Origin of the sequence: Myroides sp. N17-2 (assembly GCF_002286775.1) — a bacterium.
Classification (GTDB): domain Bacteria; phylum Bacteroidota; class Bacteroidia; order Flavobacteriales; family Flavobacteriaceae; genus Flavobacterium.
Genome location: NZ_NSGJ01000042.1, coordinates 1 through 45,446, shown reverse-complemented (window position 1 = coordinate 45,446; position 45,446 = coordinate 1). Strand labels below are relative to the sequence as shown.

Annotated in this window: 35 protein-coding genes and 3 pseudogenes; 22 read left to right on the top strand and 16 right to left on the bottom strand. The window is 31.7% G+C overall.

Annotation, left to right across the window (positions count from 1 at the left end; genetic code table 11):
* Positions 1-168 precede the first annotated feature (168 nt).
* The 4 genes from CF599_RS15535 (at position 169) to CF599_RS15515 (ending at position 4,302) form a co-directional block, all read left to right on the top strand.
* Complete coding sequence (locus tag CF599_RS15535) at positions 169-1,200, top strand: S9 family peptidase (RefSeq protein WP_121966900.1); 1,032 nt, start codon at positions 169-171, stop codon at positions 1,198-1,200.
* A 92-nt stretch (positions 1,201-1,292) separates the two neighbouring features.
* Complete coding sequence (locus CF599_RS15530) at positions 1,293-1,709, top strand: hypothetical protein (protein WP_121966899.1); 417 nt, start codon at positions 1,293-1,295, stop codon at positions 1,707-1,709.
* Between the two features lie 198 nt (positions 1,710-1,907).
* Entirely contained in the window at positions 1,908-2,087 is a 180-nt protein-coding gene (locus tag CF599_RS19950; protein WP_254050333.1) for a hypothetical protein, read from the top strand.
* Between the two features lie 439 nt (positions 2,088-2,526).
* Positions 2,527-4,302, top strand: a complete 1,776-nt coding sequence (locus tag CF599_RS15515) for a DNA mismatch repair protein MutS (protein ID WP_121966898.1) — start codon at positions 2,527-2,529, stop codon at positions 4,300-4,302.
* Positions 4,303-5,024: 722 nt separating this feature from the next.
* Here the strand turns inward: CF599_RS15515 and CF599_RS15505 are convergent.
* Together CF599_RS15505 and lpxK are read right to left on the bottom strand one after the other, a co-directional pair.
* Positions 5,025-5,837 carry a purine-nucleoside phosphorylase gene (locus CF599_RS15505; protein WP_121966897.1) on the bottom strand — a complete coding sequence of 271 codons (813 nt, stop codon included), beginning with the start codon at positions 5,835-5,837 and terminating at the stop codon, positions 5,025-5,027.
* Positions 5,809-6,834 carry a tetraacyldisaccharide 4'-kinase gene (gene lpxK, locus CF599_RS15500; protein ID WP_121966896.1) on the bottom strand — a complete coding sequence of 342 codons (1,026 nt, stop codon included), beginning with the start codon at positions 6,832-6,834 and terminating at the stop codon, positions 5,809-5,811. The genes CF599_RS15505 and lpxK overlap by 29 nt, the downstream gene beginning before the upstream one ends.
* Before the next feature lie 95 nt (positions 6,835-6,929).
* On the opposite strand from lpxK, the gene CF599_RS15495 reads away from it, so the two are divergent.
* From CF599_RS15495 to rluF, 4 genes are read left to right on the top strand one after another with little or no spacing between them, the layout of a single operon-like run.
* Positions 6,930-8,024 (top strand): Nif3-like dinuclear metal center hexameric protein, encoded by a 1,095-nt coding sequence (locus CF599_RS15495; protein WP_121966895.1) that lies wholly within the window; start codon positions 6,930-6,932, stop codon positions 8,022-8,024.
* Between the two features lie 2 nt (positions 8,025-8,026).
* Positions 8,027-8,806, top strand: a complete 780-nt coding sequence (locus CF599_RS15490; RefSeq protein WP_121966902.1) for a zinc ribbon domain-containing protein — start codon at positions 8,027-8,029, stop codon at positions 8,804-8,806.
* 40 nt (positions 8,807-8,846) lie between these two features.
* Positions 8,847-9,680, top strand: coding sequence for a S9 family peptidase (locus tag CF599_RS15485; RefSeq protein WP_121966894.1), 834 nt, complete (start codon positions 8,847-8,849; stop codon positions 9,678-9,680).
* Between the two features lie 46 nt (positions 9,681-9,726).
* The gene (gene rluF / locus CF599_RS15480) at positions 9,727-10,680 is read left to right on the top strand and encodes a 23S rRNA pseudouridine(2604) synthase RluF (protein WP_121966893.1); all 954 of its coding nucleotides are present in this window, start codon (positions 9,727-9,729) and stop codon (positions 10,678-10,680) included.
* 73 nt (positions 10,681-10,753) lie between these two features.
* Here rluF and CF599_RS15475 read toward each other — a convergent pair whose 3' ends face one another.
* Positions 10,754-12,556, bottom strand: coding sequence for a WG repeat-containing protein (locus CF599_RS15475; protein WP_121966892.1), 1,803 nt, complete (start codon positions 12,554-12,556; stop codon positions 10,754-10,756).
* Complete coding sequence (locus CF599_RS15470; protein ID WP_121966891.1) at positions 12,553-13,908, bottom strand: hypothetical protein; 1,356 nt, start codon at positions 13,906-13,908, stop codon at positions 12,553-12,555. The genes CF599_RS15475 and CF599_RS15470 overlap by 4 nt, the downstream gene beginning before the upstream one ends.
* A gap of 157 nt (positions 13,909-14,065) precedes the next feature.
* Here CF599_RS15470 and CF599_RS15465 point away from each other — a divergent pair, with 157 nt between their 5' ends.
* Complete coding sequence (locus CF599_RS15465) at positions 14,066-15,082, top strand: PTS transporter subunit IIC (protein ID WP_121966890.1); 1,017 nt, start codon at positions 14,066-14,068, stop codon at positions 15,080-15,082.
* 1,017 nt (positions 15,083-16,099) lie between these two features.
* Here CF599_RS15465 and CF599_RS19460 read toward each other — a convergent pair.
* The 5 genes from CF599_RS19460 to CF599_RS15445 all read right to left on the bottom strand — a co-directional run bounded on the left by CF599_RS19460 (position 16,100) and on the right by CF599_RS15445 (position 23,954).
* Positions 16,100-16,288 carry a hypothetical protein gene (locus tag CF599_RS19460; protein ID WP_143061427.1) on the bottom strand — a complete coding sequence of 63 codons (189 nt, stop codon included), beginning with the start codon at positions 16,286-16,288 and terminating at the stop codon, positions 16,100-16,102.
* A gap of 117 nt (positions 16,289-16,405) precedes the next feature.
* Positions 16,406-17,806 (bottom strand): phosphatase PAP2 family protein, encoded by a 1,401-nt coding sequence (locus CF599_RS15460; RefSeq protein WP_074746847.1) that lies wholly within the window; start codon positions 17,804-17,806, stop codon positions 16,406-16,408.
* Positions 17,807-17,912: 106 nt separating this feature from the next.
* Entirely contained in the window at positions 17,913-19,127 is a 1,215-nt protein-coding gene (locus CF599_RS15455) for an efflux RND transporter periplasmic adaptor subunit (protein ID WP_074746845.1), read from the bottom strand.
* 10 nt (positions 19,128-19,137) lie between these two features.
* Positions 19,138-23,487 (bottom strand): CusA/CzcA family heavy metal efflux RND transporter, encoded by a 4,350-nt coding sequence (locus CF599_RS15450; protein WP_074746843.1) that lies wholly within the window; start codon positions 23,485-23,487, stop codon positions 19,138-19,140.
* A gap of 128 nt (positions 23,488-23,615) precedes the next feature.
* The gene (locus tag CF599_RS15445; protein WP_121966889.1) at positions 23,616-23,954 is read right to left on the bottom strand and encodes a DUF6660 family protein; all 339 of its coding nucleotides are present in this window, start codon (positions 23,952-23,954) and stop codon (positions 23,616-23,618) included.
* Positions 23,955-24,254: 300 nt separating this feature from the next.
* Here CF599_RS15445 and CF599_RS15440 point away from each other — a divergent pair, with 300 nt between their 5' ends.
* Positions 24,255-26,201 carry a heavy metal translocating P-type ATPase gene (locus CF599_RS15440; RefSeq protein WP_121966888.1) on the top strand — a complete coding sequence of 649 codons (1,947 nt, stop codon included), beginning with the start codon at positions 24,255-24,257 and terminating at the stop codon, positions 26,199-26,201.
* A 20-nt stretch (positions 26,202-26,221) separates the two neighbouring features.
* Here the strand turns inward: CF599_RS15440 and CF599_RS15435 are convergent.
* Positions 26,222-26,458 (bottom strand): annotated as a pseudogene (locus tag CF599_RS15435) (RteC domain-containing protein); the annotation flags it as partial.
* A gap of 43 nt (positions 26,459-26,501) precedes the next feature.
* Positions 26,502-26,966, bottom strand: a complete 465-nt coding sequence (locus CF599_RS15430) for a helix-turn-helix domain-containing protein (protein WP_121966887.1) — start codon at positions 26,964-26,966, stop codon at positions 26,502-26,504.
* Positions 26,967-28,395: 1,429 nt separating this feature from the next.
* Here CF599_RS15430 and CF599_RS15420 point away from each other — a divergent pair.
* From CF599_RS15420 to CF599_RS15405, 4 genes are read left to right on the top strand one after another with little or no spacing between them, the layout of a single operon-like run.
* The gene (locus CF599_RS15420; RefSeq protein ID WP_121966886.1) at positions 28,396-31,458 is read left to right on the top strand and encodes a SusC/RagA family TonB-linked outer membrane protein; all 3,063 of its coding nucleotides are present in this window, start codon (positions 28,396-28,398) and stop codon (positions 31,456-31,458) included.
* Between the two features lie 11 nt (positions 31,459-31,469).
* Positions 31,470-32,849 (top strand): RagB/SusD family nutrient uptake outer membrane protein, encoded by a 1,380-nt coding sequence (locus CF599_RS15415; RefSeq protein ID WP_121966901.1) that lies wholly within the window; start codon positions 31,470-31,472, stop codon positions 32,847-32,849.
* A gap of 11 nt (positions 32,850-32,860) precedes the next feature.
* Positions 32,861-33,598 carry a hypothetical protein gene (locus tag CF599_RS15410; protein ID WP_121966885.1) on the top strand — a complete coding sequence of 246 codons (738 nt, stop codon included), beginning with the start codon at positions 32,861-32,863 and terminating at the stop codon, positions 33,596-33,598.
* A 26-nt stretch (positions 33,599-33,624) separates the two neighbouring features.
* A complete protein-coding gene (locus CF599_RS15405) occupies positions 33,625-36,165 on the top strand; it encodes a S9 family peptidase (protein WP_158221788.1) in 2,541 nt (846 codons plus the stop codon).
* A 52-nt stretch (positions 36,166-36,217) separates the two neighbouring features.
* On the opposite strand, the gene CF599_RS15400 is transcribed toward CF599_RS15405, so the two are convergent.
* Positions 36,218-36,535: a hypothetical protein gene (locus CF599_RS15400; protein WP_121966883.1), complete on the bottom strand. Its 318-nt coding sequence runs from the start codon at positions 36,533-36,535 to the stop codon at positions 36,218-36,220.
* A gap of 480 nt (positions 36,536-37,015) precedes the next feature.
* Here CF599_RS15400 and CF599_RS15395 point away from each other — a divergent pair, with 480 nt between their 5' ends.
* Both CF599_RS15395 and CF599_RS15390 read left to right on the top strand, forming a co-directional pair.
* On the top strand, positions 37,016-37,486 hold the full coding sequence (locus CF599_RS15395) for a JAB domain-containing protein (protein ID WP_121966882.1): 471 nt from the start codon (positions 37,016-37,018) through the stop codon (positions 37,484-37,486).
* A 273-nt stretch (positions 37,487-37,759) separates the two neighbouring features.
* Positions 37,760-38,521: a competence protein CoiA gene (locus tag CF599_RS15390; RefSeq protein WP_121966881.1), complete on the top strand. Its 762-nt coding sequence runs from the start codon at positions 37,760-37,762 to the stop codon at positions 38,519-38,521.
* Between the two features lie 54 nt (positions 38,522-38,575).
* Here CF599_RS15390 and CF599_RS15385 read toward each other — a convergent pair whose 3' ends face one another.
* The 3 genes and pseudogenes from CF599_RS15385 to CF599_RS15375 form a co-directional block, all read right to left on the bottom strand.
* A complete protein-coding gene (locus CF599_RS15385; RefSeq protein ID WP_254050331.1) occupies positions 38,576-39,247 on the bottom strand; it encodes an endonuclease/exonuclease/phosphatase family protein in 672 nt (223 codons plus the stop codon).
* 76 nt (positions 39,248-39,323) lie between these two features.
* Positions 39,324-39,530, bottom strand: a pseudogene (locus CF599_RS19945) (DUF3408 domain-containing protein); the annotation flags it as partial.
* Positions 39,531-39,613: 83 nt separating this feature from the next.
* Positions 39,614-40,048: a DUF3408 domain-containing protein gene (locus CF599_RS15375; RefSeq protein WP_121966880.1), complete on the bottom strand. Its 435-nt coding sequence runs from the start codon at positions 40,046-40,048 to the stop codon at positions 39,614-39,616.
* 514 nt (positions 40,049-40,562) lie between these two features.
* Here CF599_RS15375 and CF599_RS15370 point away from each other — a divergent pair.
* The 3 genes from CF599_RS15370 to CF599_RS15360 all read left to right on the top strand — a co-directional run bounded on the left by CF599_RS15370 (position 40,563) and on the right by CF599_RS15360 (position 43,190).
* Entirely contained in the window at positions 40,563-40,922 is a 360-nt protein-coding gene (locus CF599_RS15370; protein WP_121966879.1) for a 4-fold beta flower protein, read from the top strand.
* 220 nt (positions 40,923-41,142) lie between these two features.
* The gene (locus CF599_RS15365) at positions 41,143-42,258 is read left to right on the top strand and encodes a DUF4236 domain-containing protein (RefSeq protein ID WP_121966878.1); all 1,116 of its coding nucleotides are present in this window, start codon (positions 41,143-41,145) and stop codon (positions 42,256-42,258) included.
* Between the two features lie 116 nt (positions 42,259-42,374).
* A complete protein-coding gene (locus tag CF599_RS15360) occupies positions 42,375-43,190 on the top strand; it encodes an ATP-binding protein (RefSeq protein ID WP_121966877.1) in 816 nt (271 codons plus the stop codon).
* 3 nt (positions 43,191-43,193) lie between these two features.
* On the opposite strand, the pseudogene CF599_RS15355 reads toward CF599_RS15360, so the two are convergent.
* A pseudogene (locus CF599_RS15355) lies at positions 43,194-43,745 on the bottom strand (transposase); the annotation flags it as partial.
* A 64-nt stretch (positions 43,746-43,809) separates the two neighbouring features.
* Here CF599_RS15355 and CF599_RS15350 point away from each other — a divergent pair.
* The 3 genes from CF599_RS15350 to CF599_RS15340 are packed head-to-tail and all read left to right on the top strand — an operon-like array spanning position 43,810 to position 45,426.
* Positions 43,810-44,097 carry a hypothetical protein gene (locus CF599_RS15350; protein WP_006258245.1) on the top strand — a complete coding sequence of 96 codons (288 nt, stop codon included), beginning with the start codon at positions 43,810-43,812 and terminating at the stop codon, positions 44,095-44,097.
* The gene (tnpB, locus tag CF599_RS15345) at positions 44,097-44,435 is read left to right on the top strand and encodes an IS66 family insertion sequence element accessory protein TnpB (RefSeq protein WP_071307249.1); all 339 of its coding nucleotides are present in this window, start codon (positions 44,097-44,099) and stop codon (positions 44,433-44,435) included. Before CF599_RS15350 ends, tnpB begins: the two co-directional genes overlap by 1 nt.
* Before the next feature lie 49 nt (positions 44,436-44,484).
* Positions 44,485-45,426 (top strand): transposase, encoded by a 942-nt coding sequence (locus CF599_RS15340; protein WP_254050330.1) that lies wholly within the window; start codon positions 44,485-44,487, stop codon positions 45,424-45,426.
* Positions 45,427-45,446 lie beyond the last annotated feature (20 nt).

The window sequence follows — 45,446 nt, the reverse complement described above, 5'->3', positions numbered from 1 at the left end:
TCTTCGGATAACCTATTTACAGGTGTAAAGATCGGTTATCCGAGTTAAGAGGATGATTTAAAGCATATTATAGATATGAAAAGCTCCGATAAAAGTTTTTATCGGACACTGATGATACTAAATAATTAAGTTAAGTAGTTATATATAGAACACTTAACTTCCATAATTATGAAACACTTATTTTTATACAGCTTATTATTGATTAGTTCTTTGTGTATAGGGCAGAATGCTAAGACTGACTTAGAGACCTATGTTCCTAAAAAAGATAATTACTCTTTTACAACGATTAATTTTAATGTACCTGCGTTTGATAGAAAACAAAAAGTTGACAGTGTCTCTTTTGAAGGAAGTTTAATCATACCTAAAGCAGGTTTTGATAAAGTTGTAATTATTAAACCGGGAACAGGTTATAATACACGTAATACACATAGTTATTTAGCAGAGGCTTTGTTAGATCACAATGTAGCTGTGTTTAGATATGATGAAAGAGGTAAGGGAAATTCAGAAGGGGAAGGAGGTGGGGATATGTTATATACTTCTACGATGATGGGAGCCGAATTAGCTTCTGCCTTTAACATGTTAAAAAGACAAAGAATCTTACAAGATAAGAAGTTTGGAGTGATAGGACATAGTATGGGAGGGATTGCTATTATGGATGCTTATGCTCATTCTTTTAGTCCTGATTTTTTAGTGATATTATCATCTCCTGTTGTATCTGGGAGAGAGTTTTTTCTTTATCAATTAAGACAAGAGGGAAATGGTTTTCAAGATTACTTTGTCTATGATACTCAGATCGAAAAAGAAAAGGTGTATAATGAATTAGTAGATTTTTATATAGCCAATAAGGATAAGCAGAACTATTGGAAGTTGTATAAGAAAAAGGTGAGGGAGATAGGGTATACAGATAAGAAATCTAAAATAAGATTTAAGTTTCTAATAGGACGTGCAGAAAAAGACTTAGTATTAAAGGACAATCGGGATAAGTATCGAAAGTTAACTATACCGACGTTTTATATGATAGGAGATCAAGATGTTTTGGTAGATCCTGTAAGGAATGTTGAATTACTTACGAGTTTTCATAATAAGAATATAACAATAGAAGTGTTAGAGGAAGAGAATCATTTCTTTGCTGATGGAGAAAGCTACGATATACATCATGTACCTAAACAAAAAGTAGTGGATTGGGTGCTAAAGCAATAGTGATGTTAATTATCACTTAATGCCATTACATTTATATTTATTTTAAGATTAGAAAGAGTAAATTGTAGTCACAAAAAATCACTCTCTAAACTATGAATAAATTAAAATATATAGCTGTAGCACTGTGTGTTACGGTATTGTCTTTCGCACAAGTACCTCAAGATAAAACAACTGTAATTAAGGATACCTTGCCTACTTCTGTTCAGAAGATTTCTGAAAGTAATTTAGGTAATAAGTTGACATTACAGCAGTATGTTGAGGATATGTATATCAATACATGTAAACTATATAACAAAGGAGCTGTGCCTTTAGTAGAGGCTGGTGAATATGATGTGTTATTAATAGATAAAAAAGGAACAGCAGACGGAAGCACATTTGTAAAGTCAAAAGACTTAGCTTTACTGAAAATAGAAGATGTAAAGGAGATTAAGTATGAGAAATCTAAACAGACAGATGTGATGTATGGTAGTAGAGGTGGAGCATTCGGAATTATGGTGATAACAAAATAGAGATTATACGATTTATAAATCAAAGTAGAGCTGTAGCTAATAGTTAGTTACAGCTCTTTTTTTAATGAATATTTTGTGTATAACTGTGTTTATTGTTAAAAAGTAATTGTTTACTTTTGATTCTTGAAATAAAATTGAAGAGTTGTGATTAAAGAGGCATTTTCGTATAAAGGAAGTATTGGTAGAAAAGAATATATAATGAGTTTAGTTATTTATTTTGTTCTGTTAGTTTTGATTTTTAATGTGTTTGCGAGACTTAGTGGAACATTCTTTGGAATCGTCTTTCTTCTTGTGTTTGGAGTCTTACTTGCTTATGTTTTTGGAAAAGGTACTAGACGTTGTCATGACTTAGGTAAGAAGGGGGGGGGAACAGTTTAGTATTAGGACATGGTTATCAATGTTGTCAAGAGAAATAAAAGTAAATAAGACAGAAAAAGTTAAGGAGCCTGTCATAGAATAAATTAAGGTGTTGTATTAAAATATAGTCTTATCTAGTGTAACCAACTCCTCCTTAGTAGGTTGGTTTTTTGGATCTATAAATGCATGAAATGCAGGTGTGTCGTCACAATAGATGATGTCAAATGAGAAACGTTCTCTACCATACAGTCCTCTATGGATAGTATTGGTAGAGAAGATAAATAGATCTCCTCTATTAAGTGAGAATAACTGTCCTTGGCCTATAGTATCACTTGATCTAATTAACTTTTACTAAATTATCTACTGCATATTTTGGGTTAATTAAGGCGGTCGAATATTTTTTAATAGCGTATATTTGTTGGAATCACCTATTGAGAACATTCAAGCCAATTAACATCCAATGGAAATTTATAAGAAAAGACAATTATTATTTAATACTAAATACAATGCTATTAGAGGCAAGTATAAACTAGTAGGAGCTATTCGTTTATTAGTGTTCTTTGCGGTCATATACTTCTTTTATTTAGCGCTATCTCATGCAGATACTTTCTATTTATATATTACAGGAGGCGCTATCGTTTTATTTTTAGCTTTATTAAAGATACATGCTAGCTACTCATGGAAGATGCGCTATGTACAGGCGCTTAAAAATATTAATACAGATGAGCTAAACTTCATAGAGAAAGATGAGAGATCATTTGAAGACGGTAGTGAGTTTAAGACTACAGAACATCCGTATGCTTTTGATCTTGATATATTTGGGTACAAATCTCTTTATCAGTATCTAAATAGAACAGCGACCTTTATCGGTAAGCAGAAGTTAGCCGATATGCTAAAAGGGAAGTTAAGTGCTAAGGAAATATTAGAGAACCAAGAGGCAGTCAAAGAGCTTTCTCAAAAAATAGAATGGAGACAGGAAATATACGCGTATAGCAAATTATCTAATCTAGATGAGAAGTCTTATCTAAGGTTAAAAAAATGGAGTGAGACAGAGGTGTTATCTATAAGCAAACTTGCTAAAGCACTGAGTTATATATTGCCAGTGACTTTAGGAGTGTCTATAGTGTTATATTATCTGCTAAATATACCTGCTCTAGGGTATGCGATATCGAGTTTATTCTCTATGAACTTGATTATTGCTTTATCTAATATTAGACATATACAGAAGGAGCTAGGTGGTGCTGATAAAGTACATGAAACGATAGAAAGCTGTAGTGCAATAATTAAACGTATCGAAAGAGAGAACTTCGCTACTGAGAAAATGAAGACGTATATCAGTGAACTGAATAAAGATTCGTTTCAGGCTAGTAAAGAGTTAAGGGTGCTATCTCGATTATTTGAGCAGATGGAGACTATAGCTAATATCTTTGTGATGGTGGTGTTTAATGGTTTTATGCAGTATCACGTACATGTGCTGTATCGTTTCTTAGATTGGAAAAGAGAGAAAGGACACTTAGTACCTAAGGCTATTGAGATCATAGGGGAAGTAGAGGCATTAAACTCACTATCGAACTTATCTTATAACAATAGACATTATACCTTCCCTGTTATTAATGAAGAGGGTAAGATGAGTTTTAAAGACTTAGGCCATCCACTTCTTAATGAGAAGAAGAGAGTGTGTAATGATATCGAATTTAGCAATCAGCGTTTTGTGATTCTTACAGGATCTAATATGTCAGGTAAGAGTACGTTCTTGCGTACTATAGGAGTAAATCTAGTATTAGCAGGTATCGGAGCGCCTATCTGTGCTAGTAAAGCAAGTTTCTTTCCACTACCACTTTTTGTATCTATGCGATTAACAGATTCACTAGATGACAGTGAGTCATACTTCTATGCAGAGGTGAAAAGGCTAAAGATGATTATAGTACAGGTGAGAGAGGAATCATGTTTTGTATTATTAGACGAGATTCTGAGAGGAACTAATTCTGACGATAAACAGAGTGGAACGATAGGAGTAATCCATAAATTAATAAGAGAGAAAACCTATGGTGTTATCGCTACACATGATTTAGAAGTGTGTGAGACGACAAATAAGTTTCCTGATATATTGGTTAATAAATGCTTCGAAGTAGAGATCAAAGAAGATGATTTGTATTTTGATTACAAGATTAGAGATGGGGTATGTCAGAATAAGAATGCCACTTTCATTATGAAAAAAATGGAGATTATAGATTAATTAAACCCATAATACGCAATAGACATATAAACGAAAAGTAATTATACAAAATGGGTCTGAATTAGCGATTAAAGTATACTATAGTATGGTTTTAGAGCTAATGAAAGAGCTATAAAGTAGAATTGCTTTGTAGTATTTGGCTAATGCGGAATGTGGGTTAAAATATTTAAAAGATAAGAGGGAGTCATGTATATGGCTCTTTTTTTTGGCTTAAAATGTAAGCTCTTGTACAGTAATAATTAGGATTATAATACCTAACTGTACAGAAGATTTAGACTGTAACATCAGGAAAGATAGTGTTGTACTTCATTTATAAAAGGACGTTTTTGTTGTAAGTTATTAAATATTAGTTCTTTGTGTTTGTTTTGACTCTCTGTTTTTGGTAGCCCTGATAGGGGTTTTTGAAAGTGGTCGCATAATGGTCGCATAGTGATCGCGTAATGGTCACATAGTTAAGGCCATTTTTGATGCGACCACTATGCTATCATTGTTCCATCATTATCCTATCATAGCTATCTGCTTTTCTGCAGAGTAGATTATAGTCAGCTAGTATTTTATAACGCTATGATATGTGCTAGCGTGATATTATAAAAAACAAAGCCTATCTAAGTGGGAATAGTAATCTATAATGGATGTTACTATACTAGCTTAGACAGGCTCAAAAAAAAAGAGATACTTCAATGAAGAAGTATCTCTAAAAATTACATTATAAGAAAAACTAATTACATAGTCTTAATTAACTCATTGATTAGCTCACGAGCAACAGGTTCTGCGGCTCCTACAGCTTTAAGAACATCCTCATGGTGAGCTTCTACGATACCTTCTTCGTTCCCCATATCAGAGATAACAGAGATACCGAATACTTTCATCTCCATGTGGCGTGCCACGATTACCTCAGGTACAGTAGACATACCTACACAGTCAGCACCTACGATACGCACCATCTTATATTCAGCTAGTGTTTCGAAAGTAGGACCTTGTAGACCGTAATATACTCCGTGTTTAATATCGAAGTTTTTAGCCTTAGCTATTTCTTGTGCTTTCTTAACTAATGTTCCTGTATATGCATCATTCATATTAACGAAACGAGGACCGAAGCGCTCGTCATTATGACCTCTTAGTGGGTGGTCAGGGAATGCGTTGATATGATCTGTGATAATCATGATATCACCAACTTTAAAAGAAGGGTTAACTCCTCCTGAAGCATTAGATACGATAAGTGTTTCTACTCCCATGTATTTCATCACGCGGATAGGAAATACAGTTTTAGCCATCTCATATCCTTCATAGTAATGGAAACGTCCTTGCATAGCAACAACTTTCTTATTACCAATAGTACCGAAGATTAAAGCACCTTTGTGCCCCTTAACAGTAGATACTGGGAAGTTAGGAATGTCTGAATAAGGAATTTCATGCTCTATTTTAATATCAGCAGTTAGGTTTCCTAAACCTGAACCTAAAACAATACCTATTTCAGGTTTGAATTGTGTCTTGTCAATTAAATACTTAACCGTTTCTTGAACTTGATCCCACATAGTTTAAAATTGTTTTGTCAAACTCCTCATGATTGTTTAAAAAGGAGGTTTGAATTGGTAAATAATATAATTTGTCTGATGGGATTAATCCGTTTAATCGAACATAATCTTTCTCAGTGGTAATAATCTTATTCTCTTTTGCTTTGCTCAAAATTAGTTCAATATCAGCAGGCGAAAAATGATGATGGTCAGGAAATGTTAAACAAATCGTTTTTTCGCATTTTAAATGGTCAAAAAAACTCTGTGGTTTAGCTATACCCGCAACCATTAAAAACTCTTCATTTCTCAACTGTTCCACTGTTATTGAATCAGACTTTGAATATGCAAGTTTACTGAATTCAATATACGTAAAAAAAGACAATTGTCCCGGTTTTAGTTTTAATTTTTTAACAATTAAATTCTGATTATCAATAGATAAGCTAGAAGGACATTTAGTGACTACGATTATGTCAGCTCTGCTCGCCCCTTTGCGAGACTCTCTAAGGTTACCTGTTGGCAGCATATAGTCATTATAATAAGGCTCATCATATGTTGTTAATAATATATTGAATCCGCCTTTTACGGCTAAGTGTTGATAAGCATCGTCAAGAACGATAGCTTGGGTATCGCTTTTTAGTTTAAGTATATTCTCTATACCATTTACTCTCTTAGCATCAACAGCTACACTAATATTATCAAATTTGTGATGATATTGGAATGGTTCGTCGCCGATCTGTTCCATTGTCGTATTTTCATCAGCCAAGAAGAAGCCTTCACTTTTGCGTTTATATCCTCTGCTTAATGTTGCGATTTGATATTGATCTTTTAGTAATCGGATGATGTATTCTACCATTGGTGTTTTGCCTGTACCACCGACACTTAAATTTCCAACGACAATAGTTGGTGTAGAGAAAGATGTGCGCTTAAATACATTTATAAAATAAAGGTAGTTGCGCAGTGTAGTAATGCCCCCATATAGGATGGCAAAAGGGAAAAGTAATTTTCGCAGTAATTCCATAAGACGAAATTACTATATTTTTTATCTTTGAGAAAATTATATCTCATATCTGTAAAAAGCATTTAAGAGATAGACTCGTTATAAAAATAGAAGAAATGAGATTAAGAGAGGTTATTCCAATATTAGAAGAGATGACACCGCTGTCTTACGCAGAGGGGTTTGATAATGTAGGCTTATTAGTCGGTGACTATGAGCTAGAGGTGACAGGTATATTAGTGTGTCACGATGCTTTAGAAACTGTTATTGAGGAGGCTATTGAGAAGAAGTGTAATATGGTAGTATGTTTTCATCCTATTATATTCTCTGGAATGAAGAAAATAACGGGTAAGAATTATGTAGAACGTACTGTAATTAAGGCAATAAAGAATGATATCGCTATTTATGCGATTCATACAGCTTTAGATAATCATCAGGATGGGGTGAATAAAATATTCTGTGACACATTAGGGATAGGTAATACAAGTATATTAATTCCAAAGGAGAGTTATATTCAGAAGTTGGTTACTTATGCACCTCGAGAGAATGCAGAAGAGGTTAGACAAGGACTGTTTAATGCAGGAGCAGGGGCAATCGGTAACTATGATTTGTGTAGTTTCACTTCTGAAGGGAGCGGGAGTTTTAGAGGAAATGAGAAGAGTACACCTGTTATAGGGCAAGCATTGAATTATGAAGAGGTAGAAGAAGTGAAAGTAGAAGTGGTCTTTGAGAAACACTTGCAAGGTAAGATCTTAAAGGCATTATTTGCTTTAAATTATTATGAAGAGAAAGCTTACGAAATATATAATCTAGAGAATAAACTTCAGAATGTAGGAATGGGAATGATCGGTGACTTAGCAGAAGAGATGGATGAGGTAGCATTTTTACAAATGGTCAAAGAGAAGACAGGTACAGGTGGTATTAGACATAGTGCCTTGTTAGGTAAGAAGATAAAAAGAGTAGCTGTATTAGGAGGATCTGGTAGTTTTGCTATAAACAACGCATTGTCACAAAAGGCAGATGCTTATATTACATCAGATTTGAAATATCATGACTTTTATCAAGCTGAAAGCCAAATAGTTTTAGCTGATATTGGTCATTTTGAAAGTGAAAGGTATACAAAAAATTATATAACTGAGTTTCTTTCAAAAAAAATAACTACTTTTGCGGTTATTTTATCAACAGTAAATACGAATCCAGTTAACTACTTATAATGATGACAAAGAAAAAAGAATTAACAGTAGAAGAGAAGTTAAGAGCACTTTATGATCTGCAATTGATTGACTCAAGAATTGACGAAATCAGAAATATGAGAGGGGAACTTCCTCTTGAGGTTGAAGATCTACAAGATGAGGTTGCTGGACTAAACAAGCGTTTAGAGAAATCAAACATAGACTTAGGTAATATTGAAACGAGCATCAAGGATAAAAAAGCTGCTATCGAGGAGTTTAAAGCTGCTATCGTAAAATATACTGAGCAACAAAATGAGGTAAAGAACAATAGAGAGTTCAATTCATTAGAAAAAGAAATCGAATTCCAAAAGTTAGAAATTGAACTTGCTGAGAAACACATCAAAGAGATGAAAGTTAGCATTGAGTTCAAAAAGACTTCTATTGTTGAGACAGAAACAAAGTTAAATGCTAGAAGAGAGCACTTAGGACATAAAGAAGCTGAATTAAACAGTATTATGTCTGAAACTGAACGTGAAGAGAAAGTATTGTTAGAGAAGTCAGAAGAATATAAACAAGATATCGAAGATCGTTTATTAGTAGCTTATACTAGAATCAGAAATGGTGTACGTAATGGATTAGCAGTTGTATCTATCGAGCGTGGAGCTTCTGGAGGTTCATACTTCACTATTCCACCACAAACTCAAGTAGAGATTGCAGCTCGTAAGAAAATTATTACGGATGAGCACAGTGGACGTATCTTAGTTGATAGCGCATTAGCTGAAGAAGAAAGAGAAAAAATTGATGCTATTATAGCAAAATTATAATATCGAAAGGCCTCTTATTTAAGAGGCTTTTTTTATTTGTATGATAAAGAGTATAGGATTATTAGTCAATGTGATTTCCTTGTTTTCGATGCAGAAGGCAAGAGCCATTGCTTATAAATTATTCTCGACACCTCGTACTGGTAAACTTAAAACAAGTAAGACACCTGCTTTTTTAGCACAATCTAATCGGTCTAGTTTTGTTTTTAATGGTTTGACTATACAATGTTATCAGTGGAACACAGATCGCAGAGAATTGCCTCTAGTGATGTTGTTTCATGGATGGGAGAGTAATGCTAGCCGTTGGGAACAGATGATTACTTATTTTGGTACTGAGTTTCGATATGTTTGTATTGATTCAATGGGACTGGGGTTAAGTGATGGAAGTAATCTTAGTGTGATTGATTATTCACGACTTATGGATGTCTGTTTAACCAAGTATCAACCTGATTACGTTGTCTCGCATTCTTTAGGGTCATTTGCACTGTTGCATCAATTGAGTGTAGGTCAATATCCTTTTGTAAGAAAGGCAGCATTAACGGGATGTTTAGATAAGTTTCAGAGTGTTATAGATAATTATAATAATCTACTAGGATATAGAGCATCATTAAGAGATAGTTTATTAGCTTACCTAGAATCTTTGATAGCTATGAAGATGGATCAGTATGCTAGCCAACATTTTATAAAAGAGGTTTCGACTGATTTATTGCTGATACATGATAGAGATGATGTAGTAGTAGCTTTAAAGGAGTGTACAGAGTTCCATAAAGAAGCTATTAATAGAGGAATAGAGGTGTTTTATACACAAGAGTTAGGGCATTCGGTACAAGATCCTATTGTATTCGAGAAAGTCTTAACATATTTTAAAAAGAAGTAATCGTAAACCATTGTTTTATAGCTGAGAAAATAGCTAATTTTGTAGCATGGAAAAAACACAAACACGTTTAAATAAATATTTGTCCGAAGTAGGATACTGTTCTCGTAGAGAAGCAGATAAATTGATTGATAAGGGAAGAGTGACTGTTAATGGTGTTGTGCCAGAGATGGGAACTAAAGTGACGGAGGATGATGAAATATGTGTTAACGGTCAGTTGATTGTTAATAAACAAGAGGAGAATATTTATTTAGCTTTCTATAAACCTGTAGGGATAGAGTGTACAACGAATACTACTGTACGTGATAATATCGTTGATTACATTAATTATCCTACGCGTATTTTTCCAATAGGAAGGTTAGATAAAGATAGTGAAGGATTAATTCTGATGACTAATGATGGTGATATTGTAAATAAAATATTACGTCAAAAGAATAATCACGAGAAAGAATATATAGTAACAGTTAATAAACCTCTTACAGATCGTTTTATTCAACGAATGGGAGCAGGAGTTCCTATCCTAGATACAGTAACTAAGAAGTGTCGTGTAGAAGCTATTAGTAAGACGGTATTCAGAATATTCTTAACCCAAGGGTTAAATAGACAGATTCGTCGTATGTGTGAGTATTTTGATTATGATGTAGTCGCTCTAAAGCGTATCCGTATTATCAATATTTCTTTAGATGTACCTGTAGGAACATATAGAAATTTAAAGCAGGAAGAGCTAGATGAGCTTAATCGTTTAATCGAACCTTCTGTAATGACTGAAGAGGCTAGCTTAAATAGAAATGAAGAAAGTCAGCAGAGTATTCGCCGCCGTATGACTACAGGGAAGGATTCAGGTAGGAGAGATAATAATGGTAAATACTTAGGTAGGCGAGATGCGAATAACGGTAATGATAGACGTCCTAAACGCAACTTCGATAGGGAGAAAAATGAGAGTACCAATAAACCTAAAGAGGTAAAGAACGAAAGATTAAGAAATAGAAGAAGAGAGGAGTAACCTTTTCTCTTTAAGAGATAAAAGCCATACAGAGATGTATGGCTTTTTTTGTAGGTTTAGAACTTATTCTTTGTTAATTATCAATTTCTTTATCTCCCTTATAGTTATAGGTACTATCACTTAAGTTTATCATTCTCTTTCCAAAATTACTTGATGATGAATAGTTTCCATCTATAAACTTAGACTTCTTTTCATTCTTCAAGTTAATTAACCCTAGAGCATCATCTAAATATACCAAAGCTATTCCATAAGAGAAAGTTCCCTTAACACCACTATAAATAAAAGGAATGACCGTTTTATTATTTACATCTACAAACCCCCATTTGTCTTTCTGTTTTACAGCAAATAGTAAATCCGTAGGTAATAAGTCTGTCATAGAAGAAAAACTTTTCACTTCATCATACTGAATAGGAACAACAATCTGGCCTTCTGTATTCATAAAGCCATACTTTTCATCTTTCATTACGACAAAATACCCTTTATCAGCAGTTCTTACCTTATCTACATTGTTGATTTTTACAGGTGTAAGACTCTTGTTGTTTAAAAGATAATAAGAATTATTAGACGCTATCAGTGCATACTTAAAATCTTTATCTTCCTCATAACTATCTACATTCATTATCTTCTTATTTGTGGGATCAACTAATTCTTGAGGCGATTCATCATCTTCTTGTATTACCACAAAGTTATTTAAGATATTATTTACTTTGTAGTAACTAAGAGGCTGCATTTCAAGTTTATCATTTAAATAAAAATATTGTAGATCAGTTTCAAAGTAATAATCATTTATAAAAAAATACTTGCTCGAAAACTCTTTTACTAGTTTTAAATCTTGGTTGTAAATTAATGTTTTACCGCCCTTAGAACCAATGTAACGAGATTTTGGTTCTCGATTAGTTAGAGTCTTAGTTATACTTCTTTCATAAGTTTCGTTATTATTATAAATAACAAGTTTATCTACAGGTTTACCAAATTCATGATAGTGATAACTAACTCCTTCTGATTTATTAAATTCAGTTGATAATTGCGCTTCTAAATCGCTTAACTTAGCTCCTACGACACTTTTGAATTGAGAATGTTCCATCTCTATATTAGCATTAGCATATGCGATGATATCATCGATTTTCTTGACTGAATTTTTTATAAAAAGGTTAAACTCTTTTGGGTGCATGCCAGATCGTTGAGAGCTATAACTACTAACACGTCTTTTATCTTTTAAGATAGCTTGAATCTCATCTAGCTTCAGTTCGTCTGATGATGTTTTAAATAGTATTCCTTTATCCGATACTTCTATTACTTCAATATCTACCCCATGATATGTCACTTTTTGATTAACCTTAGCAGGAAGAACTAAACTATCGATTTTTTTAACTGTCGAAAAAGCAATTTCAATATCTATTTTATCCACTGCTTTAGTAAGTTCTAGGTCAGGTGTAAAGTGAGTATTAATATTTGTTTTTGTTTCTATATTTTGTGTTGTTCCGTCATGATAGTACACCTTTTTTAGATAGACAGGAGCTTTAATATCGTCTAGTGATCGATAGATAGAAGGATCTTGAACAAGTTTTATACTAATAAAATCATCTTTCATCAAATCTGTAAATTGAATATTAGCCTGGGTTACTTGATCAATGTTTACATCATAATCGTGTTGATTAAAAGCTACTTTTAAAGGAGCTACTTCAGAAGGCGTTCTAGGTTCATCACTATTTTTACTAAAGAAACTAACAAATCTCTCAAGTTTTTTTAAATCATCTGCAAGTAAATCAATATACTCTTGATTTGTAGTGGTGTTATTATATTTTTCTAAGTCAACTTGTGCTAGAGTTACTTGACTGATTAAAAGAAATATAAGTGTACTCAGATATGTTCTCATCGGATGATTTTTAATTCGTTTGTATTATTATCTATGTAAAATAGGAAAGATATATTCTTTATATAATCTAATCCTACTGCTTTTAGATAAGAAGTTTTATCTATTGCTTCTAGATATGCTAATTGTCCATTATTACTAATATGAAGTTTGGTTTGCTGTGCTGTTACTATTTTGAAAGAATTTTCGAGCATAAATTCTAAATAAGCATATTCTTTATAAGATTTCAGTTCAGTACTATTATAGTTATAAGTGTACTTCTCTAGATAAGAATTATATAATAGTTGTGTAATCTGATTGATATTTTTACTCAAGATTAAAGCTGCGTAATCTGCATAGAATTGTTTTATTCGTTCTTCTAACTTCTTTTCTTTGCGCAAATCTTTACCATTAGACCATCCTGTTAGTTTATAATCTACTGTAGCTTTTAGTTGATGATTAAATCGAATGTCTTTCTTCGTATAATCATTTGTCCCTGTGTAGCTGGAGTATTGTGTTTCACCATTATTTACAATTGTATCTGTTACGTAAGCTTTATTATCAAATAAGTCAACTTTTTTTATAATATCTCCCTTAGCATTTATGTATTCAATAAACATTTTAGCATAAGAGTCTTTGGGGATCTTAGTCATAACATTACCATTATCATCTATACCGGGTGTAAGGATAAAAGACAAATCAATAGGCATCTCTGAATTTAGGATATATTTATTAAGAGTAACCGTTTCATAATGTGAATACTTATCTTCGTCTTTTTTAGATAATATAGGAATGCCATCAGCAAAAATAGTTGGGACAACATTATAACATTCGACTTGTAATTGACAGCTAATACCATTTGCATTCGACTTTAATTCATCTGACAAATTAGCAAGAGGATTATCAACAACCTTGGTAAATCTAACTTTTAGTTCACCTTTAGTATTTTCCTCTATTTCTTTGCCTTCTTTAACTTTGGCTGTAAAAACAATACTAAAACCTCGTGTAACAACCTTATAAATACGTTCGTAATAGTCTTCTTTAACTATTAGGTTATTAGGATATGTTTTTTCTAAATAAGCAGCTAATTGCGTTGCAGTATTTTTAACAGAACTATCAATAGAACACATAAAGTAATCTTCATAAAAATATACTTCCTTTACAGGGACATTATTCCACAGCCCTTTGTCATTAGATTTGAAGTATTCATTATTATAGTCAAATGAATTAGCTTTATACAGTTTTTCATAACTTTCTAATGTAATAAGCTTATCTAACACAGTAGGCGACTGAGCCATTATATAAGAAGGAAGTAATAGGATAAGTATTAAAGCTATTGACTTAATGGATTTAATACAAGTGTGATAGGTGTTCATTTATTGAAATTGTTAATGAAGATACTAATTTACCGAATTATATTAACATTTAAAAGTAGTTCATTACTTCTATAATTATTGATAATTTTACCTCAGTTTAATCAGCGTGTGATTTTACAATATAATAAGTCTATTTTCTTTTATAATCCCCAAAACAATGAAACAGTTTCTACAAAAAAAAGACATACAAATTTCGAGTAAGCGCTACTTTATTGATGCTATGGGAGCAATGGCCTACGGATTATTTGCAACTTTACTAGTAGGAACTATTCTAAAGACAATAGGAGAGGAGTTTAATATTTCATTCTTAAAAGAAGTAGTTTGGCCTTTTGCTAATCAAGCTACAGGTCCAGTAATAGCACTTGCTATTGCATATAGTTTAAGAGCTCCACAATTAGTGTTGTTTTCTTCTGCTGTTGTAGGAGTAGCAGCTTATCAATTAGGTGGCCCATTAGGTGTATTTATTGCAACTATTATAGCAGTAGAAATAGGAAAGGCAGTAGCAGGTGAAACAAGAATAGACATAGTGATTACACCCGTAGTTACTGTGTTAGTAGGAGTAGCTTTAGCACAATTGATAGGGCCTAGTGTAAATCAGCTTATGCAGTGGATCGGGCAAGTTATAATCCTTTCTACTGAATCTAATCCCTTAGTTATGGGAATTGTTATTGCTGTAGTAGTAGGGATGGTTTTGACATTACCTATTTCATCAGCAGCTTTGTGTCTGATGTTGCAATTGGATGGATTAGCGGCAGGAGCTGCGACAATAGGTTGTTGTGCCCAAATGATTGGTTTTGCGACAATCAGTTATAAAGACAATGGTATAAAAGGAGTACTAGCTCAAGGTATCGGTACAAGTATGTTACAAGTACCCAACATTTATAAGAATTGGAAGATATGGATCCCACCTACATTAACGGCTGCTATACTTGGGCCAATAGCAATTTTGTTCTTTGATATGCAAAATACTGCCTTAGAGTCAGGAATGGGAAGCTGTGGATTAGTTGGTCAAATAGGAACTTTTAATGCGATGAAGGCATCGTATTCAACGGCCTATATTCTATTAGCTATTATAGGCTTACAAATTATATTACCTATGGTTTTATCTTATATAATTTATTTTGTAATGAAAAAGAAAGATTGGATAAAAGACGGTGATATGAAGTTATTCTAAGCCAATCTGTTTAAGAGGTAGGATTAGGACCTATGACCTACTGTTTCTAAAAATAACTTTATACAACCTCTTCAACACTTGTTCAACATTACGACAATATTGTTCTGCTATAAAACCTTTCTACTGAAGAATTTTTGACCCAATCTTGATGAGCTCTTGTCTCAAATACTTCCGTAGATGTATAGAGGGGTTAGGGATAAGAAGTTTTTTCTCTTTAGATTAACTAGCCTTTTTTGCTTAGTCCCCAACTTTTGACTATGATCCCTTGTTTTAGATATAGTGACTGGGACGTTGGTATAAATAAAAAAAGGAATTACTTAAAAAGTGATTCCTTTCGTCGGGGTGGCAGGATTCGAACCGCTCCTCGTAAATATCTTTAAATCAATCAATTGTCTTGTTTGTAAAAAACCAACTCACCTAATAGCTCACCTTAGCAAATTAGGTTAAAATCAAATATAATGATTTTAAATGTATTAAAAAAGTACTAAAAAGTTAAATAATAACCTGTTTTTTTGATTGATGGAAGCGAATATTTTAGTAAAAATATTAGTTTTAGCTTTTGTTTATTTTTATTTTGTTTTTCAGTGTTTTGTTGTGTTTATTTTATATTATTAGTTAACTAATGTAATTTGATGTATTTTGTTATGAAATGACATACTTGTTATGGTATTATTGTGTTGTCGGGGTGTATATTTAGTTTCATTTTGAGTAAAAGTAGGGAGCGTTTTAAAGAGAAACAGTGGTAATTCTATTAGTTCATATTTACAGATAAGTCCATTTTTATGACAGATGTTAACCTGCTTATATTATTTCAAAACTATTGTATACATGATTTTTAATACAAGTGTGTCAAATTACTGTTTATTAATTGTTTAAGAAAAAAATTAAGTAATAACTAAAATAGTTTTGCTATGATTTTACAAAGTTTGCAGTGATATCTATTGTATAATAAAAAAGCTACCTAGACAAGGTAGCTCTTTTATATTATCATTTTTATGAGGATTTTTAATTACAATTTTATAAAAAATAAAGTAAAGCTCCTGTAATTCCTATTCCTATTCCAAAGAATAAGACAAAATTTCTAAAGCAACCTCTTCTATGATGATTGCTTGATCCTGAATTGTTTCCCCATGCTTGTCCATGATGATTACCTGATCCAGGATTGTTTCCCCAAACCGGTCTGTGATTACTACCATGATGTCCCATATTTATAAAAATTAATGTTGTGTTTAAAATTAAATAAAGCTCCGTGAATAATCTATCATAATTGATGTAACTACTTTATATTGGATTTAGTAGTCTTTAAAAAAAGTCCTTTTATTATTAGAAATAAGCTGTAAGTCTTAATCCTGATGCTACATAGTGCAAATCTGCCTTATTAGAATTAGGTTTGTTAGAATCTAAATTTAATAGAGGGTTTTCAGGAGTATAAATTATTGTTGGTTTTGTACTAGAATAGTCAACATATAATGTTAGACCTAATTGATCTGTTAAGTTGTAAGTTAATGAGCTACCTGCTGACCATCTAAAAGAGCTATGAGGTTTGTATGAAGCAACAGTCATATTATCTTTTATAGTATCAGGTAAAAATATAGTACTGTCGTTTTGTTTTGCTTCAATTTTTCCCGTTGCACCAAAAGCATACCCTGCTGTAGTTTTTAACATTAAATTGAAGCTGTCACTAAAATGAAAAGCATAATAGGGACCTATTCCAAAATTCATAAAACCTAAAGCAGAACTTGTATAAGATAAATTATAATCTTTAAATACTTCTGGGTTTTCTAAACCATTTACATTATTCTGAGAGAGGGGGTAACCTGATATTGTAAAATCTCCTCCTATTCCTATTGATTTATTAAAGAAGTAAGCTCCTTCAAAACCAGCTTCCCAGCCAACTTTCGCATCTGGCCCATCTTTGTGTAATTCTAATAAGTTATTACTGTTAAAGCTTGCTCCTAATTTTACTGCTAAAAAAGATGGGTTTTCATTACCTTCAAACTTGGACAATAGGCTCAAGTTATCACCTTGGTTTCCATAGATTTTATCAATAAAAAAATAAGCTAGATTGGTTGATAGGATACCGAATCCGGCACCTGCTAAAATATCTGAAGACCAGTGTCTATTATTTATACTACGCCCCACACCCGTCATAATAGCCATTCCATACCCAGTTATAGAATAAGCAGGGTTAACTAAACCATATTCTTTATCTAAAAAAGCGGCATTAGAAAAAGCTGTTGCGGCATGACCAGAAGGCCATGAATTGGCTGTACTACCATCAGGTCTCATTACCTTAGTTGTATATTTTAAGCTATTAACAAAAAGCCCTGTAATCAACATACTACCTGCGTAGTTATAAATACTACGTCTCATATTATTTCTTCCTTTTACTCCTGCAGCTTTTAGACCAAAAGCTAATGCCCCTGGCCCATATTGCAAATAATCATCAAAAGTATTTTTGAACTCAGGAATATATTTATTCCTTGTTTCAAGAATATGTTCTCTTCCGTTCCAAGTTACAGCTGTAGCTCCAAAGAAAACAGTAGGTACAAAAGTTATTTTGACTGCATCTTTTTGCCAAAAGTTTTTTGGTATTAATGTATCGGAAGAAATGATCTGAAATGAATAATCTTCTGTATTTTTAAAGTTAAGTGTGTTTGAATTTGCGCTTAAGTTTAGTGCATTAAATAGAACAAATAATACAAATAAGAATTTTAGTTTCATGTTGATGGAATCATTAGTTAAACGTATTCTACTTTTGAGGGTAATATTGATAAGGAATTTTAAAAACAACCAGGTTTAAACACCTGGTTGTTTTTTAAGATTAGTTTTAGTGTCCATGTTCAGGTGCACCGCCATCTGTTTTGGCTAAATGGCTTTGTATATAGTATGCTCCAGAAAAAACGATTTGGCTATCTTCAGGTAGGTCTTGTAAAAGTGTAATTTGGGTATACCCTAATTCAGACACTCCTGATTTGACTTCGATTCTTTCGAAATGATAACTTTTTACTCCTTTTTCTTCTTCAATATCTTCTAAAATAAAGATAAATTCACGTCCATCGGCTTTAATAATGGCTTCGTTAGGAAGGGCTTCTACTGTTTTTTCACCAATGTGCACTAAAGCATTAACGTATAATCCTGGAATTAATGTTTCTTCTGTTTTATCTATGTTTGCGTGAACAAGTACTGTTTTGGTTCCTGGTTCAAATGACTTACTGATACTAAAAATAGTAGCTGTAACTTCTGATTTGTTGATATTAGTAAATGAGAATGATACTTTTTGCCCTACTTTAATAGAAGGAAGATCTTTTTCATATACCATCAAATCTAAGTGTAGTTTAGAATTATCCACGATAGAAAATAAAGACTGTCCAGCGATAACACTTGATCCGATTTTAATTGGAATCGCTGAAATATTACCACTTATAGGTGATACTATTCTAATTGATTTAGAACCAGCGCCAGCATTTATTAGACTTAGCCTATTGCTTAACGATTGGAATCGAGCACGTTCTATACTTAAGTCTGATTTCGTTTTTTGATAAGTCTTTGCAGAATTGACATTCTGTTCTCTTAATGTTTCTTGACGTTTATATTCCAGTTCTAAGTAATCTAAGGTGTTTTTAGATATGGTGTACTCTTCTCTCAGTTGTATGTATTCAGGACTGTCAATAGTAGCAATTGTTTGTCCTTTTTTTACATAATCTCCCAGATTAACAGAAATATTAGTCACTGTTCCACTTAGAAAAGAGGATACATCCGCTTGACTCTGTGCAGGTAATTCTGTATTACCATTTACGCGTACTACATTACTTAAGTTTTTTTGAAGTAATTGGCCTAATTGAATTTTTGAAGCAGTGTATTGAGCTTGTGTTAACTCTACTTCTTTATTTGCAGATTCGCCTTCTTTCTTAGCTTGATCGCTAGATTCTTTAGAAGGAGTAGATTGTTCTGTTTTCTCTTCGGAATTACCTCCTTCAGCATTTTTACAACTAAATAGTAAAATGCTCGTAGCTAGGGATAAAAATATGATTGACTTTTTCATTTCTTTTATATTATTGGTTTACTAAATAATGAAGTGTGTTATGACTTAAGTTATACTGTAGAATAGCATCCAAATAGTTCATTTGTATCGTCAATGCAGTTTCTACTGATTGAATGTATTCTACATAAGATATATCTCCATTATTGTATGATTTCTGTGCATGATCTTTGATCAATGCAGCATTTTTTAAAGCATTTTCTTGGTAATAATCGATTACTTTTTCCTGAGCTTTAATAATGTCAAACTGCTGTTGAACATTTTCTTCTAATTGCTTAAAAAAGTATTCTTTCTGCACAGTTGCTTGCTGCGTTTCATATTTCATTGCTTTAATTTTAGCAGATTGACTTCCAAAGAAGATAGGAATAGAAATGCCTATGGTATAACTTGGTATGCGTAAATCTTTACCATAAGTAGTTGGTATACCATCTTTTCCCGTTATTGTACCAGAGCTAGATTTAATATTATACCCAATAGAAAAATCAGGTAATAACATAGCTTTCTGTAAATTTCTATTAGCCTCAATTGTTTCTATCTCTTTTTCTGCTAATTGTATGGTATTGTTTAAGGTTAAATCAAAATTGCTGTCCACATCATGTTTATCATAGACTATTTTAGGATTAATGGGAACAAAGTCTTCTTCCAGATTCAGAAGTGCTTTTAGTTTAGAGGTTTCATTGTTAATTACAGTTTTATTCTGTGTAATTAATACTCTTAACTCTTGCTCTTTAGCAGAAGCGACATTACTTTCCATTAAGGTACTTTCTCCAGTGTCATAACGCAATTTTGCAGACTTAGAGAAGTCTTTTAATAAATTAGCTTGCTCTGTTAATAAGACTTCTTTAGATAATGCATATACTAAGTTCTCCCAAGCCTGTTTAACGGCATAATCAGTAATAATAACTGTTCTATCTTGTTGTAAAACCGCAGTTTCATATCCTTTATTTAATACCTTTTTTTTCTTGCCATAGGTAAAGGGAGAAAAAGATTGGGATACAGCTATACTAATATCCGTATTGTCTTTAGAATCTAAATATCCAAAACCAGTTGTTACATCTGTTTTGGCAAGATCAAAATAGGTGGAAGTCATCTGTTTCTGAGCTTTAGTATTTAACTCCGCTGCTTTAATTCCTTTATTGTTTTCTACGCTAAGTCTTAGCGCATCTTCTAATGTTAGTTTTCTAACTTCTTGTGCTTGTACTCCAACTCCAACTAACAACAGTAGAGTAGAAGCTACAATAGCTTTATTTCTTTTTCCTAAACCTAATCCTCTTTCTTCATAGTAGTAGATGATAGGGAGTACAATTAAAGTCAGTATTGTAGCAGATATTAATCCGCCAATTACTACCGTAGCTAATGGTTTTTGAACTTCAGCACCAGCACTTGTACTTAGTGCCATTGGCAAGAAACCTAAAGAGGCAACCATAGCGGTTAGTAAGACAGGACGCAGACGTATCTTAGTCCCTTCTATAATTCTTTCATATAAATTCATACCTTCTTTTTTTAGTTGATTAAATTGGCCAATAAGTACAATACCATTTAGTACAGCCACTCCAAAGAGTGCTATGAATCCTACTCCTGCAGAAATACTAAAAGGCATATCTCTTAACCATAACGCTGAAACTCCACCTATTGCGGATAAAGGAATAGCAGTAAAGATCATTAATGATTGTTTTGTTGATTTAAACGTAAAGTATAATAGTACAAATATCAAAGCTAATGCTACAGGTACCGCTACCATTAATCTATTAGTAGCATCTACTAAGTTTTCAAATTGCCCTCCATAGGTAATAAAATAACCATCAGGCATATTGAGTTTTTTGTCTAATAGTGCTTGTATGTCCGTTACTACACTTTTTACATCTCGCTCACGAACATTAAAACCAAGAACAATACGTCTTTTACCATCTTCTCTACTGATTTGTTGAGGCCCATCTTCGTAATCAATATTTGCAATTTGTCCTAAAGGTATTTGCACACCATTAGGTAAAGGGATAAACACATTTTTTATGTCTTCTATATCTTGTCTATCTCCTTGATTTAATCGAATGACTAAGTCAAATCTTTTTTCTCCTTCATAGACAGAACCAGCTTTCTCTCCTGCGAATCCTGCTCTTACTACCTGGCTGATGTCTGATACTTTTAAGCCATATAAAGCAAGTTTATCTTGGTCATATTTTATAGAAATTTGAGGTAGTCCAGTTACTCTTTCAAGTTTGGTACTTGCTACTCCAGGTACTGTTGTGATCAGCCCATTAATTTCATCTCCAATACTTGCTAAACGATCTAAGTCTTCTCCAAATACCTTAATAGCAACATCACTTCTAACTCCTGTCATTAATTCATTAAAACGCATTTGTATAGGTTGAGAGAATTCAGTTCCAATACCTGGTATTTCTTCTAAAGCCTCTTCCATTTTAGCAATTAATTCTTCTTTGGTTTTAGCAGAAGTCCATTCTTTCTTTTCTTTCAAGATAATAATCATATCTGCCGCCTCCATTGGCATGGGGTCGGTAGGAATCTCTGCACTACCAATTTTTGAAATAATCATTTTTACCTCAGGGAAGCGTTCTTTTAATATTTGTTCTGCTCTTGTTGTTGTTTCTATTTGTTGAGATAATGAACTACCAGAAGAGATAATCAAATTTGTCGCTAAGTCACCTTCATCTAAAGTTGGAATAAATTCTCCACCCATACGGCCAAAGACAAAAATGGCAAAAGCAAATAATCCAAAAGCAATCAGCAATACAATTCTTTTCATTCTAAAAGCACCTTCTAAAAGGGGTTTATACCAACTGTATAATTTATCAATGATTTTATCACTAAAGTTAGGTTTCTCTTTCCCTGCTTTTTTAGATAAGAAAAGAGCAGACGCCATAGGTACATAAGTAAGGGATAGAATAAAAGCTCCTAAAATCGCAAATGACACGGTCATAGCCATAGGGCCAAACATTTTACCTTCAATACCTGTTAAGGCAAGAATAGGCAAGTACACAATTAAGATAATAATCTCCCCAAAGGATGCACTTGTTCTTATTTTTGAAGAAGCTGAAAACACTTCATTATTCATTTGTTCTTGGGTTAAAACTCTATTTTTTCCAGCATGGAGTCGGTGTACAATAGCTTCAACGATAATAACAGCTCCGTCGACGATCAATCCAAAATCTATAGCCCCTAAACTCATAAGATTACCACTTACTCCAAAGATCTTCATCATAGAGATTGCAAATAACAGAGCCAATGGAATAACAGAAGCAACAATCAGTCCTGCTCTCCAGTTCCCTAAAAGTAGAACTAAAACAAAAATAACAATTAAGGCCCCTTCGATTAGGTTCGTTTGAATGGTACTAACCGTTTTGTCAATTAGTTTTGTTCTATCAATAAAAGGTTTGACAGTAACGCCTTCAGGAAGGGTTTTTTCTATCTGAGCCATTCTTTGTTTAACAGCTTTAACTACTTCTTGTGTATTAGAGTTTTTTAGCATCATTACCATTCCGCTAACATCTTCTCCTTGTCCATCTTTTGTCACAGCACCATAACGAATACTGCTTCCTATGCGTACATCAGCAACATCTCTAATAAGTACGGGAATTCCATTATTTGTTTTAACGACAATACGCTGGATATCTTCAATATTTTTAACCATACCTACACTACGAATAAAGTAAGCATAAGGTTTTTTATCAATATAAGCTCCACCTGTATTTTCGTTATTAGCTTCTAAAGCATTAAATATTTCAAGTATAGAAGTATCCATACTTTTAAGAAGATCTGGTTTTACAGCTATTTCATATTGTTTTAGTTGTCCTCCTAAAGTATTTACTTCAGCTACTCCTTTTACTCCTATAAGTTGTGGTTTGATGATCCAATCTTGTATGGTACGAAGCTCCATGCTATTGTACTTTTCTTCATATCCTTCTTTTGGATAGACTACATATTGGTATATTTCACCTAATCCCGTACTAACAGGTGCTAAATCAGGTGTTCCTACTCCATCAGGAATATTCTCTTGAGCGGTTTTTAACCTTTCAGAAATTTGAGCTCGTGCCCAGTATATATCGGTGTCTTCTGTGAATACTACCGTAATCACACTTAATCCAAATCTACTGATAGAACGTAGTTCCTTTATATTAGGAATTGGTTTTACAGCTAGCTCTATGGGATAGGTAATAAATTGTTCTACTTCTTGAGTAGCTAAAGTAGGTGAAGTAGTGATAATTTGAACCTGATTATTAGTGATATCAGGTTGTGTATCCATAGGTAAATTCATTACAGAATAGGTCCCAAGAATGATTAATCCAAGAACAAATAATCCAACAATAAACTTGTTACGGATACTAAAATTTATGATTTTATCTAACATTTATGTCATTATTTAAATTAAAGTAACTCTTTTTTGTATTTATAATCTATTGTATTAGATATATCGTTTACTCATACAGTGCAGATACTACTGACTTACTGTTTGTAACCATTTATAAATACTTTAATTTAGGACATGATCTTTGGTGGTTGCCAAATAGTTAAATCAATTTTCTCAATTTTTTTATCAAAATATAAAGGAGTTTTATTAAAAGAAAATAAAACTGTTGTAGTAATAGGGAGAGTAAATATTGTTGTACTATAAATTATCGTACAACAAATACATGTACACAAAGGAGAGCACATATCTATTGTAGCAATAGATTGATCAGAGGCGTTACCTTCTTGTGTTATAAGTTTTTCTACTTGGGTAGTATTCAAAAAATATCTATCAGCACAAGGATACTGTGTAAATGCTACAATAAGTGTAAGCATCAAAATAGATAATATTTTTTGTAAAACTTTCATAGTGTAAAAGTACGTATTTTGACATAAATAATTTAATTAATATTTATTTTTTATGTTATTTGCAACACTGTTGCAAAGTTATATTAAAAAATAATTTGATTTATATAGATAAAAAAGCAAATTATTTAAATAGTTTTGTTTTTAATCATAAATAAAATGATATTTTGAAATAAAATTAACTTTATCGATGTTTTTTGATTTTTTTTATTAAAATGCAATACCATTGCAAAGAATTAATTGATTTTTTTAGATAAAAGGTAACTTTATATCTTTGTTTAATAACTTCAAAAAACATTAATTATGAGTGCCAAAAAAAATGTAAAACAAAAGAGTAAAGATCACAATCACTCAAGTAATGATGGGCATGATCACAACCATGAAGGTAATAATATGATAAAGCTTGTAATTTTTAGTTTAGTGATGTTCTTCAGTGGAATTACAATGGGGAATATTTTAAAATTAGAGTGGTTTGTCAATAATCAATTACTTCAATTCGTTTGGTATGCAATAGCTTATTTACCTGTTGGTTTTCCAGTCTTAAAACAAGCTGTCGTATTATTAATACAAAAACGTGAATTCTTTAATGAGTTTACTTTAATGGGAGTAGCTACTTTAGGAGCCTTTTTTATTAATGAATATGCAGAAGGAGTAGCTGTTATGATATTCTATACGATAGGGGAAATATTTCAAGAAAATGCTGTTAATAGAGCTAAGAGTAACATTAAGGCGCTACTTGATATTCGTCCAAATGAAGCCACTGTATTTCGCAATAATCAATATATAGTTGTAAATCCAGAAGAGGTAGTTATTGGAGAAATAGTACAAGTAAAGGTTGGGGAGAAAATTCCTTTAGATGGAGAATTAATCACTAATAAAGGAAGCTTTAATACTGCTGCATTAACTGGGGAGAGTAAACCTTCTACTTACGAAAAAGGAGAAACAGTATTAACTGGTATGATTAATTTACAAAATGTAATTGAGGTTAAAACAACTAAACTATACCAAGATAGTTCTCTGGCTAAAATTTTGGAAATGGTTCAAGAAGCAAGTACTCGCAAAGCTCCAACAGAACTATATATTAGAAAATTTGCTAAGATATATACACCTATTGTATTCTTTTTAGCTATTGCTTTAACTGTTATTCCTTATTTCATTTTAGGTAGTGAATATATTTTTACTCAATGGTTAGAACGTGCTTTAGTATTTTTAGTTATTTCTTGTCCATGTGCTTTAGTTATTTCTGTTCCATTAGGTTATTTTGGTGGTATTGGTGCAGCTTCAAGAAATGGTATTCTTTTCAAGGGGTCTAATTTCTTAGAGTTAATGGCTAAATTAGATATTGTAGTAATGGATAAGACAGGTACTTTGACTGAGGGGGTATTTAAGGTACAGAAAGTCGAAACTAACATAGAACAAAGTGTTTTTGTACAAATTGTTTCTGCTATAGAAAAACAATCTACTCATCCTATAGCTAAAGCTATTGTCGATGCTTATCCAACAGAAAAAATAGCTGAAGAAGTACATGAAATTTCAGGTAAAGGATTGATGGGTAAAGTGGATGGTCAAACTATTTTAGTTGGAAATACAGCTTTATTAAAACAATTCAACATTATTTATCCACAAGAGATTGATTCTATAGTAGAAAGTATTGTCGTGGTAGCAATAGAAAATAATTATGCAGGATATATAACTATAGCAGATCAAATTAAAGCAGATGCCAAACAAGCAATTGTCAGTATGAAAGCAATAGGTGTTGAGCAAACTGTAATGCTTAGTGGGGATAAGGATAGCATTACCCAGAAAGTAGCAAAAGAAACAAATATTGATTTTGCTATGGGAGGATTACTTCCTGAAGGAAAAGTAGAACAAGTAGAGAAACTTAAAAGAGAGAATCCTAATAAATCGTTAGCCTTTGTAGGAGATGGTATTAATGATGCTCCTGTGTTAGCATTAAGTGATGTAGGGATAGCAATGGGTGGATTAGGTAGTGATGCTGCTATTGAAACTGCTGATGTTGTTATTCAAACTGATCAACCCTCTAAAATTGCGACTGCAATGCTCATTGGGAAAAAGACACGCCAGATTGTAATTCAAAATATAGCCTTGGCACTAATTGTTAAAGTAATTGTCTTGATCTTAGGAGCAGGAGGTATTGCAACAATGTGGGAAGCTGTATTTGCAGATGTTGGAGTGGCCTTAGTAGCTATATTAAATGCTGTTCGTATTCAAAAAATGGAATTCAAATAATAAATAAAGAAGGTTGGTATTTACCAACCTTCTTTATTCATATATTCCTCTAACACTTCCTTTAGTTTATCTAAATAACACGTTTTGGATTTAGCTCTTGTTTTCATCCGATGAAAGGCATGATGTATATCCAAAAGCTTTATACCAAAAACTTGTTGAAACAACACCGCTATTTTGCGTATTTCTCCTTTACCATTATTAATTGACCCTGATAGATAAAGTGCGTAAATAAGTTCTATAAGTGCATTTTGAGACTCTTGTTATTACTAATACTTTATTGTTAGTAATAAATACTAACAATTAAACTTTATAGTAGTTCTTATTCTCTTCTTTCTTAGCAGTTAAAGAACCATCCTTTTTCAAATTGATTAATACGTTAGATATAACACTACTCTTTACAGAATTGTCTATTAACTTCATCTCAAGTAATTTTTCCCTTATGTCATTTGTAGATCGATACTCTGAAAAAAAGTTGTTTTTTATTAAACTTCTGATATTCTTGGTTAAATAGATTGATTTCTTTTTTATAACAACTGAATTAGTCATCTTTACCATACTTAAATCTATATCCATTAGTTCTTTTAAAGGGTATTTAACAGCTATAGCATATTTTATATAAAAATCAATGTCTTCAGCAGTACCACTTTCAACTCTATATACACTTCCTTTTGAAACACCTGTAATACTTACAATATTCTCAACAGTAAAATCTAACTCTTCCCTTTTCTTCTTTAGCTTTAAGCCAATTGTCAATTTATAAGGCATACTTAATTATATTTTTAGCAACACAAAAAGTTCGCATGTTGAAATTTTTATGTTTGATTTTTTTTACTATATTTGTCTCTATAATAATAGACTGATTAAGCTTTATGCTTAACAAACGATGTTATCTCGTGCCGTAAAGTCCTAAATTTGCATACGAGAGAGCCGTGCAGTCGCTCCATGCAAAAAAGTTTCATACTTTTGTCTTTGCATGTGAGCGGTACTCACGTATGCTTTCGAATGCATTGAGTTAAACTCAAAAGGGCTTAGGACCCCTTCGGCTTGAAAGTATGCGACCGCTCCTTGCTTTTTTACAAGGTTTGATCTATCATACTTAAACATCGTTCATATAATTTATGTGAGCGATTTTTTTGTTTTTATACTAAAAGCAATTATCTCTCTCTCATTAATAGTAGTAGAACAGGGATTACCCTATTTTACACTACGATTACCTTTACATAGTAGATAACTTTTAAGTTACTTAGGTTTTTTCTTTTTTGATTCGCACTCTAAAAGTAAATCCTTTCTTACAGTTCTCCAAAAGTAAAGGTCATAAGATGTGATAGTCTGGTATATATACTGGACTATCCAAGGAACTAAAGCAAAAGAATTAATTATTCTTTGCTTAAAAATACAACAGACCTTTTATGTATGCTGTCTCCCAAACAAGCTCTAAAAGGTTCAAAAAACAAGGTTATATTGTTTACATTCTATCATAGAAGATTAACAATACCTCTTCCTTAATGGACTTATCGAATGTTCTATTCGAGATTTTTTCAATTATTACATTTTATTACAAACAACAAAAATTAGTAACTAAACTCACATTTAGCTTATGATTAAACTTTAGTTTAACTAAATCTTATCGATGTAGATTAATTTGACATTAAAGCTTTAATGTTAGATGGCTACCCTATTACTTATTTAGTTAGAATAAACACACATTTTACGCAATGTCTAAGATAGTTTTTTAGATGCGTACAGGACTCCTATTGCCTATTAATTTAAAACATATTCTTATTAATGTATTCATTTTTAAGTCAATAGAGCAAATTAATTAGTTAGTAAGTAAAAAGCTATGAAGAGAATTTATTCACTGTTCTATTTATTAATCACACATTAAAACTATTACACTATGGAGAAAAACGCTCACTACTTAGTTTATTCTAAGTTGGTTAATGTAGAATTAAACTATTAGTGAGCACTTAAACACACAACACAAAATATGGCTTAAAGGGATTTTAAGACATATAAAAGTCCATGACTATCTCCTTGCTCTATATCGCATTTTGGGAGACATGCTTTAGAGTAAAGGAGATGGTTTTAAAATTCAATTAATTAACCCCTTGATATAACAGACTTATCTAAGTACTACGGCAATAATAATCTTAATGATTTAAAGCTCTCTTATATCACTTCAATTATAAATATTATGAAAACTCAAATTTTAACCAATTATGGTTACAGGATAACTATGCTATTAAGTTTCTTAATCTGTTATCCAAACTATGCCGTATCAAATAATCATTACTTGTTTTTTACAATGCCAAATGCCTTACCTGATAATAAGCAAAAGATTAAATTAACTGGAATTGTAAAAGACAGTCAAGGTGTTCTTGGTGGTGTACACATATCTACCAGTGACAATAAAGTTGTAGCAACTGATTTAAACGGAAAATATACTATTGAGATAAGCGCAGGTGATAAAATTACTTTTTCAATGATAGGGTATAAACAGCAGACTATTACTTATTCAGATTATCACGGTTCTGTCTTAAATATTACTCTTTTAGAAGATAGCAGTACACTAGATGAAATTGTGGTTAACGCAGGATATTACAGCGTTAAAGACCGTGAGCGTACAGGAAGTATTGCCCGTGTAACTGCAAAAGATATTGAATTTCAACCTGTGGTTAATCCATTGCAGGCTATACAAGGAAGAGTTGCAGGGGTTGACATAACCCAAAGTAGTGGTGTTGCAGGAGGCGGAATGAATATAGAAATACGAGGGCGTAACTTTTTAGATAGTTCTAATTCTGGTAGAAACAACCCAATGTATATTATTGATGGAGTACCTTTTTTATCTAATGCAATGGGTAGAACAAACGGAAGTTTAGGAGTACAAATGTTTGAAAATGGAATTTCACCTTTAAATACAATACCACCATCGGATATAGAAAGTATCGAAATTTTAAAGGATGCTGATGCAACAGCTATATATGGTTCCCGTGGAGCTAATGGTGTTGTACTTATCACTACTAAAAAAGGAAAATCAGATAAAACACAATTTACTTTTTTCTCTTCCATTGCTTTTAGCAAAGTAGCAAAATTCATGGATATGATGAATACTCAGCAATATATTCAAATGCGTGAAGAAGCTTTTAAAAATAGTGGTATTACAACATATCCAGTTAATGCTTATGATATTAATGGGACATGGGATAGAAATAGATATACCGATTGGCAAAAAGAATTCATTGGAGATACTACAATTGACCAAAACATCGCTTTAGGTATTCAAGGAGGAAATGAGTATACAAGCTATAATATGAATCTTTCTCGCAATGAAAGCACTACAGTGTTTCCAACTGATAATGGATATAAGAGAAATGCTCTATTATTAAATTTCAATCACAGAAGTAAAGACAATAAATTAATAATCAATACCTCTACCTCTTATGCTACACAATCAAATAATCTTCCAATTATTGACCTTACTCGCCAATCCCTAAAATTAGCACCTAACGCACCAGCGTTATATGCTGAGGATGGTAATCTTAATTGGGAAAATGGCACTTTTAATAATCCTTTAGCTCAACTGAATCAAACTTATGAAAACAAAACACAATCACTTGTTTTAAATACAAATCTCTCATATAACATTTTACCTAATTTGTTTCTTAAAACAAACGCAGGTATTACTAATACAGATTTTGAAGAGTGGAAAATTACACCTCATACTATTTATAATCCAGCTGAAGGATACACAAGTGAAATGTCCAATACCAGTAAGGCAAATACTTCTTTTAAATCTTACATCGTTGAACCTCAATTGCAATATACTAAAGAAATAAACAAACATACTTTTGATGTACTTATTGGTTCAACTTATCAAAGTAATACAGCTGATGGAAGTTATATTAGAGGAGTTGGTTTTTCGTCAAATGCTTTGATTAAAAACATTGGAGCTGCTAAAGAAAAATACATTGGTAGTACATCGAATTCAGAATATAAATACATTGCTCTGTTTACAAGGCTAAATTACAAGTATGACAATAAGTACATTGTCAATCTTACAGCAAGACGAGACGGTTCAAGTAGGTTTGCTAAAGAAAACAAGTTTGGAAACTTTGGTGCAATTGGTTTGGCATGGATATTCTCAGAAGAATCATTTTTAGAGAATGTTTCATGGCTTTCTTTTGGGAAATTTAGGACAAGTTATGGTGTAACAGGTAGTGATAATATAGGTGACTATGCTTATATAGACACTTATACAATTACTTCAAGTAGATACAATAATGAAACAGGTTTATCACCTACTTCTTTATATAATCCGGGTTATAAATGGGAGAAAACAACCAAGTTTGAAGCTGCTTTAGAGTTGAGTTTTTTAAATAATAGATTCAATACCTCTGTCGCTTTTTATAATAATCGTTCAACAGATCAGTTAATTGGACTTAGTTTACCAAGTACCACTGGATTTCATTCAATTGTCACCAATTCTCCTGCTGTGGTGGATAATAGAGGGTGGGAATTTACCCTAAATACAAATATCATTGCTACACAAGATTGGAGGTGGTCTACTAACTTTAATATCTCACTTCCAAAAAATAAACTAATCTCGTATCCTGGATTAGATGAAGGAACACAAAGTAGCTATTACGTTATAGGGGAGCCTTTAAATATAGTTAAACTCTATCAATACAATGGTTTAAATCCACAAACAGGATTGTATGAATTTACAGATTTTAATAAGGATGGTAAAATAGATATTAATGACAAAACTCTTGTCAAAAGCTTAAATCCAGTATTCTATGGAGGATTACAAAACACAATTACATACAAAGATTTTACGCTAGATTTTCTATTCTATTTTAAAAAGCAAGATAATTACAACTTAAATAAAAATCATGTTGTACCAGGTGGAGCTATAAATAATTTACCTGTAGATTTTGTTAATAGATGGAATCCAAACAATACACAAGCAACATATATTGGAGCTTCTTTTAATAATGCAACAGCTCGTAATAATGCTCTTCCATTTGTAGATAGTGATGCTACAATTAGTGATGCTTCTTACATCCGATTAAAGAATATATCAATTGCTTATACACTAACGTTACCAAAAGCGAAAAACACGTCCTTAAAAGTATATATGCAAGGACAAAACCTTTGGACAATTACTTCATATAAAGGCATGGATCCGGAATTTACAAGTTATGGATATTTACCTCCACTTCGTACTTACTCTTTTGGAATGCAATTAACTTTTTAACTCTTATGACTATGAAAACAATAAATAAATCAAGATTGTTGATACAATCTATTTTAGTCGCTTTTTTTGTAATTCTCTTTTATTCTTGTGAGAGCTTAATTGACGTTGATTTACCAAATGATAGAATAAGCCAAGAAGAAGTATTCAAAGATATAAATACGACAAAATCAGCTTTAAACTCCATCTATATTAATCTTAGAAACAATCCCTTCTTCTCTAAAGATGTTTCAGGAATCAATTTTAGAATGAGTCTGTTTACTGACGAATTAGATTTTGTAGGTACCTCAGTAGAATACTTCCATCAAAATAGTATTGAGCCTAATGATAGTGAAATAACCAAATGGTGGAACAATGCTTATCAGAATATCTATGCGATTAACCTTTTTATAAATAAACTTAGCCAATCACCTTCTATAGATGACCTAAATAAAAATCAACTATTAGGTGAAGCCTATACCTTAAGAGCGTTGTACTATCAGAATATTGTTCAGCTCTATGGAGCCATTCCCTATACAACTTCAACTGATTATAAGGATAATACTACCATTGGAAAGACATCCGAGAATCAAGTACTCTTAAAAATAGAGGAAGATCTTTTAAAAGCCATCGAACTGTTAACCTACCAGTATAGAAGTACTGATAGATATTATGTCAATAAAGCTGTAGCAGAACTTCTTTTAGCTGAAAATTACTTGCTTCAGAAAAAAGATGAGTTAGCTGAGCTTTATAGTCAAAAAGTGGTTGACAATAGTCTCTATCAAATTGAACCTGATCTGTCAAAAACATTTAAAAAAACAGCCAAAAGTACATTGTGGCAATTATCACTTGAACAAAATACAACTGTGACACCTGAAGCAAACCTTTATGTATTTACGGCTCTTGGTGGTTTTACCTCTACTATTAGCGATAAACTAATGAGATTATTTGATGCTAACGATTTAAGAAAAACAAACTGGATTACAGAAGTTAAAATAGGAGATCAAACCTATTATGGTGTATATAAGTACAAAAATAAGACAGGTAATACCGATGAGAATTCTATTTTTTATAGAGTGGAACACGCTTATTTTATATTGGCAGAAAGCTTACTAAAACAGGAGAAAAATGTTCAGTCTATAGAGATTATTAATAAAATTAGACGCAAAAGAGGATTAGATGATTTAGCTCTTAATTTAAGTAAAGAACAGATTGAGCAAAACTTGCTACAAGAGTCTTTTAAAGAGTTTTTTACTGAATCTGTTCAGCGTTTTTTTACTTTAAAAAGATGGGATAAATTAAGTGAATTGACCTTAACGAAACCCAATTGGCAAGATCGTTATAAACAACTTCCTATTCCAGAAACTCAATTGCTTTTAAATAGAAACTTACATCCACAAAATACAGGATATTAAACTAATTTGACATGAAAACACATTATACAGCAATCTACACATCTATTTTTCCTTTTTTAATGATTGGAATATTGCTTGCTTCTTGTAAATCTAATACGCATACCACTAGAAGAGTTACAGACAATAACGAAAATATAGTTATTCAAGGCAGAGTTTTAGTTCAAGGAACTGACTCTGTTCCTTTGGGATTAACCACTATAAATATTAAAAACAAGTGGATTTGGAAAGATGAATCGCAAAAAGCTTATGGAGAAAACAAAAGGGTATTTGTAGATAAAAAAGGGTATTATAAAATTACCATAGAAAAGGGAGATACACTAATGGTTGTTCCCAATCACATTATTTATGGAAGGGATGTAAGCAAGTACACTTTTGCAAATTTGGACAAAAGTCAAATCATTGATATTGAAGTAAACAAAGATGAAGCGGGCTATCAGAATTTGATTAATAGCAATGAAGTATTAAAGTCAAATATTAAAAATCTTATCAAAAATGTTGATCCTGAACAATTGGTATCAGTTAGAGGAACAATTAAAAGTAAAAAAACAAATCAGCCACTTAAAAACGTGGATATTAGTTCTGCTTTTAACAACAATGTAATGGGGATTGGAACGTATCATTTAACTGATCGGTTTGGGAATTTTGATTTAAAAGTACCTAAAGGGAACCTTTGTAGTATACAAGCTTTATCTGCTAATGCAATACGTTTTACTGCTCAGAATGATACAATTATTAATTTGTATTTGTAATTATGAGGACATATTTGATATATAAATTGATTTTAATTTTTGTGGGATTATTGTCTTCTAATTCTTTAGTTGCAAGTAATTATAGTAAGGGAATCGTAATTGATTCCCTTGGCTATACCATCCGTCCTTCTTTAATTAGCCCAGACGGAAACTGGGTAATAGCAAGTAAAACCTATGGGTATAATAATAGAGCAGATACTATATTCTATATCAACACTAAAACCAAGCAGAAAAGAATTGTAAATGATCTTTCGACTTTACAAGCCAACTTGTTGTACAATGATTTAATACTTGAGAAAAAAAATCAATACTTAAGTGTGATTAATTTAGAAACAAATCAATCTGTTTTTAAAGCTGATGGCATCAAACAATTCGCTTCCAAGGCCTTTGACAACAAGAATTTATTAATTACACTATCCTCTAATGCAGTTTTAAATCTTGTACAATTGGATAAAGGTGGAGAAAAAAACAAAATAATATTCAATGATAATCAAGTAGTTGAGTTCTTAGTCAATGAGAATAAAACAAAGCTAATCTATCAAAAGAAAGATTGCAATACATCTTATGTTTTGGACTTAGAATCTTTTAAAGTAGCTGAAATTAACTATTCGGGGGATTTACTATCTCCTTATTGGAATGTCACTCACGATAAAATTGCTATTCTTGAAAAAGAAAATGTCATTTATCTATTGGATCTTGAGAAAAAACAAGTAGATACCATTCAGCTTAGTAAGAAGCCTTTGGAGCGATTTGAGTTGTCTTTTTATTCCAATGATGATCTATTTATTAAATACAATGTAAAAACAGAAAAGAAGCTTGAAGAAAGTGAATATTTGGATATATGGAATGGGAATACTCGGTTTTTACATCCAAGCTCTTTTAAAGAAAAATTTGTACTTCAATACAAGGCTTTTATCTATCAATCTAAAACAAAGACATTGACAGAGTTGGAAAGAAAAAGAGAGAGTGATTTGGATTTTATAAATCTTCCCAATCATATTTTATCATACAATCCTTTTACTTACCAAGATTTTAGTGCTTCTTATACTCAAATACAGTTTGATGTACTTAAAACATCCAATAGTCATATTTTACAATCAATTAAGACTAATAATTCAAAGGATATTATTGCTTCTTTATGTGGAAAGTACATGATTTATCCTATTGAAAAGGATAAATCAAAATGGGAAATACTAGAGCTCGCTACTAATAAAATCATAACAATAAACTGTGACGCATCAACAGTTGATGTACCTATATGGTCAACCAATTCTGAATATGTGTTTTTTGTAGTGAACAATACATTAACTCGTTTACATCTATCCACAAAAAAACAAGTAAGTATTCTAAGTCTTACTGGGAAAAATACTTTGATTTTTGCTAATAAAACTAAGCACAACAATGATATAAATGCAACAATCAATACTGATTCTTCTATTGTAGTTGCAGTTAAAAACAGCTCGAATACATTGATTTACAGTATTGATAATACCCATGCTAAATTACTGATTGATGCAAAAGAAAATGACCTATCACGAGGATTAACGTATTTACCCAACTTAATTAGCAAAGACCTAAAAACTATTGTTTTTACACAAGAGAATTACAATGTACCTGTTTCATTAAAGGTGTATAATAACGGCAAAATAACCACTCTTTTGGAAAGTGATATTCCACAGGAGCTTTATAGCAATAGAAAAAAACAAACCATTAGTTTTAAAACTAAAACGGGAAGAGAATTAAAAGGAACGCTTTATTATCCAAAAAACTTTAATAAAGAGCTAAAGTATCCTATGGTTGTTTATACTTACGCTGAAGATGATACGGATAGTAAACAATTTCTTTTGTCCTCAATGATAAATTCTACAGGCTTTAATATTCCACTTTTAAATGACAATGGATATTTTGTATTTTATGTTCAGTCGTATATTTCTCAGCAGGGGCCTGGAATAGGAGCACTTGAATCAATTAAAAATAGTGTAAAGGTTATTAGTGAAAAAGAGTCTGCAATTGATACTTTAAAGCTTGGTTTGATAGGTCATTCTTTCGGAGGATACAAAGTCGGTTTTATCGCTACTCAAACAAATATGTTCTCAGCCATTATCAGTGGAGGAGCACCTCATGATGTAATTGGTGGTACAATGTATCGGTATAATACCTACAGAAATAAACTTGATTGGTTTATGGTAGAGAGTGGACAACTGGGGTTTAAACAGAGTTATGCGGAGAATCCTGAAAAGTATTTGGCTAATTCTCCTCTATTATATGCTCATAAAGTAAAAACACCTATTCTTTTATGGACAGGACTAAAAGATGAAAATGCACATTGGGAAAACACTCGTAAAATGTATGTTGCTTTAAAAAGGTATAAGGTACCAACGATTGCTCTATTTTACAAAAATGTCGAACATGACATTATGCCTAATCAAAAAGTTGAAAACAAAGACCTAACACTTAGAGTGATGGATTGGTTTGAGTATTTCCTAAAAGATAATAAAAGTATTCAGTGGATTAGTAAAGGAATTGATTATGATAATTACTCATGGAATCAATTAGATACTTTTTAATAAGAGAATAAAAACAAGGGGACATCGTCCCCTTGCTCTGTAATCAGTAAAATTACATGATTAAACGAAGAGGTTTATATTCTGCAACAGAAGAATCCCATCCATAGATTTGGTGAGTCTCTGAGTTAATATCTTCTTCGTACAAAGGGCCAAATCCTTCAAATGAACAATCTCTCTTTACTATTTGCGTTGCTTTTTTAAATACAGCTCCGTCTAAATAATATAGATCCCCTCCATAAGGAGTTACAGTTTCTTCTGATATTTCAATTTTATTATCAGCTTTATTACTAGCATTCACTGTGAATGCACCTAAACTTAGCATTGCAACAACGGCAAATGGCATAAGTAGGTTTTTTATAAATTGTTTCATAATGATATTGTTTTTAAAATTATATAACAAACCTCGTGTCTGTTATAAAAATGGTCGTCTTTTAAAGTTAATCGATGTCTTTTATTTACCATAGTCGATTTATGTAGCTACCCTAAATCGAACTTTTCTATTGCTACTATACGTGTACAAAGTATAGTATTACAGCTCCAACTAAAAAAATATAATCATGAATAAATTTTTACGAGATAAACTTACAACTCTTTATTATTCAAAACAATACGTGTTTTCACGGTATTTTATCGTAATATCCGCATACTGTTAAAAGAGCTTTTAAGACACAATAGTTTATAGGTTTATTTTTATTAATAATTGCACAAAGTTAGGCAATGCCCAGCGGTTCGCTAACAAGAAATTCCCCCATAAATGCTTGACTAAAGTCTTCGCTTTATTGCGTTGCTTCTTGTGCTCGCTTAGCCATTACCAATTGTGGCTCCATAATTAATTTAAAAATTTAATATTATGGAAACTACAGTTTTAAACACAGAATGGCTTATCGCATCAGAAGTAGAATTGATTTACAAATCAAAAGTAAAGGCTTCACAGAGACCTCAGATTACATCTTCTTACAGTGCCTATCAAATAGCATTAAAAGCTTGGGATAGTAACAAGATTGAATTATTAGAACAGTTTAAAGTACTTATGCTTTCAAACAATAATAAAGTACTTGGGGTATTAGAAGTTTCCTCAGGAGGGATAACAGGTACAATAGTAGATTTAAGAATCATTTTCTCCGCTCTTTTAAAAGCGAACGCTGTGGGATTTTTGCTTATACACAACCATCCGTCAGGAAAATTAGCTCCAAGTGATGCTGATAGACAAATCACAAGAAAGATTAAAGAAGCAAGTAAACTACTTGATATTATGCTTTTAGATCATTTAATTATAACAGTAGAGAGTTATTACTCTTTTGCAGATGAAGGCATCTTGTAAGGTGCCTTTGTTTTTATAAAGTATTAAAACTGTAAAGGTGCTTTTACAGTTTTAATACTTTAGATTTCTACTTGCTTACAGATTTAATTTTAAATCTATAAATTGATATATGTATCTATATAAGTATATACTTATCTTAAAAATCTATTTAATCATGCTAATGAATGAAGTGTTACAAAATAGTCTTACATTGTTGATTAATTAAAAGGCGATATATAAGAATCCAAAAAAGTTATCTATCTTTTTTCGAATTAATAATATGTATTAGTAAGTATGAAGTATTCTTTAATTAATGGTATTAAAACAGAGCCTTTTAAAGGAGGTATCGGAGTGTGTATTTGTTGTGGGGCTACTGTAGTAGCTAAATGTGGTACCAAAAATATCCATCATTGGGCACACTTAGATTTAACTGAATGTGATAAATGGTGGGAATCAGAAGGAATATGGCATCGAAAATGGAAATCTTATTTTCCAGAAGAGTGGCAAGAAATAGTACATATTGCAGATGATAATGAAAAACATATTGCAGATTTAAAAACAAATTACGGGGTAATTGTTGAGTTTCAAAATTCACCAATTAGCAGAGAAGAATTGATGTCAAGAGAAAATTTTTATCAAAATATGATTTGGATTGTTAATGGAGAAAAGTTTAAAAATTTTCACATATTAGATAAATTACCTAATATAGAAAGCGAAAACTTTAAAGATTATAAATTTCCTAAAGTAGAGAAAAAAAACAACGGTAGAGGATATTTTTTACTATCTGAAAATCCAGAATATTTTAAACTAAAATGTTATAAATATCGTAATCTTACTGAGATCTTAGATAAGATAGAAGAAAGTTATATTGGACACCATTTTTTAGATTGGAAAAACTCTCATAATGTATGGTTATCAGCAACCAAACCTGTCTTTGTAGATTTAGGAACAAATGACTTATATAGACTCTTAATAGATAAAGAGTTTAATCAACAAAATTTAAGAGTTTATAAAAAAGAAGAAATTATAAGAAGAATAATAAAAAAAGAGAACTAAAAATAATTCAAGTATTATTAATTTTAATCTCACACAATAGAGGCATATGATCACTTATTTCAATCCAGTCAGAAAAACACCTATTTCAAATTTAATCATCTTTTTTAATAATTCTTCTGTTCCAAAAATGTAATCAATATGATAAGGTTTTTCGAATTTTCGTTGAAAATAAAATGTTGGTTTAGATTCTTTACCTTGAAGTTCATTAAAAAAATAATGGTAAAAACTCTCAATCTTAAACTCTTTTAATTCATTTACTACATCACTATGATTCCACCACCTGTCCCATTCATCCCAAATACTATTACTATTAAAATCACCAATAATTATAGTATTTCCTAAATTGATTTTATTAACTTGGAGATACTTCCATAATTGGCCAATATAACCAAAATTTGGAGAATTATTCTTGTGTGTCCAGACAGCTAATAAATCGAATTCGTTATTTACTCTACAAGGTAAAAAATATTTAACAAAATGATCTTTATATTGATTTGACCATTGTAATCTTTTTAGTTGAATACCTTCTTTAGCAAAAATACCTAACCCCTTATTTTTATTGTCACCTATCCAAAGATAATTTTTTGCAAAGTCTTTATAAAGAAGATCGTTTGTTAACATTGGATTTTCACATTCTTGAATAATCAAAATATCAACATCAAACTTATTTAAGGTTTTATACTTATTTCTAAAAGCACCATTACAATTCCAAGTTATTATCTTCATCTATTATAAATTATATTACTAAATGTGAAATCAAAGATATTTTTAAATGCAAATAAAACCAACGATAGATAATAGATTAATTAAAATAGAGATTTGTTTTTTCATTAAAACTCGTAGTAACCTGCTGTTTGAATTTATTGAAATGATGCTCTAATAAATTATGTAAATAAGCATATACAGATACCTTGTTTTCGCGAATTACTTGAACTATACGTGTTAGCTTCTTATGGAACTCAAGTCGAATATAAACCGCTTTACCATCTTTTGCTCTAGTAAATACTTCCTTTAAAAAAGTATCTACCTAATTTTCTATACTCTTAGTTGTTTGTACTTGAGCTGATTCTCTTAATTGATTAAGTTTTTCCATTATAAAATAGGTTTGAATTTGTCATTAAAATATTGAGTAATCTCAGAGTTATACTGCTGTAGATGTTGTTTTAAGATATTGTCTAAATAAGAGTAAAGCGTAGTTTTTTCTTCTTTAGCCAGTTGGGTTATACGAAGTAATACTTCGTGATACTCAGGTCGGATATAAACAACCTTTCCTGCTCTTGATGAAGGAAATTCATTAATCAGAAAAAGCTCTTGGTATTTAGTAGTTGCTACTTCTTTCTTTGGCTTCTTTTCTTTGACTTTTGTTACTTCTTCTTGGATTAGAGGTTCTTCTTTTTCTTCTACGATTAGCTTAGCTTGTTCTACAGACTTTACTTCTATATCACCACTCATGATATTCATTAGATAGTCTTCATCGACTAACTCCTTTTGACTGTCTTTTTTGGATGGTTGGTTTACTGTTCCCATATTGTACTTTTTTAAAGGTTTACATTTTACATTATGGATAGTTGTAAGTTTTAGCTTGTTGGAAACATTATACTAATACGTTTTTACACCAAGATCATTTTAAAACAGCTTTAAGACGCTATTTCAAAGACAATTGTAAAACTTACATTACTATCTTAAAGCAAAGAAAGTACATATACAGTTTGAAAACTTTAAATGGAATTTTAAGGTTGAACTTGGCACTTTAGTGTCAAATAGTGAGTGATTTCATATTATGAAATCACTATAGATTTTACTTTGTAAAATTGGAGGATTTAGTAATCGAAAGATTACAGCAAGTTATGTTTTGAGGCACTCGAAATTGAGATTAGAGCTTTCAAAACGACTTGCTCTTGCAGAGGGCTGGAAAACTACTCCGAAGTCGTGTTTTTTTGTTTAAATAGTAGTTAGACTCAAAATATTGAGTGGTTTACGGATTTCCGTAATAGAGATTAGTGAAATTATGTTATGTTTGAATAATTAATACTGTTTAATTATGTTGACATTTTATAATAGCAAAGGGAATGCAATTGCATATATTAGTGATGATAACCAATCAATATATCTGTATAATGGAATACCTGTAGCTTGGTTGAGTGAAAATAACATTTTTGCTTATAGTGGTAGATATTTAGGTTGGATTGAAAAAGGATGGGTTTTTGATAGAAAAGGGAATAGAGTCTTTTTTACTGAAAATGCAACAGGAGGCCCTGTAAAACCTGTTAAATCAGTAAAACCAATCAGAGGTGTTCGCGGAGTACGTCCTGTAAGAGGAGTAAGAGAAGTTAAGCCCGTAAGACCTGTAAGAAGCTTAAGTTGGTCTAACATATCAAATGAAGATTATTTTAAACAATAATAATCACTAAATACAAAATAAGGGTTTGGTGTAATGGCTGATTAAGTTATTATTTAAAGTTTCGGTTTTTTATGTCATAAAAGCCAAATAGTAGTCTTTTGCTCTAAGGTGTACTGAATTAATTAAAACATTTAATTCAATTCCTACACTTGATCAAGTCGTGGCTCTTCTTAGGTAATCCTATCAAAAATTACATATCACATATTAATCTAAAAAAATTATGGCTTGGAGTTTTCGTAAAAGAATTAAAGTAATACCAGGTGTACACCTAAATTTTAGTAAAAGCGGTATTTCTACTTCTATTGGTGTTAGAGGAGCAAGTATGACTTTTGGAAATTCAGGTACTTATTTAAATACTAGTATTCCACCTTTAGGTATTTACAATAGACAAAAATTATTAAAATCATCATCCAATTCCTTTCAAGAGGAATCAAATATTATCGAATATTCAGATAATATATTTAGCGCAGACATTCAAGAAATTACAAGTCAAAATAAGCAAGGAATTAAAGAAGCAATTATTCTAGCTCAGCAACAAAGAAAAGAATTAAAAAATGACTTATTAAAAATCAATACTTCTTACGTTTCTTCAAAATTAAAATTAAACCTTAGTTATATTCTTCTATACGGTTTAATAAAAAAAACTATATCTCAAAATATAAAAGAAGATATTAAAGCTCAAAAGAACGCTATCGTACAAACCAAAGAACAAATAGAAAATTGTTATGTTAGGTTAGATATAGATTTTGACATAGAAATAAAAGAAAAATATCTCAAACTAGTGGAAGCTTTTAAGAAACTAATTAATAGTCAAAAAATATGGGACGTAACAAGTGCTTATTTTCAAGATAGAGTCGCTACACGTTCTTCAGCAAGTACGTTAGTCAAAAAGCGTGAAGTGAAATTTTTATTAAAATCTTTGCCAGAAATTAAGTCAAATTACGAAGCTTTATATTTTCAAAATGCGAATGGAGCTGATTTATATTTCTATCCTAGTTTTATTGTAATGTATTCTTCAAAAGGTGATTTTGCTATAATAGGATTTGAGGAAATTTCGTTTAATCAAAGCTATGTAAGATTTACAGAAACAGGAACAATTCCTAAAGATTCTAAAGTTATAGATAAAACTTGGGCTAAAGTCAACAAAAACGGAAGTCCTGATAAGCGTTTTAAAGATAATTATCAAATTCCTGTAGTGAAATATGGAGAAATTAAATTAAAAACTAAAACAGGATTAAACGAGGAGTACGAATTTAGTAATTATGAATACACAGAAGAATTTGGTCGTGCGTTTTCTGAATACCAACAATTAATTAAGACTATAAAACTATTATAAAAAAACTGTCTACAATAAGAGGTTTGGCGTAATGATGAATTAAGGTGAACTTTGATCATTCCGTTTTCTATCCCCAAGAAGAGCCGCTAATAGCCCTTATTACCAAAATCTAAATAATGAAGAAATTTGATTTAAATATTGAAAAAATTCTAGAAAACTGGGATGTAAAGCATGGTGTTAGAGAAATTATTGCTAATGCTTTAGATGAAAAAACTCTTACGAATTCAAAAGAGATCGAAATCTTCTGGAGTAGTAGTTTAAATTCGTGGGTTATAAAAGATTATGGACGAGGCTTAAAATATGAACATTTCACTCAAAAAGAGAATGATGAAAAGTTAAATAATAATGGTATTATTGGAAAATTTGGTATTGGATTAAAGGATGCATTAGCTACTTTTGAAAGAAAAGGTGTTGGCGTCAAAATTTTATCTAAATATGGAGACATTACATTAGGTAAATCACAAAAAAACGGTTTTGATGATTTAATTACTTTACATGCATACATTTCTGAGCCTACAAATAAAGAGCTAATTGGAACAGAATTCCATTTATCTAGCATTTCAGAAGATGACATTGTAGCAGCAAAAAATATGTTTCTGAAGTTCAATAATGAAGCAATTCTAGAAAATACTAAGTATGGTAGTGTTCTTCAAAAAAAAGAAAATCGAGGGAAAATCTATATAAATGGTGTTGCAGTTGCTAGTGAAGAAAATTTCCTTTTTAGTTATAATATTACATTACTTAATGCTAGTATTAAAAAAGCTATTAATAGAGAAAGAACAAATGTTGGTAGAACTGCTTATGCAAACACTGTTAAGTCAATATTATTAGAGTGTCAATCAGAAATTATTGGAAACAAACTAAGCGCAGATTTAAGTCAATATAGCTATGGTAATGTATCCACACGACCAATCACGTCTTGTGAGGTATAAAAATCATTCTACAGCTTCAGTAACCAGCTTTTTGTAGTTTTGAGGATAAAGGTCAGTAATGTTTTTGTGATTTATCGATTGAATATTATCAAGAGTATGTATTAGCCATTGAGTAGGATTCACATCATTTTTCTTGCAGTTCGCAAAGAAAGTGTACATCATGGCAGCTCTTTGTGCAGCATCATGAGAACCTGCAAAGAGATAATTTTTACGCCCAAGAGCTACTGGTCTAATTACATTTTCAACAAGGTTGTTGTCTATCTGTAAGTTTCCATCGTATAAGTACGCACTTAGATTATCCCATCTTGTTTGTGAGTAAGCAAGGGCATGACCTATTACACTTTTAGGAAGAGTAAGTCTCATTTGAGCAACCATCCATTTACCAAGTTCATTGATGATAGGAAGACTCTCTTTTAGACGAAGCTCTTTAATTTGCTGTGGAGTTAGGTTTTGCTCTTTAGCTTTTCTCTCTACCTCGTATAGTTTTTGTATCTGCCCCAGTACATGTTGTGCTCTGGTTTTATCGTTTGATAAAGCTTTATCAAACTGTATCCGCCCGAGCAAGTGCATGTTTCATAATATAATGTAAGGAAGTAAGTTTGCTTTAAATAATAAAGAGATGAGCAAACAAGAAATTATGTACTCTCATGTAGAGGATTGGCAAGCAAGTGGATTGACACAATCAAAGTATTGTGAAAGTGTTGGAATTAAGCTGGCGACATTTAGTTATTGGGTAGTAAAGTTTAAGAGTGAAACAGAGCAAGAAGGCTCAAGTAACTTTATAGCAATAGGTGAAACATCTAAAACCGACAGTAAAGAATACGAAATCGTGTATCCTAATGGAGTGAAGTTACGTTTAGAAACGAAAGATTTGGGTGAACTCTATTCATTAGTAAACCTTGTGTAATGTTTAGTCTGAGTAGTAGCCATCAATTCTACTTGTATAAATCAGCTTGTGATATGCGCAAGAGTTTCGATAGTCTATGTGGTCTTGTTCAAAACGAGCTTAATCAAGTCGCTCATAATGGAAGTGTCTACGTGTTTATTAATCGTCGATGTAATCAGATGAAACTCTTACACTGGGAAACAGGTGGTTTTGTGTTATATCACAAGCGATTAGAACAAGGTACTTTTGCTTTTCCTATTCATAATCGGACTCAAATCAGTTGGAGTGATTTGGTACTTATGATTGAAGGAATACAAGTGATAAAAAGTAGTCAAAAAAGGCGGTTTTCCATGAGATAAAACAGCCTTAATCCTTGTATAAATAAGGCTTTTGACGTATATTTACTTCATGGAAATAGACTTAGAAAACTTATCGAAACAAGAACTTTTGGCACTTTTAACCAAAGCCCAAAAGACTATTTCCAAACAAGAAAAAGTAAATACTAAGTTAGAGAAGAAAACTACTAGCTTAGAAGAAAAGACCTCTAAGCTAGAAGAAAAAAATACAGAACTGGAATATCGTGTAAAGCTACTTGAGCGCATGAAGTTCGGTCAAAGCCGAGAACGTTTTGAGGATCCCAATCAAACTCAATTACCTTTAGATGTTGAACAAGCAGTCTTAGAGGAACAAGAAGAAGTAATCAAACAAGAGATTACCTACTCTCGTGAGAAAAAGAAACATCCAGGACGAGCTAAACTACCAGATCATTTACCCGTAGAAGAAATAGAAATGCATCCTGAGGGAGATTTATCTGATATGATTTGCATTGGTAAAGAAACTACAGATGTGTTAGATTATGTTCCTGGTTACTTTAAAATCAAGCGTTACATCCGATATAAATACGCTACTAAAGGTAAAGATAATACTCAAATTAGTATTGGTGAGCTTCCAGAGCGAATTATAGATAAAGGAATACCTTCAGAGGGATTATTATCCACAATACTTGTAGATAAATATGTTGATCATATTCCTCTTTATAGACAGAAGCAACGCTTTTCAAGAGAAAACATCGATATAGCTTCTTCTACAATAGATGGTTGGATCGCTCAAAGTATGGATGCTTTAAAGCCACTATACCAAAAGCTGGTGATGGACATCAAAAATGAAGGTTATCTCCAAGTTGATGAAACCACCATCAAGGTCTTAGATGAGAAAAAGAAAGACAAAACTCATCTTGGCTACTATTGGGTGGTGCGACCTGCAAAGGTCATTATACAATTGTTCAACCAGGTAACTGGACAACGAACCTGCCATACTGTTGGCAGTAGCCTACTTCGACATGCAGGGTAAGTAATTACCCTGTGTGATAG

Bases quoted from the DNA above. Each gene is read 5' to 3' on its own strand.
- CF599_RS15395 (WP_121966882.1), top strand. From the start codon at position 37,016: ATGGAAACTACAGTTTTAAACACAGAATGGCTTATCGCATCAGAAGTA.
- CF599_RS15375 (WP_121966880.1), bottom strand. From the start codon at position 40,048: ATGGGAACAGTAAACCAACCATCCAAAAAAGACAGTCAAAAGGAGTTA.
- CF599_RS15475 (WP_121966892.1), bottom strand. From the start codon at position 12,556: ATGAGAACATATCTGAGTACACTTATATTTCTTTTAATCAGTCAAGTA.
- CF599_RS15495 (WP_121966895.1), top strand. From the start codon at position 6,930: ATGAGATTAAGAGAGGTTATTCCAATATTAGAAGAGATGACACCGCTG.
- CF599_RS15430 (WP_121966887.1), bottom strand. From the start codon at position 26,966: ATGCCTTATAAATTGACAATTGGCTTAAAGCTAAAGAAGAAAAGGGAA.
- CF599_RS15450 (WP_074746843.1), bottom strand. From the start codon at position 23,487: ATGTTAGATAAAATCATAAATTTTAGTATCCGTAACAAGTTTATTGTT.
- CF599_RS15460 (WP_074746847.1), bottom strand. From the start codon at position 17,806: ATGAAACTAAAATTCTTATTTGTATTATTTGTTCTATTTAATGCACTA.
- rluF (WP_121966893.1), top strand. From the start codon at position 9,727: ATGGAAAAAACACAAACACGTTTAAATAAATATTTGTCCGAAGTAGGA.
- tnpB (WP_071307249.1), top strand. From the start codon at position 44,097: ATGTTTAGTCTGAGTAGTAGCCATCAATTCTACTTGTATAAATCAGCT.
- CF599_RS15470 (WP_121966891.1), bottom strand. From the start codon at position 13,908: ATGAACACCTATCACACTTGTATTAAATCCATTAAGTCAATAGCTTTA.
- CF599_RS15390 (WP_121966881.1), top strand. From the start codon at position 37,760: ATGAAGTATTCTTTAATTAATGGTATTAAAACAGAGCCTTTTAAAGGA.
- CF599_RS15410 (WP_121966885.1), top strand. From the start codon at position 32,861: ATGAAAACACATTATACAGCAATCTACACATCTATTTTTCCTTTTTTA.
- CF599_RS15420 (WP_121966886.1), top strand. From the start codon at position 28,396: ATGAAAACTCAAATTTTAACCAATTATGGTTACAGGATAACTATGCTA.
- lpxK (WP_121966896.1), bottom strand. From the start codon at position 6,834: ATGGAATTACTGCGAAAATTACTTTTCCCTTTTGCCATCCTATATGGG.
- CF599_RS15490 (WP_121966902.1), top strand. From the start codon at position 8,027: ATGACAAAGAAAAAAGAATTAACAGTAGAAGAGAAGTTAAGAGCACTT.
- CF599_RS15370 (WP_121966879.1), top strand. From the start codon at position 40,563: ATGTTGACATTTTATAATAGCAAAGGGAATGCAATTGCATATATTAGT.
- CF599_RS15515 (WP_121966898.1), top strand. From the start codon at position 2,527: ATGGAAATTTATAAGAAAAGACAATTATTATTTAATACTAAATACAAT.
- CF599_RS15535 (WP_121966900.1), top strand. From the start codon at position 169: ATGAAACACTTATTTTTATACAGCTTATTATTGATTAGTTCTTTGTGT.
- CF599_RS19950 (WP_254050333.1), top strand. From the start codon at position 1,908: ATGAGTTTAGTTATTTATTTTGTTCTGTTAGTTTTGATTTTTAATGTG.
- CF599_RS15485 (WP_121966894.1), top strand. From the start codon at position 8,847: ATGATAAAGAGTATAGGATTATTAGTCAATGTGATTTCCTTGTTTTCG.
- CF599_RS15385 (WP_254050331.1), bottom strand. From the start codon at position 39,247: ATGAAGATAATAACTTGGAATTGTAATGGTGCTTTTAGAAATAAGTAT.
- CF599_RS15445 (WP_121966889.1), bottom strand. From the start codon at position 23,954: ATGAAAGTTTTACAAAAAATATTATCTATTTTGATGCTTACACTTATT.
- CF599_RS15505 (WP_121966897.1), bottom strand. From the start codon at position 5,837: ATGTGGGATCAAGTTCAAGAAACGGTTAAGTATTTAATTGACAAGACA.
- CF599_RS15455 (WP_074746845.1), bottom strand. From the start codon at position 19,127: ATGAAAAAGTCAATCATATTTTTATCCCTAGCTACGAGCATTTTACTA.
- CF599_RS15465 (WP_121966890.1), top strand. From the start codon at position 14,066: ATGAAACAGTTTCTACAAAAAAAAGACATACAAATTTCGAGTAAGCGC.
- CF599_RS15350 (WP_006258245.1), top strand. From the start codon at position 43,810: ATGAGCAAACAAGAAATTATGTACTCTCATGTAGAGGATTGGCAAGCA.
- CF599_RS15340 (WP_254050330.1), top strand. From the start codon at position 44,485: ATGGAAATAGACTTAGAAAACTTATCGAAACAAGAACTTTTGGCACTT.
- CF599_RS15400 (WP_121966883.1), bottom strand. From the start codon at position 36,535: ATGAAACAATTTATAAAAAACCTACTTATGCCATTTGCCGTTGTTGCA.
- CF599_RS15440 (WP_121966888.1), top strand. From the start codon at position 24,255: ATGAGTGCCAAAAAAAATGTAAAACAAAAGAGTAAAGATCACAATCAC.
- CF599_RS15530 (WP_121966899.1), top strand. From the start codon at position 1,293: ATGAATAAATTAAAATATATAGCTGTAGCACTGTGTGTTACGGTATTG.
- CF599_RS19460 (WP_143061427.1), bottom strand. From the start codon at position 16,288: ATGGGACATCATGGTAGTAATCACAGACCGGTTTGGGGAAACAATCCT.
- CF599_RS15365 (WP_121966878.1), top strand. From the start codon at position 41,143: ATGGCTTGGAGTTTTCGTAAAAGAATTAAAGTAATACCAGGTGTACAC.
- CF599_RS15360 (WP_121966877.1), top strand. From the start codon at position 42,375: ATGAAGAAATTTGATTTAAATATTGAAAAAATTCTAGAAAACTGGGAT.
- CF599_RS15415 (WP_121966901.1), top strand. From the start codon at position 31,470: ATGAAAACAATAAATAAATCAAGATTGTTGATACAATCTATTTTAGTC.